Origin of the sequence: Rhizobium lentis (genome assembly GCF_014200175.1) — a bacterium.
GTDB lineage: Bacteria > Pseudomonadota > Alphaproteobacteria > Rhizobiales > Rhizobiaceae > Rhizobium > Rhizobium mulingense.
In genome coordinates, this window is record NZ_JACHBD010000004.1 from 336,905 (window position 1) to 388,769 (window position 51,865).

74 protein-coding genes and 1 pseudogene (2 of these 75 cut by a window edge) are annotated in these 51,865 nt (G+C 61.7%); 35 read left to right on the plus strand and 40 right to left on the minus strand.

What is annotated here, in order from left to right; translation table 11 throughout:
• The 26 genes from GGI60_RS12340 to GGI60_RS12465 all read right to left on the minus strand — a co-directional run.
• Positions 1-214, minus strand: the start of a protein-coding gene (locus tag GGI60_RS12340) for a hypothetical protein (RefSeq protein WP_183916053.1). The gene continues 272 nt to the left of window position 1, outside the view; the window shows 214 of its 486 coding nt (coding positions 1-214); its start codon is at positions 212-214; the stop codon falls past the left edge of the window.
• A gap of 71 nt (positions 215-285) precedes the next feature.
• Complete coding sequence (locus GGI60_RS12345; RefSeq protein ID WP_183916055.1) at positions 286-1,623, minus strand: phage major capsid protein; 1,338 nt, start codon at positions 1,621-1,623, stop codon at positions 286-288.
• Positions 1,624-1,729: 106 nt separating this feature from the next.
• Positions 1,730-2,854 carry a S49 family peptidase gene (locus GGI60_RS12350; protein WP_088677163.1) on the minus strand — a complete coding sequence of 375 codons (1,125 nt, stop codon included), beginning with the start codon at positions 2,852-2,854 and terminating at the stop codon, positions 1,730-1,732.
• Positions 2,844-4,172 carry a phage portal protein gene (locus tag GGI60_RS12355; protein ID WP_183916057.1) on the minus strand — a complete coding sequence of 443 codons (1,329 nt, stop codon included), beginning with the start codon at positions 4,170-4,172 and terminating at the stop codon, positions 2,844-2,846. Before GGI60_RS12355 ends, GGI60_RS12350 begins: the two co-directional genes overlap by 11 nt.
• Positions 4,172-4,372 carry a hypothetical protein gene (locus tag GGI60_RS12360; RefSeq protein ID WP_088677161.1) on the minus strand — a complete coding sequence of 67 codons (201 nt, stop codon included), beginning with the start codon at positions 4,370-4,372 and terminating at the stop codon, positions 4,172-4,174. Before GGI60_RS12360 ends, GGI60_RS12355 begins: the two co-directional genes overlap by 1 nt.
• Positions 4,372-6,168: a terminase large subunit gene (locus GGI60_RS12365; RefSeq protein ID WP_183916059.1), complete on the minus strand. Its 1,797-nt coding sequence runs from the start codon at positions 6,166-6,168 to the stop codon at positions 4,372-4,374. The genes GGI60_RS12360 and GGI60_RS12365 overlap by 1 nt, the downstream gene beginning before the upstream one ends.
• 3 nt (positions 6,169-6,171) lie before the next feature.
• On the minus strand, positions 6,172-6,411 hold the full coding sequence (locus GGI60_RS12370; protein WP_183916061.1) for a hypothetical protein: 240 nt from the start codon (positions 6,409-6,411) through the stop codon (positions 6,172-6,174).
• 17 nt (positions 6,412-6,428) lie between these two features.
• On the minus strand, positions 6,429-6,674 hold the full coding sequence (locus tag GGI60_RS12375) for a hypothetical protein (RefSeq protein ID WP_085742362.1): 246 nt from the start codon (positions 6,672-6,674) through the stop codon (positions 6,429-6,431).
• A 48-nt stretch (positions 6,675-6,722) separates the two neighbouring features.
• Positions 6,723-7,235 (minus strand): hypothetical protein, encoded by a 513-nt coding sequence (locus GGI60_RS12380; RefSeq protein ID WP_183916063.1) that lies wholly within the window; start codon positions 7,233-7,235, stop codon positions 6,723-6,725.
• Positions 7,236-7,337: 102 nt separating this feature from the next.
• Positions 7,338-7,670 carry an HNH endonuclease gene (locus GGI60_RS12385; RefSeq protein ID WP_183916065.1) on the minus strand — a complete coding sequence of 111 codons (333 nt, stop codon included), beginning with the start codon at positions 7,668-7,670 and terminating at the stop codon, positions 7,338-7,340.
• 210 nt (positions 7,671-7,880) lie between these two features.
• On the minus strand, positions 7,881-8,561 hold the full coding sequence (locus GGI60_RS12390; protein ID WP_183916067.1) for a transcription termination/antitermination protein NusG: 681 nt from the start codon (positions 8,559-8,561) through the stop codon (positions 7,881-7,883).
• Positions 8,545-9,855: a helix-turn-helix domain-containing protein gene (locus tag GGI60_RS12395; protein WP_210314438.1), complete on the minus strand. Its 1,311-nt coding sequence runs from the start codon at positions 9,853-9,855 to the stop codon at positions 8,545-8,547. The genes GGI60_RS12390 and GGI60_RS12395 overlap by 17 nt, the downstream gene beginning before the upstream one ends.
• Positions 9,856-9,951: 96 nt before the next feature.
• Positions 9,952-10,209, minus strand: coding sequence for a hypothetical protein (locus GGI60_RS12400; RefSeq protein ID WP_183916069.1), 258 nt, complete (start codon positions 10,207-10,209; stop codon positions 9,952-9,954).
• Positions 10,210-10,212: 3 nt separating this feature from the next.
• Positions 10,213-12,834 (minus strand): DNA methyltransferase, encoded by a 2,622-nt coding sequence (locus GGI60_RS12405; RefSeq protein WP_312862800.1) that lies wholly within the window; start codon positions 12,832-12,834, stop codon positions 10,213-10,215.
• Positions 12,831-14,954 (minus strand): DNA cytosine methyltransferase, encoded by a 2,124-nt coding sequence (locus tag GGI60_RS12410; RefSeq protein ID WP_183916070.1) that lies wholly within the window; start codon positions 14,952-14,954, stop codon positions 12,831-12,833. The genes GGI60_RS12405 and GGI60_RS12410 overlap by 4 nt, the downstream gene beginning before the upstream one ends.
• On the minus strand, positions 14,951-15,244 hold the full coding sequence (locus GGI60_RS12415; RefSeq protein ID WP_183916071.1) for a hypothetical protein: 294 nt from the start codon (positions 15,242-15,244) through the stop codon (positions 14,951-14,953). Before GGI60_RS12415 ends, GGI60_RS12410 begins: the two co-directional genes overlap by 4 nt.
• Complete coding sequence (locus GGI60_RS12420) at positions 15,241-15,438, minus strand: hypothetical protein (RefSeq protein ID WP_183916072.1); 198 nt, start codon at positions 15,436-15,438, stop codon at positions 15,241-15,243. Before GGI60_RS12420 ends, GGI60_RS12415 begins: the two co-directional genes overlap by 4 nt.
• A complete protein-coding gene (locus GGI60_RS12425) occupies positions 15,435-15,710 on the minus strand; it encodes a hypothetical protein (protein ID WP_183916073.1) in 276 nt (91 codons plus the stop codon). Before GGI60_RS12425 ends, GGI60_RS12420 begins: the two co-directional genes overlap by 4 nt.
• Positions 15,700-15,990 carry a hypothetical protein gene (locus tag GGI60_RS12430; protein WP_183916074.1) on the minus strand — a complete coding sequence of 97 codons (291 nt, stop codon included), beginning with the start codon at positions 15,988-15,990 and terminating at the stop codon, positions 15,700-15,702. Before GGI60_RS12430 ends, GGI60_RS12425 begins: the two co-directional genes overlap by 11 nt.
• A complete protein-coding gene (locus GGI60_RS12435; protein ID WP_183916075.1) occupies positions 15,987-17,069 on the minus strand; it encodes a phosphoadenosine phosphosulfate reductase family protein in 1,083 nt (360 codons plus the stop codon). Before GGI60_RS12435 ends, GGI60_RS12430 begins: the two co-directional genes overlap by 4 nt.
• Positions 17,066-18,622: a hypothetical protein gene (locus tag GGI60_RS12440; protein ID WP_183916076.1), complete on the minus strand. Its 1,557-nt coding sequence runs from the start codon at positions 18,620-18,622 to the stop codon at positions 17,066-17,068. Before GGI60_RS12440 ends, GGI60_RS12435 begins: the two co-directional genes overlap by 4 nt.
• Complete coding sequence (locus tag GGI60_RS12445) at positions 18,619-18,831, minus strand: hypothetical protein (protein WP_183916077.1); 213 nt, start codon at positions 18,829-18,831, stop codon at positions 18,619-18,621. Before GGI60_RS12445 ends, GGI60_RS12440 begins: the two co-directional genes overlap by 4 nt.
• Complete coding sequence (locus tag GGI60_RS12450) at positions 18,828-19,322, minus strand: hypothetical protein (RefSeq protein ID WP_183916078.1); 495 nt, start codon at positions 19,320-19,322, stop codon at positions 18,828-18,830. Before GGI60_RS12450 ends, GGI60_RS12445 begins: the two co-directional genes overlap by 4 nt.
• A 25-nt stretch (positions 19,323-19,347) precedes the next feature.
• Positions 19,348-19,581 (minus strand): hypothetical protein, encoded by a 234-nt coding sequence (locus tag GGI60_RS12455; RefSeq protein ID WP_183916079.1) that lies wholly within the window; start codon positions 19,579-19,581, stop codon positions 19,348-19,350.
• Positions 19,581-20,069 carry a hypothetical protein gene (locus GGI60_RS12460; RefSeq protein ID WP_183916080.1) on the minus strand — a complete coding sequence of 163 codons (489 nt, stop codon included), beginning with the start codon at positions 20,067-20,069 and terminating at the stop codon, positions 19,581-19,583. Before GGI60_RS12460 ends, GGI60_RS12455 begins: the two co-directional genes overlap by 1 nt.
• Before the next feature lie 236 nt (positions 20,070-20,305).
• A complete protein-coding gene (locus tag GGI60_RS12465) occupies positions 20,306-20,530 on the minus strand; it encodes a helix-turn-helix domain-containing protein (protein ID WP_183916081.1) in 225 nt (74 codons plus the stop codon).
• 95 nt (positions 20,531-20,625) lie between these two features.
• On the opposite strand from GGI60_RS12465, the gene GGI60_RS12470 reads away from it, so the two are divergent.
• Complete coding sequence (locus GGI60_RS12470; RefSeq protein ID WP_183916082.1) at positions 20,626-20,967, plus strand: helix-turn-helix transcriptional regulator; 342 nt, start codon at positions 20,626-20,628, stop codon at positions 20,965-20,967.
• Here GGI60_RS12470 and GGI60_RS12475 read toward each other — a convergent pair.
• On the minus strand, positions 20,964-21,293 hold the full coding sequence (locus GGI60_RS12475) for a hypothetical protein (RefSeq protein ID WP_183916084.1): 330 nt from the start codon (positions 21,291-21,293) through the stop codon (positions 20,964-20,966). The genes GGI60_RS12470 and GGI60_RS12475 overlap by 4 nt on opposite strands.
• Positions 21,294-21,456: 163 nt before the next feature.
• Here GGI60_RS12475 and GGI60_RS12480 point away from each other — a divergent pair, with 163 nt between their 5' ends.
• The 24 genes from GGI60_RS12480 to GGI60_RS12595 all read left to right on the plus strand — a co-directional run bounded on the left by GGI60_RS12480 (position 21,457) and on the right by GGI60_RS12595 (position 31,547).
• Complete coding sequence (locus GGI60_RS12480; protein ID WP_183916087.1) at positions 21,457-21,690, plus strand: Arc family DNA-binding protein; 234 nt, start codon at positions 21,457-21,459, stop codon at positions 21,688-21,690.
• A gap of 281 nt (positions 21,691-21,971) precedes the next feature.
• Complete coding sequence (locus GGI60_RS12485) at positions 21,972-22,151, plus strand: hypothetical protein (protein ID WP_246720372.1); 180 nt, start codon at positions 21,972-21,974, stop codon at positions 22,149-22,151.
• A 70-nt stretch (positions 22,152-22,221) separates the two neighbouring features.
• Positions 22,222-22,539, plus strand: a complete 318-nt coding sequence (locus GGI60_RS12490; protein ID WP_183916091.1) for an acetyltransferase — start codon at positions 22,222-22,224, stop codon at positions 22,537-22,539.
• A gap of 10 nt (positions 22,540-22,549) precedes the next feature.
• Positions 22,550-22,798, plus strand: a complete 249-nt coding sequence (locus GGI60_RS12495; protein WP_183916093.1) for a hypothetical protein — start codon at positions 22,550-22,552, stop codon at positions 22,796-22,798.
• A complete protein-coding gene (locus GGI60_RS12500; RefSeq protein WP_183916095.1) occupies positions 22,798-23,061 on the plus strand; it encodes a hypothetical protein in 264 nt (87 codons plus the stop codon). Before GGI60_RS12495 ends, GGI60_RS12500 begins: the two co-directional genes overlap by 1 nt.
• 1 nt (position 23,062) lies before the next feature.
• Positions 23,063-23,428 carry a hypothetical protein gene (locus GGI60_RS12505; RefSeq protein WP_183916097.1) on the plus strand — a complete coding sequence of 122 codons (366 nt, stop codon included), beginning with the start codon at positions 23,063-23,065 and terminating at the stop codon, positions 23,426-23,428.
• The gene (locus GGI60_RS12510) at positions 23,418-23,693 is read left to right on the plus strand and encodes a hypothetical protein (RefSeq protein ID WP_183916099.1); all 276 of its coding nucleotides are present in this window, start codon (positions 23,418-23,420) and stop codon (positions 23,691-23,693) included. The genes GGI60_RS12505 and GGI60_RS12510 overlap by 11 nt, the downstream gene beginning before the upstream one ends.
• Entirely contained in the window at positions 23,686-23,832 is a 147-nt protein-coding gene (locus tag GGI60_RS12515; RefSeq protein WP_183916101.1) for a hypothetical protein, read from the plus strand. Before GGI60_RS12510 ends, GGI60_RS12515 begins: the two co-directional genes overlap by 8 nt.
• Positions 23,832-24,632, plus strand: coding sequence for a hypothetical protein (locus GGI60_RS31965; RefSeq protein WP_246720374.1), 801 nt, complete (start codon positions 23,832-23,834; stop codon positions 24,630-24,632). Before GGI60_RS12515 ends, GGI60_RS31965 begins: the two co-directional genes overlap by 1 nt.
• Positions 24,625-25,236, plus strand: coding sequence for a hypothetical protein (locus GGI60_RS31970; RefSeq protein WP_183916103.1), 612 nt, complete (start codon positions 24,625-24,627; stop codon positions 25,234-25,236). Before GGI60_RS31965 ends, GGI60_RS31970 begins: the two co-directional genes overlap by 8 nt.
• Positions 25,229-26,404, plus strand: coding sequence for a phage Gp37/Gp68 family protein (locus GGI60_RS12530; RefSeq protein WP_183916105.1), 1,176 nt, complete (start codon positions 25,229-25,231; stop codon positions 26,402-26,404). The genes GGI60_RS31970 and GGI60_RS12530 overlap by 8 nt, the downstream gene beginning before the upstream one ends.
• Positions 26,401-26,871, plus strand: a complete 471-nt coding sequence (locus GGI60_RS12535; RefSeq protein WP_183916107.1) for a hypothetical protein — start codon at positions 26,401-26,403, stop codon at positions 26,869-26,871. Before GGI60_RS12530 ends, GGI60_RS12535 begins: the two co-directional genes overlap by 4 nt.
• On the plus strand, positions 26,868-27,278 hold the full coding sequence (locus GGI60_RS12540; protein ID WP_183916109.1) for a hypothetical protein: 411 nt from the start codon (positions 26,868-26,870) through the stop codon (positions 27,276-27,278). Before GGI60_RS12535 ends, GGI60_RS12540 begins: the two co-directional genes overlap by 4 nt.
• Entirely contained in the window at positions 27,275-27,706 is a 432-nt protein-coding gene (locus GGI60_RS12545; RefSeq protein WP_183916111.1) for a DUF4326 domain-containing protein, read from the plus strand. The genes GGI60_RS12540 and GGI60_RS12545 overlap by 4 nt, the downstream gene beginning before the upstream one ends.
• Positions 27,703-28,197: a hypothetical protein gene (locus tag GGI60_RS12550; RefSeq protein WP_183916113.1), complete on the plus strand. Its 495-nt coding sequence runs from the start codon at positions 27,703-27,705 to the stop codon at positions 28,195-28,197. The genes GGI60_RS12545 and GGI60_RS12550 overlap by 4 nt, the downstream gene beginning before the upstream one ends.
• Positions 28,191-28,409 carry a hypothetical protein gene (locus tag GGI60_RS12555; protein WP_183916115.1) on the plus strand — a complete coding sequence of 73 codons (219 nt, stop codon included), beginning with the start codon at positions 28,191-28,193 and terminating at the stop codon, positions 28,407-28,409. Before GGI60_RS12550 ends, GGI60_RS12555 begins: the two co-directional genes overlap by 7 nt.
• A complete protein-coding gene (locus GGI60_RS12560; protein ID WP_183916117.1) occupies positions 28,406-28,657 on the plus strand; it encodes a hypothetical protein in 252 nt (83 codons plus the stop codon). The genes GGI60_RS12555 and GGI60_RS12560 overlap by 4 nt, the downstream gene beginning before the upstream one ends.
• Entirely contained in the window at positions 28,657-28,878 is a 222-nt protein-coding gene (locus GGI60_RS12565) for a hypothetical protein (RefSeq protein WP_183916119.1), read from the plus strand. Before GGI60_RS12560 ends, GGI60_RS12565 begins: the two co-directional genes overlap by 1 nt.
• A complete protein-coding gene (locus GGI60_RS12570; RefSeq protein ID WP_183916121.1) occupies positions 28,875-29,420 on the plus strand; it encodes a DUF1643 domain-containing protein in 546 nt (181 codons plus the stop codon). The genes GGI60_RS12565 and GGI60_RS12570 overlap by 4 nt, the downstream gene beginning before the upstream one ends.
• Entirely contained in the window at positions 29,417-30,100 is a 684-nt protein-coding gene (locus GGI60_RS12575; protein WP_246720375.1) for a phosphohydrolase, read from the plus strand. The genes GGI60_RS12570 and GGI60_RS12575 overlap by 4 nt, the downstream gene beginning before the upstream one ends.
• 10 nt (positions 30,101-30,110) lie before the next feature.
• Positions 30,111-30,554 (plus strand): hypothetical protein, encoded by a 444-nt coding sequence (locus GGI60_RS12580; RefSeq protein ID WP_183916123.1) that lies wholly within the window; start codon positions 30,111-30,113, stop codon positions 30,552-30,554.
• On the plus strand, positions 30,554-30,823 hold the full coding sequence (locus GGI60_RS12585) for a hypothetical protein (protein ID WP_183916125.1): 270 nt from the start codon (positions 30,554-30,556) through the stop codon (positions 30,821-30,823). The genes GGI60_RS12580 and GGI60_RS12585 overlap by 1 nt, the downstream gene beginning before the upstream one ends.
• On the plus strand, positions 30,823-31,335 hold the full coding sequence (locus GGI60_RS12590) for a hypothetical protein (RefSeq protein ID WP_183916126.1): 513 nt from the start codon (positions 30,823-30,825) through the stop codon (positions 31,333-31,335). The genes GGI60_RS12585 and GGI60_RS12590 overlap by 1 nt, the downstream gene beginning before the upstream one ends.
• Positions 31,317-31,547: a hypothetical protein gene (locus GGI60_RS12595; protein ID WP_183916128.1), complete on the plus strand. Its 231-nt coding sequence runs from the start codon at positions 31,317-31,319 to the stop codon at positions 31,545-31,547. Before GGI60_RS12590 ends, GGI60_RS12595 begins: the two co-directional genes overlap by 19 nt.
• 290 nt (positions 31,548-31,837) lie before the next feature.
• Here GGI60_RS12595 and GGI60_RS12600 read toward each other — a convergent pair.
• From GGI60_RS12600 to GGI60_RS31980, 4 genes and pseudogenes are all read right to left on the minus strand, one after another.
• Positions 31,838-32,151, minus strand: a pseudogene (locus GGI60_RS12600) (hypothetical protein).
• Between the two features lie 282 nt (positions 32,152-32,433).
• Positions 32,434-32,637 carry a CsbD family protein gene (locus GGI60_RS12605; protein ID WP_011425094.1) on the minus strand — a complete coding sequence of 68 codons (204 nt, stop codon included), beginning with the start codon at positions 32,635-32,637 and terminating at the stop codon, positions 32,434-32,436.
• Positions 32,638-32,834: 197 nt separating this feature from the next.
• Positions 32,835-33,014 (minus strand): hypothetical protein, encoded by a 180-nt coding sequence (locus tag GGI60_RS31975; RefSeq protein WP_246720376.1) that lies wholly within the window; start codon positions 33,012-33,014, stop codon positions 32,835-32,837.
• A gap of 270 nt (positions 33,015-33,284) precedes the next feature.
• The gene (locus tag GGI60_RS31980; RefSeq protein ID WP_246720377.1) at positions 33,285-33,494 is read right to left on the minus strand and encodes a hypothetical protein; all 210 of its coding nucleotides are present in this window, start codon (positions 33,492-33,494) and stop codon (positions 33,285-33,287) included.
• On the opposite strand from GGI60_RS31980, the gene GGI60_RS31985 reads away from it, so the two are divergent.
• From GGI60_RS31985 to GGI60_RS12630, 4 genes are all read left to right on the plus strand, one after another.
• On the plus strand, positions 33,493-34,065 hold the full coding sequence (locus GGI60_RS31985; RefSeq protein ID WP_246720378.1) for a hypothetical protein: 573 nt from the start codon (positions 33,493-33,495) through the stop codon (positions 34,063-34,065). The two genes, GGI60_RS31980 and GGI60_RS31985, sit on opposite strands and share 2 nt — an antisense overlap.
• Positions 34,062-34,331, plus strand: coding sequence for a hypothetical protein (locus GGI60_RS12620; protein ID WP_183916132.1), 270 nt, complete (start codon positions 34,062-34,064; stop codon positions 34,329-34,331). The genes GGI60_RS31985 and GGI60_RS12620 overlap by 4 nt, the downstream gene beginning before the upstream one ends.
• A 197-nt stretch (positions 34,332-34,528) precedes the next feature.
• Positions 34,529-35,449 (plus strand): hypothetical protein, encoded by a 921-nt coding sequence (locus GGI60_RS12625; RefSeq protein WP_183916134.1) that lies wholly within the window; start codon positions 34,529-34,531, stop codon positions 35,447-35,449.
• 187 nt (positions 35,450-35,636) lie between these two features.
• On the plus strand, positions 35,637-35,996 hold the full coding sequence (locus GGI60_RS12630; RefSeq protein ID WP_183916136.1) for a low affinity iron permease family protein: 360 nt from the start codon (positions 35,637-35,639) through the stop codon (positions 35,994-35,996).
• A 15-nt stretch (positions 35,997-36,011) separates the two neighbouring features.
• Here GGI60_RS12630 and GGI60_RS12635 read toward each other — a convergent pair whose 3' ends face one another.
• Positions 36,012-36,419 (minus strand): low affinity iron permease family protein, encoded by a 408-nt coding sequence (locus tag GGI60_RS12635; RefSeq protein ID WP_183916138.1) that lies wholly within the window; start codon positions 36,417-36,419, stop codon positions 36,012-36,014.
• Positions 36,420-36,568: 149 nt separating this feature from the next.
• Positions 36,569-36,868 (minus strand): DUF6074 family protein, encoded by a 300-nt coding sequence (locus GGI60_RS12640; RefSeq protein WP_183916140.1) that lies wholly within the window; start codon positions 36,866-36,868, stop codon positions 36,569-36,571.
• A gap of 193 nt (positions 36,869-37,061) precedes the next feature.
• Here GGI60_RS12640 and GGI60_RS12645 point away from each other — a divergent pair, with 193 nt between their 5' ends.
• Positions 37,062-38,327 carry a glycerate kinase gene (locus tag GGI60_RS12645; protein ID WP_183916142.1) on the plus strand — a complete coding sequence of 422 codons (1,266 nt, stop codon included), beginning with the start codon at positions 37,062-37,064 and terminating at the stop codon, positions 38,325-38,327.
• A 12-nt stretch (positions 38,328-38,339) separates the two neighbouring features.
• Here the strand turns inward: GGI60_RS12645 and GGI60_RS12650 are convergent, their stop codons facing one another.
• The 7 genes from GGI60_RS12650 to GGI60_RS12680 all read right to left on the minus strand — a co-directional run bounded on the left by GGI60_RS12650 (position 38,340) and on the right by GGI60_RS12680 (position 46,275).
• Entirely contained in the window at positions 38,340-39,293 is a 954-nt protein-coding gene (locus GGI60_RS12650) for an NAD(P)-dependent oxidoreductase (RefSeq protein ID WP_183916144.1), read from the minus strand.
• A gap of 97 nt (positions 39,294-39,390) precedes the next feature.
• Complete coding sequence (locus tag GGI60_RS12655) at positions 39,391-40,347, minus strand: lytic transglycosylase domain-containing protein (RefSeq protein WP_183916146.1); 957 nt, start codon at positions 40,345-40,347, stop codon at positions 39,391-39,393.
• A 155-nt stretch (positions 40,348-40,502) separates the two neighbouring features.
• Positions 40,503-41,162, minus strand: coding sequence for a peroxiredoxin (locus GGI60_RS12660; RefSeq protein WP_097579062.1), 660 nt, complete (start codon positions 41,160-41,162; stop codon positions 40,503-40,505).
• A 392-nt stretch (positions 41,163-41,554) separates the two neighbouring features.
• The gene (locus GGI60_RS12665) at positions 41,555-42,538 is read right to left on the minus strand and encodes an ABC transporter permease (protein WP_183916148.1); all 984 of its coding nucleotides are present in this window, start codon (positions 42,536-42,538) and stop codon (positions 41,555-41,557) included.
• On the minus strand, positions 42,535-43,530 hold the full coding sequence (locus tag GGI60_RS12670) for an ABC transporter permease (RefSeq protein ID WP_183916150.1): 996 nt from the start codon (positions 43,528-43,530) through the stop codon (positions 42,535-42,537). The genes GGI60_RS12665 and GGI60_RS12670 overlap by 4 nt, the downstream gene beginning before the upstream one ends.
• Complete coding sequence (locus tag GGI60_RS12675) at positions 43,527-45,059, minus strand: sugar ABC transporter ATP-binding protein (RefSeq protein WP_183916152.1); 1,533 nt, start codon at positions 45,057-45,059, stop codon at positions 43,527-43,529. The genes GGI60_RS12670 and GGI60_RS12675 overlap by 4 nt, the downstream gene beginning before the upstream one ends.
• A gap of 76 nt (positions 45,060-45,135) precedes the next feature.
• The gene (locus GGI60_RS12680) at positions 45,136-46,275 is read right to left on the minus strand and encodes a sugar ABC transporter substrate-binding protein (RefSeq protein WP_183916155.1); all 1,140 of its coding nucleotides are present in this window, start codon (positions 46,273-46,275) and stop codon (positions 45,136-45,138) included.
• 226 nt (positions 46,276-46,501) lie between these two features.
• On the opposite strand from GGI60_RS12680, the gene GGI60_RS12685 reads away from it, so the two are divergent.
• The 5 genes from GGI60_RS12685 to nirB form a co-directional block, all read left to right on the plus strand.
• Positions 46,502-47,506: a LacI family DNA-binding transcriptional regulator gene (locus tag GGI60_RS12685; protein WP_183916157.1), complete on the plus strand. Its 1,005-nt coding sequence runs from the start codon at positions 46,502-46,504 to the stop codon at positions 47,504-47,506.
• Positions 47,507-47,589: 83 nt separating this feature from the next.
• Positions 47,590-48,177, plus strand: coding sequence for an ANTAR domain-containing response regulator (locus tag GGI60_RS12690; RefSeq protein ID WP_064825174.1), 588 nt, complete (start codon positions 47,590-47,592; stop codon positions 48,175-48,177).
• 34 nt (positions 48,178-48,211) lie between these two features.
• Positions 48,212-49,495: a CmpA/NrtA family ABC transporter substrate-binding protein gene (locus GGI60_RS12695; protein WP_183934460.1), complete on the plus strand. Its 1,284-nt coding sequence runs from the start codon at positions 48,212-48,214 to the stop codon at positions 49,493-49,495.
• A gap of 392 nt (positions 49,496-49,887) precedes the next feature.
• Positions 49,888-51,129, plus strand: a complete 1,242-nt coding sequence (locus GGI60_RS12700; protein ID WP_183916161.1) for a nitrate/nitrite transporter — start codon at positions 49,888-49,890, stop codon at positions 51,127-51,129.
• Between the two features lie 18 nt (positions 51,130-51,147).
• Positions 51,148-51,865, plus strand: partial view of a nitrite reductase large subunit NirB gene (gene nirB / locus GGI60_RS12705; RefSeq protein WP_183916163.1) — the 5' end (the start) only. Its footprint extends 1,733 nt past the window's final position; 718 of the gene's 2,451 nt are visible here — the first part of the coding sequence; its start codon is at positions 51,148-51,150; its stop codon lies off the right edge, out of view.

The window sequence follows — 51,865 nt, forward strand, 5'->3', positions numbered from 1 at the left end:
TGGCGAGAACCTTGGCGCCGGTACCGGCGACGTCCTGCGCCTGCATCGGGGTCAGAGCCACGGTCGCGGCGTTACCCTGCGTCAGCGAGACGAGGATATAGGCCTTGCCGGCATTTTTCAGGGAGATGATGTCGGAGCTGCGGCCGGCTGCGTCTGCAGCGGGAGCCATAGCCTCGACGATCTTCAGCTGCTGGGGAAGCGTCAAGCGAGTCATATCGCGTTATCCTTCAGGAAATGGTGGGTGGGAGGAGGAAGCGACCCCATAGGCCCGCTTCCCAGTCAGGATCAGCGCGTCTGCAGCGCGATGAACGGGCTCTGCGTCTTCGTGCCCTTGTAGGGCGTCATCGGAACGGACCAGATCGGCTGGCCGTTGAAGCGATAGACGAAGCGGAAGCAGGTCTCGTCGTAGATGAACCGCACGTGGATGGACGAGGCCGATTCCATCGGTCCCTTGTCGATCGCCAGGTACTGCGAGAGATCGACCAGCATGATGTCGCCTGCGGTACCGAGCGTCGCCGCATACTCGACCGGGATAACGGGACGGCCCATCAGCGTCGCATACTGGTTGCCGCCCTGGCCGGCCGGCGTGAACATGATCTGCGGCGCTGCAATGCCGCCGACGTTTTCAGTGCCGGCAACATTCTTGATCTTGACGTTGAACTGATAGAGCTGCGGCTCGACGTCCTGGTTGACGATCCAGACGGCGTTCTTGCGCGAGCGGGCGGGCATGCGCGACCACATGTTCAGCACGTTCTCGGCGACGATCGTCGCTGCAAGCTGGCCACTCTCCTTCGGCACGGTGATGACCGCACCGCTGTTGAGGAAGCCGAGAGGCATACCCGCGCCGGAACCGTTGACGATCGCGTCTTCGATCTTGAATAGGAACTCATCGGAGAACGCCTGATAGAGCCAGGCGGCGAGAGCCGTGCTGTCCTGCAGGAGCTCGTCGGTCGCGTAGCAGAGACCGGTCAGCTTATCGAGATCCATCTTGATCTGCCGGAACTTCGGACGCGAAGCCGTTTTGAGCTGCGCCTCACCGGTCCAGAAGGCCTGCACGCCGCCCCAGCGAGAACCGTTTGCACGGCTGGTCTCGTCGACGCCGTTCATGCGGATACCGCTGAAATTTGCCCCGATCGGGATGCGGTTGACGCGGCTGGCGATCTCACCGGCTTCATAGGTGTTCTGGAGAAGATCGTTGGCGAAGTCGGTCTGGACGAGGAAGCCGCCATCGGCGGCAATGCCCTCGGACATGCCGGTCGGTCCGGCCGAGGGGGCGGCGATGAGGCGCGGATCGATCGAGCGATAGGAAGGATGGTCGGCCCGCGCGACCGCCATCATCTGCTCGCCAAGGGAGGCGAACCGCGCGCCATCATTGCGGCCGCTGCTGCGGTGATCGGCGGATTCGTTGCCGTCGACGGCCGCGCCGACGGAACGCTGGCGCTCCATTTGACGCTCGGCGCGCTCGATGTTGGCGTCGATCTCGACGAGTTCCGCACCGATTGCGTCGTCGCGGGCGTTTTCGTCAGACGTGAGATTGCGGTTTTCCTTTGCCGCAAGATCGAAGATCGCCTGGGCTTCGCGGACGAGATCGGCGCGACGCTGGCGGAATGCCTTGATGGTCATGTGTCTAGCTCCAAAGTTTGGTGGTGCCGGGAGGATGGGCGCGGAATTCTGCCCACGGTCCCGGCAGGGCGTGGGGCGCTAACTAGATTTTCGGGGCTGCCGCTCGTTATTGAGCGGATCTGAGACGATGAGCGTGCCGGCGACGGCGGAAAGCATCACTTTCGGATGCCGACAAGTCGGGACTATCTTGCTCTTCCGCGGTTGGAAGCTCAGGTTCGGGCGACCTGATATCCGCCGACGCATCGGCGCCTTCGGGCTGCTCGTAGCTCTGGATATCGGCCACATCGGCCGCGCTCGCCTTTGCGGATGCAGTCTTCTTCGCCGAAGAGAGCCGCCGGATGGTGCCGTCGAGAGTGTCGACTCGGTCGGCCATTCCAGCCTTAACCGCCTGCTTGTCTTTCACGACCCTTCCCTCACCGAAGCCGGCTTTGACATCGGCGACCGATACGCCACGGCCGCGGGAAACAGCCGAAACAAAGTCGTTGTAGAAGGCGTCGACATTCGATTGGGCCGCCTGCGCCGCCTCGTCGGAAAGAGGCTCGAAAGCATTCCCTTCGACCTTGTACTTGCCGGCGGAGATAAACGTGAATTTCAGGCCGGCTGCGTCAACCGCCCTCGAGACGTCCTGATGAAGCGAATAGACGCCGATCGAGCCGGCCATGGCGCCGGGCGTCATCACGATCTCGTCGCAGGAGCTGGCGACCCAGTAAGCCGCCGAGGCGCAGAGGCTGTTGACTTGCGCAATGACCGGCTTGTCACCGCGGCCGTTGAAAATCTCGTCCGCAAGCGCCTGGACGCCACTGACGTTGCCGCCCGGGCTGTCGAAATTGATGACGATCGCCTTGACGGACGGGTCGGCCTTCGCAGCCCGATAGCTGTTCGTGACCCTCTCTGTGGATGTGCCGCCAGGGCCGCTGATGTCATCGACTTGCGAGGCGTGCTGAGCCACGATCCCAAAGAATGAGATAACCGCAATGACGCTCGCGCCCTGCCCAGATGCGCCAGGTGCGGCGGCGGAAAGAGTCACGGTTTCGCCGGTGCTGGCATCGAAGTAGGTCGCGACGCCATTCGGTCGCCGCTCTCCCTTGATCGCCGCGATCTCCTCAGGCGAAAGGCGGATGCCTTCAACCCGGCGTTCGATCACTTCCGCGATCGCCTCAAGCCGTTCCGGCATGATAGCCCACGGCTGCTGCATGATCGCGGCACGAAGATGCGGAAACCTAGTCGTCATGGTCTTGCTCCGAAGATACGTCTTGATCGTCGAGGGCGGGTCCGCCGTTGTGGCCGATCTGCGCCGCTGTGGCGCCTGCCGAGTTATTGACAGGCATATTGTCGGGGGTCGTGGTGTTAGTCGGGACAAGCGGCTCGTCCAAACCGTTGATGGGATTGTATCCGAGCGCTTCACGAGCTTCGTTGCGCGTCAGGATGCCGTTCAGAACCAGGCGCGAATAGAAATCTGCCTGCGCTTTCGAATCCCCTTTGATCAGGGACTCGACATCGAACTGCGCTTCGTAGAGGTTCGGGGCGAGAATGAGGTCGCGCCGAATGGCAGAGGTCCAGCAACCGAGCCAGGGCATCAGGTTGTTGCGGACGAAGGCGAGCATGATTGCCTCGACGCCTGTCCCCCAGGAGCTCGTCTTCGTCAAGTGATGCAGCATGACGAGGGGAACATCGAACCAGCGCGCGATTTCCTCGATCGAGAATTCCCGGCTCTGGATGAACTGGGCTTCCTCGTTATCCATGCTGATCGGGCTGAACGAGGCTCCCTGCTCCAGGATTGGCGTCTTGCCGGCATTGCCGATGCCGACGAACGTCTGTTGCCACTGCGTCTTGAAGCGCTCGAAGGCAGGATCGCTCATCTCACCTGCCACGGTGACAACGCCTGATGGCCTCGCGCCGTTGGAGAACATGCGCGCGCCATGCTCCTCGGCGGCCAGCGCGAGCCCGATTGTTTCCTTGGCGTAAGCGATCGGGCTTATGCCAACGATACCGCCGGGTGCCATGTGGCTGCGCAGGTGGAACATTTCATCCTGCAGCAGGATGCGCGTTCCCTTGATCGGGTCGGACACCGTGTAGCGGATCGAATAGTCGGGCATGCGCTCGGCAATGACGCGATCGGGATGGATCGGCTCCAGCCGATCGGCGAAGCCGCGGGGACCGGCGATTATCTCGGCGTACCCGTTGCCCCTGAGCGCCAGGTGCCCCATCAGCATCGCCTTAAAGTCCCAAGCCGATTGCCAGGGGTTCGGCTGGTGTTCGAGCAGCTCGTTCAGTGGATGCTCCGGCGCCTCAAACCTCTTCCCGGTACCAGGATCCTTCCGGTACATCCGCAGCGGCAACGTCGCCACCGTTTTCGACAGCAGTGCAATGCAGGCGTAAGCGGCCGACACGCGCATCGAGCCGTCGACCGACACGTGACGACCGGCGTTACTCATCCGCGACAGATCGCCGTCGAACCAGCGATCGGCAGGATCATCGAGATACAACGGGTCCGAGGCCTCGTCGTCAGAGGCGCGGAAACCGCCGAGGATGGCGGAGAACAGCCCCATTATCGGCCACCGCGCAGCGTGCCGATGACGGCGAGACCGACAAGGATTCCGCCGGCAACCATGAATCCCGCCGGCGGATAGGACATCCATGCTCCATAGCCTGCGAGCGCAGCGCCAGCTGCACCCGTCAGTTCACGGACGGTCTGGCGGTCGATTTTGAGGCCCGAATCCGAACGCTCGCTCTGCAATCTCTCCGGCATCAGGCCACCCTCAATCCACGTTTCTCGTAAACCGACCGAATTTTCTTCGGCTCGGGATTCTTCGTCATGATGGTCACTGCGTTGAACAGTGCCATCACCGGGTCGATCTTCGCGTCGCCGGCCGTCTGCTTTGTTGCCCTGATTGCCGTCGCGGTGGGCTCGATCTTCAGGTTGGAAACCGCCCAGGACATCATTGGGCTGCCGGCATGAAGCAGCATCTTGTTTGATAGTCGGCGCTCAGAGGTCTTGATCGCGTTCATTAGCGCATAACCCTGCGGCACGCCGATAAGCAGTCCATTATCCTGCGTCACATCGATCTCAGGCATCGCCAGCGCATCGACGAAGTCACCTATCCCAGCCGGATCGACCGCGACCGACGCGAGCAGATCGCGATCCTTGACCATCTTGACGATGTCGACGATCGCGGCGATGTCCTCGAGCGCGTTGTCGATGATGGTAAGATGTCCAGACTTCTCGAAGTCGAGCAGCACCGGTGCGATCTTCTTGCGCCGCTTGAGCACTTCCCGATGGCACCAGGCATGCGACCAGCTAAGCCATCTCTTCATCCAGACGACGGTCTCGCGACCGTTCACCTTGATCTTGACCTCGAGCTCTTCAGGCTCGCGTCCGACAATGGTCAACCCGAACAGGTCGTCTAGGCCGCCGCCGTCGGCGCCGATGACCGCCACGTCGATGCGATCGAGCATCCGCTCAAGCGCGTTGAACGGCGCCAGTTCCGAAAGCTCTTCGTCAACCGCGGCAGTCCAATGGTTTGCGCCAGGCCAGCGATTGGCCCTGAGGCCCATCCCGATCTCGATGTTCAGGTGCTTGGCCAGGAAGCTCTGATAGGTATCACCTTCCTGATCCTCGCCCGACCGGACATTGAGCATTTTGCGCTCAAGCCATTCGCGGCGAACGGAGCGCCCGATATTCGGGTTGGTGACGTACCAGTTTTCCGGGTCGAGATAGGCCTCGCTGACGATCATCGCCTCGGGGAACTCGTACAGCACCGCCAAGCTCTGCGGATCGTTGATCTTGCCGTCCCGGACGTCTCGGAAGTAATCCAGTTTTTCTTTGAACACGCCAGTCGGCGGCGCGTCCGCCTGCGTCGAGATGTAAATGACGAAGCCTTCCGGCCGTGAAATCAATCCGCCGGTCGCCTCCTGCAACATAGCCGCCGCGCCGGCCTTCTTGCCGAACAGCCAGAGCTCGTCGATCAGGACGAAACCGGCCTTCTTGCCGGCGGCAGTCCCTGAATCCGCCGACACGATCTTCAACGCCGCCTTGGTGATCGTGTGCGTGATCGACTTGACGTTGTCCTGCACATGCAGGAGCACCGATAGTTCGGGATCCGCCCGGATCATCGCCGCCGCGGGGCCGAACGAGTTCTCGGCGACTTCGCGCGTCGGCGCCAGGATCATCAGCTCCTGGTGCGAACGCCAGTTGCGGATCAGCGCCGTCACCATGATGCCGGCGACGATTGTCGACTTGCCGTTCTTCTTGCTGATGAGCAGGAAGAACTCTTCGATCAGCCGGCGCGCCGATCCTTCGTCATATGCTCCGAACACGGCGGCCACGAAGTCGAAGACGAAGGGCTCGCAGGATTCGCCGAACGTCGGGTGCCTGCTCTGCCCGGTCTTGCGGTCGTAGACTTGCGGCAGATCCGTGATCTGCAGCGACTTGAACACCTCGAGGGCGGCGTCCGCCTCGTCGGGAAAGAGCGGCGCGATCGGGATCAGGCTTTCGCCCGCAACGATCCGCCGCTCCCAGTCGAGACAAGCCGTCGAATACCGCATCGCCTACCAGCCGCACTTGCGGACGGTGACAGACCCGAAGGCCCTCACGCTGCCATCGGCCCGGCGAACAATCCAGAATATCCGGCGCTCGATCGGGCCAGTCGCCATGCACTGCGCTCGCGAGATGACCGCCTGCTTGTCGCTGATGACCGGCCCCTCCGCCACCTGCTTAGCCGGCGCCTGCTTGACCAGCAGGCCCAGCGCGCAGCATGCGGTGGCAATCAGAACAGCCAGGGCAATCATCGGGCGGTGCATCGGCGTCAGTCGGCGGGTGTGAAGTCGAGGAAGTATTCCTTCCCGAGATCAAACTTGTCGATCGCCTCGGGATTGGTGATCGAGATCTTCAGCTCGCCGCTCGGCGTGGCTTTTGACCAAGTCCTGTTGACGCCCTCCTGCTCCCAAACCGGGATCATTCGGATTGTGGTGAAGACATTGTTCGGATCGGCGTTCTGCGCCGGCTCGATGGCCATAACCCGGAATTTTGCTCTTACGACTGGTGCGCTCATGCGCCTTCTCCTTCTTCTGATACCCGGAACCGCCGGGCGCGGATTACGTCAGGCCTCGTCGCTGCTCGCGACTGGCTGGCCGTTATTGGCGATCAATCGCGGGCCGGCCGGCACCGCATATCGACCGCCACCACTGATGGCCCGGGCATTGTCGAGCCGCTGCTCTTTCTTCGAGACGTAACCTCGAGGCGTCGGCTTGTTGGCAGCCTTGTTCTGCATGTCCCGATTGACTTTCTCAGCGGTGACGCCGTCCAGCATCTTCAGAGCACCGGACAGAGCGGCAGCATTGCCGGCGAGACCCTGCTGGATTTGCGCAGTCCTGAGCCTGGCCTTCAATCGGGCCAGCATCACCTCTCGCTGCTTCAGCAAGTGAAAATAATGTTTGCGCAAAGTCGGCGTAGAGAGCCCGACCGTCTTTGCGACTTCCGCGTTCGTCATCCCCGACGCAAGTAACACCATGACATTTATGATGTTTTCTTCCGTGGGGACGTGCTCCGGCCTTCCCTGCCCGCGACCGGCCGAGTGGTAAGGGTTGCCAAAGAGGTCTAAATCGTCAGCCATCAGAAAAAAAAGATGCGAATGGGACCAATGCGGTTAGGGGCCTAAAGGGGGTCTGGACTTTTAAACCCCCTACCCCCTGACCCTCCGCGCCCATCGGAGGGGTCAGAACCGCTCGGCGAGGCGCTTCGCCCTCGCGGCCGCGGTCTTGCGGGTATGGGATGCACCACATCGAAGCATGACGTTGCGCGGGTCCAGCGGTGCGCCGCCATCCTTGAGCTCGACGACGTGGTCACCGAAGACGCGCATGCCGGGCTTGTGGGTTCGGCCGTCGCAATGCGGATCTTCGCAGATGCGGCCGCGTTCCTTGATGATCATCGCCATCAATGCCCGCCACTCAGGAGACAGATAGAACGCATCTGCCTTCTTGCTCTCGGGGACGACGGTGCGCGTGTCGATCGTGCGCAACGTGGTGCTGATCGTTCGAAGCTTGCCCATACTCAAGAATGCAAAAAGCGGCCCGATTGGACCGCTTCGAACTTGGAAACAATGCAGTAGCACTTGCCTTGACTCGGCGCCTTCTCTGAGGCTGTCAAAGCGGGGTCCTACCGGTAAGCAGCTCCGAAGCTTTCGCATCGTTTGCCAGTGATCAAGTCACCGACTCAAAGCCCACGCTGGGATCTAGGATCGTCCACAGCCGGACTCTGATCACATCTTTTCGATTTGATCAAGCATCAGCTGCACGGGCGTCGGGCGCCCGAATATGTCCACATCGAGCGACACGTAACCCTTCTCATCATCGATCAAGCCGATGATGCCAGGGAACGATGCGAACGGTCCTTCGGTGATCCGCACCCGTTCCTTCAGCTCGAATTTGTACTCTTTACGAGCGCTGGCATCGTACTTCCCGTCTTCTGCCATCTTCTTGAATCGACTAATCGAATCAGCGTCGGCACGGTAAGGACGGATAGCACCGCCAACCACGTCAATGACGTCCTTTACGTGCAGCAGACCCATCATCGCCTGGGCGATCGGGCAGCAATGAACGAGCACATAACCGAGGATTACAGGACGTGGCGGGATGATGCAGACGCGGCCACGCTTCACCACCTTGCACTCGTTCGTCATCACAACCAGTGATTCCACGTCGGAGGCATTCAGCACTTTTTCCACAGCCTTCTCGCGCCCTGTCGTCACCCTCAGGCAGAACCAGCCTGCCTTCGGCACTTCCGGATCACGCCCCAAGCGAATCACGGTGCCCCTCGAAGCCATGTTCAGATGATCAATCCGCAGTCTGTTTGCGCCAGCCACCTTGTCGCGCTTCAGCCAAGCCTCGGCGCGTACGACGATCACGCCATTGAGATCACCCTTCCTAAATTGCATCGACATCGCCCCGCTCCATGCCCAATGCCGCACGAGCGGCCATTTCGAATTCACCCAGGCCTTCCGGCCCGCCTTTCGGGAAATAGACCACCCGCATGCCGCCCGGATCCGGGACGAACGGCCAGTTCATCTGCTGGTGATAGGCGCGCCACCGCTCGTAGGTTTCCGAGCCGACCGGTACGGCCTCGCAGAGATCGGCAAGGATGGCGAAGCGGGGATCCGCTGCGCCCCTGCCGCGATCCTTGGCCAGTTTGTCGAGCGCATGCGCCTCGGGATAGCCGCTGTCGCTTTGGCGACGCCGGCGCTCCTGCATGCGGTAGTCGTCTGGAAACACCAACTCGTTGCCATCCACCGCGATGCCGCGATGGTTCGCCCACGACCTGGCTGTTGTTTCGCTGGAGCGGCGCAAGCGGTTGTAGGTCTCGACGGCGAGCTCGAGCAGATTATCGGGCAACTCGATGGCTACCGGGCCATCCAGCAGCGCCAGCGCCCGCTTGCCTGCCCAGATCGGCCCGAAGGGCGCGACCGGAATGGCCTCTTCCTGCCGGCGCTTTTCGGCCTGCCCGCGCACCACCTGCGGCGCGATCGCGTCGACGAGATCGAACATCCGGTCCCTGAGGTAGACGCCGAGCGCCGCAGCCTTCGGCTTACCCTTGTGCTCGCCAGAAGCCAGCTTCGGGCACGCTGCCAGATAGGCATCGCGGCGCTCTTCCGCTCTCTGCCGCTCTTCCGGTGAAAGCTTCACGAACTGCTGGAACGCCCATTCAGGAGCCGAGGAGAGCACATCGGGCCAGGGATTGTCATGCCTGCCGACGATGAGCGCCTGGAACCGCTTGCGCAACGCTTTCGGATCATCTTCCGAAACCTCGCGCGCGCTCCCTCTCTCTCTTACGGGTTCTATTACAGGTTCCCTTACAGGTTCTATTGAGGACTCAGGAGTCCGGTTCAAACCGCCATTTGAGTCCGGTTGAAGGGCGCATTCCTGTCCGGTTGAGATCTCGCTTGAAGCGGACAAATTGTCCGGTTCATTTTCCGGGGAATCAGTGGTCTCGAAGCGACGGAAACCAGCTTCAAAACCAAGACTGTATCGGTTCGCCTTGCGGTTCTTTCCCTCGCGCTGCTCGACCCAATTGACCAGCCCCTTGTCGCGCAAAGAGGACAGTGAGCGGCGCACCGAGCGCTCGTCGATCTCACAGGCGTTGGCAAGATAATCCTGCTTTGGATAGCAGCCGAAGATCGGGTTATGGCAGTCGGCCAGGTGCCACAACACCCGCGCCTCGGTGCAGCTGATGCCGCGCACCTTGACGGCCCACATAGTCGCCTCATGGCTCATGTGGCACCGCCGTATTCCGCGCGCCCGCCGCACGCAAACATGCTCATCGTCATTGCCCCCGTATCAATCACCCTGGCTTTTCGGCGCTAGCCCCGCCGCTGCCAGGAAATTCTGAAATCGCTCCTCGACCCGGCGCCGCGCCGCGTCTTCCCTCAGTTCCGTGCCGGTCGCGGACGTGCCGCTTTCCGTCAGCCAAATGCGCCACCGCCAAAGCCGCGCGAGCGCAGGCGGCGGATAGACCGCCCCGACATCCACTGACCCGCACTTCGCGAGCCGTCGGTAGGTTTCGTCACGCCACTGCAGTTCCGTCGGCTTGCCCATCGCTCACTCCGCCGCCTCTGCGACCGCATCGAGCACGTCGAACATGTCGGGCACGGCGATCTTGGCTTCCGCCGCGCGGCAGTAGCGCAGGCCGTCGCGGAAATACTTGTCCGAGAGTTCCGAGGCCTGCCCGCGCCGGCCCTTCAGGATGGCGCGATAAGGCACTGTCATCAGGCCGCCGAAGGGGTCGTAGACGACGTCACCCGGGTTGGAGTACCGGTCGATCAGTCGGTCGACGATGTCGATCTGGAAGGGGCAGACGTGCTTTTCGAGATTGCGCTGCGCCTGCTCGCCGTTCAGCGTCCGCATCCGGACGATATCGGTCCAGACGGCCGGATGCTTCGAGCGCGGCGCCAAGGTCATGTATGTCTTCGACAGGTTGTCGCGCGCCGCCAGCTCCTCGCCGAGCCGCACGTGCTCGTCGAAATCATAGACCTGCGCGCTGTCCTGCAGCTGCTTGAACAGGTCGGAGACCACCTTCGGCCCCATGCGCACCATCTCGTCGGTGGTCAGCAGGCGATTGCCGGACGAGGGCCAGAAGGAATGCGCGTCGAGCTGCCAGCGGGCCAGCGTGTAGCCGCTGCCGGGCACATGGGCGCGCCGATCGCCGTCTGTCCACGGCACATGCGAGCCGTCGGCCGCGATCACCTGCGGCGGCTGATGCACGATCCGCTCGTCGGCGTAACCCTTGGAGCGGTCCGTCTGCGGCTTGCGGAAGAGCAGGACGTATTCCGGGCAGCCGACGCCCATCTTCGAGGCGTCCTTCATCATCTCGGAATAGGTCAGCCGATAGGTCTGATTGTTCTCCGACACGACATCGGTCGTGATGGTGATCATCCCGCAATATTGAAAGCCGTGCTTGAGGTAGTGGAAGATCGCTTCGGCATGAAAGGGCGAGATCGTCGGCACGCCCTCGCCGGTCACCGCCCCGAACAGCACCCGGTCCTTGACGTGGACGCAGGCGAGCCGGCCCGGCTGGATGATGCGCAGCAGCTCCGGCGTCAGATAATCCATCTGCGACCAGAAATGATCGTTGTCGTCGGTGTGGCCGAAGTCGTTGTAGCTCTCGGTATATTCGTAGTGGTTTGAGAACGGCACCGAGGTGACGAGCAGCCCGACCGAATTGTCGGCAGTCAGCCGAGCCTCTTCGACGCAGTCGTTATTGGCGATCTTAAAGGAATCGCCGGTTTCGACCCGCCGCTCCAGCCCGACCGAGCGCTTCAGCAGATCCGCGACCGGCAGCTTGTCGAGGCCATATTTGCGCACGATACCGGCCATGCGTTCCATCATCTCGTCATGGTCGCGCCACTTGCGCTCCATGACGCGGCGAACCTCACGCTCCGCTTCGGAATAGATGATGTCGATCCGGCATTCATGCACCTGGCCGAAGCGGACGATGCGGTGGACCGCCTGGATGAAGTCGTGGAACTTGAAGCCGATCCCGACGAAGATTTCCCAGTGGCAGTGTTTCTGGAAATTGCAGCCGGCGCCGGACATTTCCGGCTTGGTGGCGAGATCGCGGATCCTGCCATGCTTGAAGCCCAGCGCGTTCGCCTCGTTCACTTCAATCGACTGAGAGCCATAAATCGAGGCAACACCGGGCACGGCCGCCTCGATCGCGCGGCGCTCGTCCTCGAGGTCGTGCCAAAGGATGCGATGCGCCTCGGGATCCTCGGCGATCAGCGCGCACATCTTCTCGATCCGCGCGTCGAGGCTTTCGCGCTTGGCAAGGCTCGCCTGCGTCACGCCGAGGGCGGCATTGTGGATCAGCAGGCCCTGGCCGTCGCGATCGTAGCCGGCCGAGCGCGGATCGAGCTTGACCTCATGCCAGTTCACCTTCATCGGCGGCAGCTGGTAGCCTTCGTCGGAGAAACCGAGATCGGACGGCTTCTGCAGGAAGATCGCCCAGCTGTGGACCCACAGCCAGAATTCCTCTTCCTTGTGCGGGAAGAGTGTCAGGTCGCCGGCTTTTTCCGAGTTGCGCTGGAAGAAGCGCGTCAGGGCCTGGCCGGTATCCATGACGCCGAGGAAACCGGAATAGTGGATCAGTTCCTTCAGCCGGTTCGGGCTCGGCGTCGCCGTGGCGACGAACTTGTATTTGACCTTTTCGAAGAGCGGCAGGAAGGTCTGGAACGTCTTCGTTCCATAGCCGCGCAGCACGGCCGCTTCGTCGAGGCTGGCCGCGACAAAGCGGGACACGTCGATCTTGCCTTCGCGAACGCTCTCATAGTTCGTCAGGTAGATCAGCGGATTGCCTTCGACCCGGCCGTCGAGCTCGTTGCCGATCTCCGCCGTCGACCGGATGAATTTCAGCCGCACCGCGCAGTCGCCGGCGAACCGCTCTTCGGCTTCGTCGAAGAATTCCTGTTTCACGCCGAGCGGCAGCACGATCAGGCAGAGGCCGCCATCCGTGTTGCGGATCTTGCGCATCAGCTCGATCTGGATCGAGGTCTTGTGCAAGCCGAAATTTGCGAAGATCGCCCGCTGGCCGCCGCGCAGCGCCCATTGCACGATCCTGCGGCAATGCGGTGCCAGGCGCGGGTTCAGATCGCTCTCGCGAACCTCGAAGCCGGTGGCCGTGGCGATCCGCATTTTGTTGCGGAGAAAGGCGCTGTAGTCGTTCACTCCGCCGCCTCCACGAATTCATAGCGTCCGTTGCACTCGGCCAGCAGCTGGATCATCTTTTTCGGCACGCTGTTGCCGACGAGGTGGCCGATCTGGGTTTTCGTGGGCTTGCGTTTCACGAGCTTGCCGCGCTCGTCGACGTATTCGATCACGTGGTCGAAGCTCTTAGGATCGAAGCCATGCGCCGCGGCACCCTCCAGCGGGTCGAGCATGCGCATGCAGATATCGGTGATCACCATCGTCTGGCCGTTCACCTGGACGGTGACGAGGCCGTGACGGGCCAATCCAGTTAGCGCGCGCAGCGGTTCGTCGGCTCGGCCGCCTTCGGAGCCAGAACCGTAGTAGGCTTGCAAAAACGGCATGATCAGCATTTCATGACCGCCGCCGCAGGTCTGCGTCGGCAGGGGATGGCTGATATCCTGCCCGTCCTTGTCGTTGCCGCGCAGCCTGGTCAGAGCTGCAGCGACAATGCCCTGTTGCGACTGGCCGCGCTCCCCGCCGGTCGTGACCGTCGACAGCGGGTCGCGCGCATCGTGGCCATTATTGCCGGTATTGTGCTGTGCAAGGAAAACCGCGCCGACGCCCTGCTGGGGATAGACGGTCAAAGTCGCCAGCGGATCGGCAACATCACGCCCCGACCGGAACTCGACAGAGCCGTCGGCGCGCGGGTCGCCATTGTGCTGCGCCAGAAACGCCGCCACGACCGCCTGGCGCTGTCCGCCGGCCGTCTGCGTCCCGATCGGGTTCTCGATATCGAGGCACCGTGCCACCTGTCCTTCATGTTCGCCATTTCCAGCTTGGATCATGGTCGCCGCTACGAGCGACAGCCCAGCCCCTCCCGCCGTGATCGTGTGCAGCGGCTCGTCGGCAGCGCCGAAGGGCTTCTGCGCATTGCGCGTCGTCGACATGTGTACGGCCGCCACGCCGAGCGGCGGCGCGCCGCCCGGGCGCTTCTCGAAATTGTTCGCCGTATAGGTCGGCAATGGCTCCTCGACATGCGCACCAGTCGAGCCAGGCCGGAACTTCGTCAGGTGCGCTGCGACCAGGACCGAATCGGGCTTGGTGGTCACGGTCTGCATCGGCTCTTCGACCGAACGCTCCGCCGACTGCCCCATCCGGCCGCCGACGCCGGCGATAACCGGCACGACCAGCGCCAGCTCGCCGCGATGCGCGGTCGTGAAGGTGCGCATCGGCTCGTCAATGTCATGAACGCGATCGCCGCCGGTATGGGTGATCGGCACGATGAACGGCCGCTTTGCGTTGACCACATAGCGCATCACCCCGCGCGCGATCCGCCGCAGCGTCGCCTCGGCGAGCGGCTTCTTGCGGTCGAAGATCGATTTGACGGGCAGTGACCAGTCGATGATCGTATTTGCCCCGACCCACGGCTTAAGGCCGAGCGCCTTCGCCTTGTCGCGCGGCGCATGCGTACGCTCCGGCCAGTAGATTGGCCCGCCGTCGGCGCGCGCCACGCCGAAGAAACGTTTGCGGATCGTCGGGATGCCGTAATCGGCGCAGACCAGGATGCGGTGCTCGAAGCTATAACCGAGGTCCTGCATGTGCTGCAGCCAAGCGCGCCAGATACGGCCCTTGTGACGCGGATCCGGGATCAGCCATTGATTCTCGACGGGAATACGCTCGCCCTTGGCGGCCACCGAGCCGTCGCGCCGCATCGCCCTGCCCGTCTTCTTGTCGCGCTTGCAGATCAGCGGCCCCCAGGTCCGGATCTCCTGGACGTTCTCCATGGTAATCACCTCGGGGCGCACCTGCCCGGCCCAGCGCGGAATTACCCAGGCGAGCGAACGCCGGCGCTTGCTGACCGGTTTGGAACCCTTGGCGACCGAGAAATGCGTGCAGTCGGGCGAGGCATGCAGGATTCGAACGCCGCGGCCGCGCGTCGCCTGCCTTGGATCAACCTCGAAAACGTCGCAGCGCAGGTGCCTGGTATGCGGGTGGCGCTTCTCATGCATGGCGATCGCCAGCGGATCGTGATTGACGGCGAGGTGCACGTGAAAGCCGGCATCTTCCAGCCCGTCGCAACCGCCGCCCATGCCGGCGAAGAGAACGACGGTCATGCGGTTGTCGAGCACGAAGCTCTTCGGCATTGCCATGGAATTCATTCTGCCCCCTCTGCGGCGCGCGCCGCTTCCCTCATTGCCCCGGCAGCCATGTGCACGGGCATCACCACCGTCGGCGGGAAGCCGCCGTCGGGCAGTCTTGTTGCGTTCGAATAGGCGAGCAGCGCGTCGAGGTAATCGACGCCGGCGGAAAAGCCGTGCCGCTGCAGGATGGCGCGGATCGTCGCCTGCTCGCGATGGATGATCGAAAGCGGGCAACGCAGCAGCCACGATGCCCAGTCGGGCGGACCGGCACCAAGCGAGCCTTCGATGATCGGCAGGACATCGCTCATTGTCTCACCATCGCCCAGACCAGCCAGATGCAGAGTGAGGCGAGCGCCGCCGCCGCCACGATCAGCGTGTTGAATATCCGGTTCGCCGTCCGCACATAGTCCGGCACCCTCACCCTTACCGTGCCCGCCGCAAAGGCGAAGACGATGACCGTCACAGTGATCGGCACGATCCAGTTGCCCAGTTCGACAATCATGCCGCGCCCCTCGTTTCACGGTGGACACTTGCTGTAACAGCTTGATTTCGCTTGTCCCGGAAGGTGAGGTAGAGCGTCGGGTCGCGCTTCATCGCCGCGCAGAGCGCCAGCATGCTCGCAGCCGAAAGCACGCTTTCGCGGCAGGCCCGCGAGATCATTGCCGGATTGAGCCCGGCATAGATCTGCGGCGCGCTGCGCGTCGTCAGGCGGTTGTCGTCGAGCCACTGGCGGACATCGCGGGCAAGGCGGGCGCGGTCGATTTCAGGCTGCATCGCCGCCCTCCTGTCCGCCATCGTCGGTCAGGCGAATGCCGAGGCTCGCCGGGTCGATCCAGAGTGCCGCCCAGATCTTCGCTCGGGCCACGCCACCCTTCAGCCGGCCCTTGCAGGCAAGCTCGAACTCATCACGCGTCAGGCCGGAGCGTTTACGCAGATCGGCGAGCGCCGCCTTCTCGCCGTTGCGCCGCTGCGACGGGAAATCGAGCCGCACCATCATCGCGACGCGAAGGGCGAGGAACTGCTTGAGCATGGCCGGTGAGAAATCAGTCGTCATGCAGCGACCTTTCGCTTGCGCGCATCGCGGACCGCCTTGTCGGCGATCAGTTCCGCATAGCGTGCGTGGATGCTGGCGCGATCGAGGTGCGCCGATCGGAAACCTAAAATCCCGCTGATCGCCTGTCTGGTGGTCGCCAGAATGTCGGCCTCGGTATCTGTCAGCATCCGGGTCGGCCAGCCCTTCACGTAGAGCATCGAGGGCGTGATGAACTTTTCGAACAGGGCGCGTTCGGTGGCCTTGACCTTGGCCGTGGCCAGGGCGCGTTGCGACTTTTCGTCGAGCAAGTGCGGGGCGACATCACCGAGCCATCGCGCGCCCTGAAAGGCAAAGCTGCTGGCAGATTCTAAGGCCACCATGCGACGGAAAAGGTCGTGGCTTTCCGGCTGCGCCGCGGCCGCTGTCAGATCCGCAATATTCGACATGATGCAGAAGCGGCAGGAAACGCGACTCATTCCGAAATCGCGATAGGCCGGATGCAGCACAACGCCGCTGGTATCGATCGCGGAAAAGACATCTTGGACGGTCCAGTCGACGATCGGCCGCCAGTTGATGATCGGCTGCTCGGCTTCGCGATCAGCGATCGAGGCTTTGGCGCGCGCCGAGCTTTCATCCCTGCGAACGCCGGTCACGTTGACGATCAGGCGTCCGCCATAGCGACGCTTGAGGGCAGCGCGAATGACATGGGTTTTCAGCTCCGAGGTGCAGAACCGCATGGAAGGCGTCGACCAGCACGGAACGAGCGTCACCGTGCTGAGCTTCTCGTAACGCTCCACGCTGGAGCGCCATCGGGCCTCCCACCGCTCCATCAGGTCGCCAGCATTGCGGCGAACCACCAGCAGTTCGGCGCCCAGATGCTTTGCCAGCCTTTCGCAGACCGGCAGGCTGTCGTCCCATTCGACGACGCCGAGATCGCTATGAACGAGGATGCGCGGGCCGCCATGACTGATTGAGTCGAGATAGCGGAAGGTCGCGAGCGCAGCCGCCTGACTATCCTTGCCGCCGGAAACGCCGATCGCTACTGGAGCGTCTTTTGCGAGCTCGTCGGAAACGAGCGTGACAATTGCTATCGCCTTCACGCCGCCACCCCCTGCACCTGCTCGATCAGTTCGAAGAGCTTCCGATCATTGATGACCGCCGCCGTCGCCTTGAGCGCGGTCCAGCCGCCACTCGCCGTCTTGAAGCGCCCTTCGCCTGCGGGATTGATGAGCTTCTTTTCCAGCATCCAATGAATGGCGCCCTCCGCCGTCGACGGGCGCACGCCGACCGCACGGCGCAACTCGACCGCGTCGAAATCATCCTTGCCCGCGCACCAGATGAGCGCTTTCGCCGAGATATCCTCAACCCGCTCGTCGAGCGTCTTGCGCGGCGTGTCGCGGCGGAATTCGTCGAAATTGATGTTGCCGATATTGCCGCCGGCGCCCGGCTGCAGCGCTTGCGCCTCCTCGAAATCCTTCCAGTCGACGCGCTTGATGACCGTTGTGTCGCCATAGCTGCCGTCCTCCTGCCGCTCCCAGACGAACCACGCGGTATTCATCCGGCTGGACGCCTTTGGCCCCTCGTAACCCTCGCGGTGCATCATCGGCAGGCGGCGCTTGAAGACGTAGACGCGGGCCGGCGGGTTCTCGTCCATGACGAAGTTGCGCGCCTCGTCGGCGAAGCCGCAGAGGAAGTTGAGATTGAGCAGCAGCGCCATTTTGCGCGGCTTGTGAACGCGCAGTGCATGCGCGACGTAATCGTTGAGCACCTCGCCATAGGGCGGGTTGCTGACGATGTCAGGCCCCTCGCCTTCTTCATCCGGCGCGGTGGCGAGGAAGTCGCCGACCGTCTGCAGCTCGCCGTGCCGGGTCACCGTGCCACGGTCGACGAGATCGGAAATGATCACCTCGTAACCGGCCGCTTCCAGCACGCGCGAAATCGCCCCGAGGCCGCAGGAGGATTCCCAGACCGTGCCGGAGAAACTTTCATAGGCGAGCAGCGTGCGCGTCGCCTCGACCGGCGTCTGATAGAAATTGTCGCCGCGATCTTCCTTGCTGGCCGAGGCGGTGCCGACGGCGGCTCGTAGATTGGCGCGGCTCGGCTCGAATCCCTGCGCCAGGCGCGCTTCGATCGCCCGCTCGACAAGGCCCGGCTGCTTCGCCTCGGCGTCGCGCAGCTTGCGGGCTTCGTGGATTTCCTTCGACGAGAGACCCGCATCCTTCAGCGTGAAAACATTCTCGTCTGGAATGTTTTTCGGGCGGCCCTGCGTCGCCAGCACGCCGGCCTTCTGAGCATCGTCATATTGGTCGGCGAGCGCCATCTTGGCCCGGCTTTCGATCAGCAGCGCATCGCCCTGCATTTGGCGCGCCTTGCCGATCAGCTGTTCGCTGGCCTTCATGCGCTTGCCATAGCTGGCGGCCGCCTTGGCCTGGTCATAGGCGCCTGAGGAAAGCAGCAGTGCCGCCTGATAGTCCTGCTCATCGAAGAGCTTCCGCGCCCGCTCGATCGTCGCGGCGAGATCGGAGGCATCGGCGCGGGCCGCGGGCAGCAACCCCTTGCCCGGCGCGGCGGCTGCAGCCTTCAGGCCACCGAGCGTCGTCTCGATCGACGGACCGCCGGAAACCGAAATGGTGATCGGGAGGTCGTCGCTCACGGGCGCACCTCGCTGCGCATCGCCGTCTCGACCGGATACCAGCGCGAAGCGAGCTTGAGGTCACGCCGCAGGAGCCCGACGGCGTTAAGCCTCAGGCAGGCTTGCCGTTCGCGCGGGATCGTGTCGTCGACTAGGCCGTCGCGCTCGGCGACCTGCAGCATGCGTGCCGCAGTGCTGCGGCGGCCGTCGATCGCGCCTGGAGTTTTCACTTAGCAGCACCCCGCAATGGCGCGGTCTCGCGCTCCCGCGAAACCTGGTGACGTGCCCTCTGGATGGATTTCCAGCGTTCTTCGTCCATCCAGTCGGGCAGTTCGATGATGATCGCCCCCCCCTCGACCTCACGCCGCTTCGGCTCTTCGAACGAAAGCGCGATCTGCGGCGTCCAGTTGGTTTCTGGCAGCCGAAAGATCACCGTGTGTTTCATGAAGGTCGGCTTGAAATGCCCGGCGTCGGTGGGCTTGATCATCATCTTGCCCTTGTCACCGTTCTCGCCCAGCAGGAGATCGAACCGCTCCGCCTGCTTGAAGAGCAACGTGAAGAGCGCCGACGGGATGCTGATCTGCAGGCGGAACGGGGCGCCGCGCATCGAGACCGTCGATATCTTGAATGCGCCCGTTTTCGCCTTCGGCGTAGGCACGATCATGCTGAAGCCCATGGTAGTTCCCTCGTTTAGATCCGCGCGCGGCAGATCATTGCCCAACATCCGCAACGCCCTTGCGCGGCGGTCACTCAGCCCTCATCAAAGCGTCGAGATAGCCGCGCCCCTTCTCGGTCACGGTCACGAAATGCCGGTCGCCGGAAAGCCGCCTGACATAACCGCCGGCGACGGCCACCTCGGCGCCGCGCCGGTCGCTGTCGAGTGCGAGCGGATAGGCGCGGCCGTGGCGGGCGAAAAACTGCGCTGCCCGATAGAGCAGGCTGCGGCCGTCGCGATTGAGCCCCGGCTCGGTCACCCGCATCACTCCCCGCCTACGATCTTGAGGCCGGCCTTCGCGCCGCCCGAGGCTTTGATCACGGCGAGCGCTTGCCGGAGATCCGAAGCCGCCCGCTCCAGGCCGCTCGCCAGCCGGTCGACCGTCGTCGCCTCGCTCGGCGTCACCTGGCCGTCGCTGATCGCCACGGCGATGGCGTTGGCAACCTCGGCGGAGTGCCGCATCAGCTCTGCATGGCTGGTCAGGACATTCACCTCGGCGCGCCGGGCCTCGTCCGGATCCGTCAGCCGACGGCCATTGGTCTCGGCGAGCACCGCCGTCACCAGCGGCTGGCCGCAGTCGCGTTCCAGCATGGCGATCGCACCGACCGGCATCAGGTCGGGCTCCGAACCATTGTTCCAGCGACCGACCTCGCTCTTCGAATAACCGGACTTTTCGACGACGCGCATGATGCCGCCGCAGCGCTCGATCAGGTCCCTTTGGGCCGCCTTGATGCGATAGAGGAATGCGTCCATGTCCTTCACTCCAGACAAAACAAAAGCTCTTCCCGCGCCGGGAATTCCGGCGGGGTTTTCCCGTGGCGGGAACGATGCGGAAATGTGAAAACTCAGCCCATCAAGAGATCACGGGGGACCGCATGACTGGGCAAAACACAAACTGCGAAAAGAAGATGCGCCGGACGCTTGAGGCCCGCCCGTCCGGCGCAAGGCGGCGCCGCGATCACTACCTTCGCAGCGCTTCAGGGAGAGGTTCATTCGGCGGCCTCCGAAATCCCGAAGAATTCAGGCAGCAGCGCATGACGCTTAATCCCGGTCACGGCCTCGATTTCGATCGCGCGGCGCGGCGTGATATTGCCACGCTCCCAGCGCATGACCGTCGATTTGTCGACAGGCGGCGTGAAGAGCTTACCGAATTCCTCAAGGGACATCCGGTCATGCTCTTCGCGATAGGTCGTGATTTCCGATTTGTTCGCCATGCCGTTAGAGGTTGCATAACTTGCAACATTTGGCAAGAGCGAATCTTGCACACCGGTATAACGAAAATCCTTTGCCACAATTGTATGGTTGCGAAATGAACAACGTCGCACATATCCATACCGATAAGACGCCAGTTCGCGTCCACTTCATCGTCGAGTGGGCGGAAAAAAGGAATCTGAAGCAGTCCGATATCGTGCGCGAAATCGGCGCCGACAAGGGATTGGTATCCCGCTGGTTCGGGGGAACCGTTCCAAAGCCTGAATATCTCGAGAAGCTCGCCGCCCTCTTTGGAACGGACATCCACGGGATTTTCCGTCACCCCGACGATGATTGGCTGGCGCAGTTCTTTAAGGACAAATCTGCCGAACAGCGAGAGCGCGCGATCGACATGTTGCGTCTCTTGTTCAACGAGAACAAGACCGGGACAAACAACTAGTCCTCAGTCTCGAGAAAGGCCAGGGCGGCAGCAAGCATCGGCCCAACGATCGAATAGTCGCCCTCTTCATCAGCCTTTTTTGCCAGCCTCAAAGCAGCAATCGCGCCCTCCCTCGTCCGAGCTGGCGCTTTCCATTCCTGGATCACCAGCAACGGCCCGGCGTAGGAAGCCGCCGCATATGCGTTTGCGAGTTCATCGGAATGCATCGGCGCATTGCTATTATAATCTTCCATCGCCGCGCGAAAATTGTCTACAGCAGCCAAGATCGGGTCGCCGCGCCGGACGCCTCCATCACTCTTGATGGGGAATCTCAACAGTTCAGCCATTTCCTTTACCAAATAACTAAATTCCCTACCCAATCCGTCTGATCAGCCAGAGCGATCAGTCATAACTTAAACAACTAATACTATGTACCCGCGGCGCGCAAGGCATCCGTGGGGTCACTGTGGGTCATTTGAGGCGATCAAGTTTTATGTCAGCAATGAAATTATGTCCCGCGAAGATCCTACCTTCAAGCTGCGGATCACACCCGACCTGCGAAGGAAGGTAGTCGAGGCCGCAAAGGAAAATAAGCGTTCCCTGAACGCCGAAATCAAAGCCAGGCTCGAATCCACTTTTGATCATTCCGACGCTCCCGCGGCGGCAGTTGCGTTGCGTGAAATCATCGATCGCGCGACAGCCCTGCTGAAGGCCTATGAAGAGCCGGATAAAAACCAGAATTAAAATCGCTCCTCTTCGCGCTGGTGACTAACCCGCGCCTCGCGCGACCGCTCCCGCACAAGCGTTCCTTCTCCATTCCGAACACTTTGATTCGTTTCGTGCAACATCGATGTTGCACGTTATGCAATTTTCATCGTTGACGATAGTTGCATGTTATGCAACATTCCCGCTGTCCGGTGATCCTCCTCCCTCATCCGGACGTGGCGCGCAGAGACGCCGCCGGTCCGCACTCTCGCGGCCGGCGGCGGGCCGCGCAGGAGACGGGAGGGTCAATGGAGATCGTCATGAAGAAAGTTGAAGTCACCGCCGCTGACCGCCGCGACCGTCAGGAGATGCTGCGTCTTTACGAGGAGCGCGGCCCGCAGACCGAAAGGACCCTGCTTGCCGCCGGCATCAGTCTCGAGAGCCAGGCGCGCAACGCGCCATGGGTCGCCGAGCAAGTCAAGCTCGCCGAGGCCGCCTGAGGGCGTCCGCTTCGGTCACCGCCGCGTCCAGGAACGCGGCGGGTTCCGAAACGGATGAACGGAGGGCTTCATGACATCCGAGGTTTTTGAAAGTTGGGCGATCGTCGAGCTGATGGGCCATCGCAAGCGCCCCGGCTACGCGAAGGAAGTCGAAATCGCAGGCGGCAAGATGCTGCGCGTCGATATTCCCGTCAGCGACGGCGAGAGCGTGACTGAATTCTACGGAACCCCCGCGATCTACGCGATCCGCCCCGCGACCGAGGAAGTCTGCCGCGATATGGCCTATCGCAGCTACGGCATCGATCCTCGTCCCGTCCGCCCCGTCGATTACCGTCCGCACCCCTCGCTCGCCTCGTCGAGTGCGGACGATGACGGCGACGAAATCTGAGGGCACCCCGATGAACCACTTCACACCCTTTCTACCGGCCGCCGCCATCTCCCGCGGAAACCCCCGGCCGAAGTCCAGCAGCCGCGATCTCGAAACGCGGCTGCTGGAAGCCACACGGACGCGTCAGGCGCCGCAGCGCGCCAAGGCTGTCGACCTTCTGATCGGCATTCAGGCCGAGCGCATGCGCGCCATCGAATTCACGGTGCTTTTCGTCATCGTGTTCTGGCTCGGTTTCGCGATCGCGCTGAGGATTCCCTGATGGGCTCTCTCGTCCCCACGCTGGTAGCGCTCTCGGCCGTCCAGGCGGCGGCCATCATGGGCATGCTCGTCTGGCTCGTCCGTAAGGATGACCGGCGCCGCAAGGAGATCACCGCCGCGATCGAGTTCGCGCTCGGCCTCAATCTCTTCCGCCAGAGAAATTTCCTTCGCCTCTTCATCGACGGCGAGGATGCCGCCATCAATCGCGACTATCCCGAATGGGCCGATTACCGCGCCCGCTTTTACGCCCTGGAGGGCTTTTGACATGGCCGAGATCGTGCATTTTCCCGCCCGCCCCCTCGCATCCGATCACGCGCGCCCGGCGCTGCACCTCGTCTGCGATATCGCCGACCTGGTCGATGCCGAGACGGAGGCGAAGGCCCACGCCTATGTGGCAAACGCCATGGAAAACCTGGCCTCGGCCAATCTCGAGCTCAATGCCGCCAACATCATCCTGCTCGAGCGCGGCGGCGATGTCGCCGAGCTCGTCAGCGACGAGGTCATCACCAGCCTCTGCCACGCCCTGATCGCCGTCATCGACGCCAGGGGCAACCGCAACGACGACCGGCCGCTGCGCAATATCGCGGCCAAGGCGATCGCCGAGCGGGAGGGAAGCCACCATGGCAACTAGCGCCCTCGCCCGCCAGCCCGCCGCCGGCGCCGATCCCTCGACGCTCTTCTCGGCCGCGCTTTCCCTCCTCCATGTCCGCATGCCGCTGCGCCACGACGCCACGCATTGCGGCACGATCGTCGGCGCCGACGGCAACCCGGTCTTCGTCGTCGACATGAACCGCGAGCGGCCCGACGCCGAGGTGACCGATATCGCCGAGCTGCTGCTGCTCGCCATCAACGTCCACGCCGGCTACCTGCCGGAAGGCGGTCGCGCCGATGGCTGACACCCTCTTCCGCGTCCATTTCGAGGACGGCACCAAGCTCGACATCACGGCCAGCGACGCCGCGGCGGCCGGCAAACGCGCCGGCGACCAGCACGACGGCATCATCAAGAAGGTCAAACGCGTCAAGGGGAATGGGTGATGCTCACTCCGGAGAATAAACTCGTCGACATCGACGATCTCAACAAGTTTCGCATCGGCGATTCGGTGGTCGCTGACCAATGCGCGGACCATGATCGTTTCGAAGGCACGGTCATCGGCATCGAGTTCCAGCGCATTCACGGCCGCATCCTGCAGCCGTCGATCACTCTTCTCCATGATGGCGATCAGATCACGGATGGCTTCAAGCCAGGTGATCTCCGCCGGACCAACAAGCCGTCGCCGGGAAACCGTACCATAACCGGAGAGACGGTTAGGGGAGAGGCTTGTCACCTCTCCCCGTCCGACATCACCCTCTGGAAACCCGAGCCAGACATTCTTATCCACCAGGCGCTCGGCAAGGTAGGCGAGGAAGCCGGCGAGCTCGCCACCATCCTTTTTCGCTGCACCATTCAAGGTCTTGAGGGCAGTGAGCCGGTTTCCGGCAAGCCGAACCGCAAGGCGCTGTTCGACGAGATCGCCGACGTGCTGGCCGCCACCCAGTGGCTGCGCGATCTGATCGGCGACGAGTTCGACCAGGTGCGCTTCGAGCGCAAGCTCGACGGCTTCCGCCGCTGGCAGACCATGCTCGAGGCGGATGCCGGGCACGGTCACTGCGACATCTGCGCCAAGCCGATCGTCGCCGACGATATCTGCGCCACCGATATCGAACTCGGCATCTGCCACGCCGCCTGCCTTGAGGGCTCGCCTGTCGTGGATCTGGAAACCGACGAGCCGACGGCCGGCAAAATCGATACCTATCGTTACGGCGACACCGCGCCGGAGGGCCTCACCGATGTCTGAGACACTCTCCGCTCGCCTCTGGCAAGAACTGACCGGCAAGGAAGGCCGCGCCTCAGCCGATCGCCCCGGAATGTGCCTGATCACATCTGAGGAACTGACGGAATACCTTCATCTCGCCGCTTTCAAATGGGCTGAAGAGCGAACCCACGGCATTCAGATCGAAGAGCTTCGGGACCTCGACGGCGGCCTGATGGGATATTGGGCGCGAGGCCACTACGCGCTGCATCATTTCAGAGAGGCCGCAAACTACTACACCAGCGCGGACGAACGATATGACGAGCGCTACGTTCTCGAGACCGCAAGCATCCGGCACGAATGGTGGCGGACCGTACCGGTCAGCGGTGAGCCCGGCATGGTGCAATACTGCTCAGCCGAGCCGAAGTCGCGCGGCGCCTTCGCCGTCACGGTGACCACTGTCATCGAAGACAGGCAAATCGCAGCGTCAAGCCGCCAGATAGCTGATCACCAGCGCGCCGAAGCTCGCGGCTTCGCGAACGGCCTTAACTGGGCACTGCGCAAACTCGATCAGATCGACAGCGCCGCCGGCGATCGCCTGCTCGCGCAGTACCGTGAGGAGAACAAGCAGGAGCGCGCCCGTGTCTGACGGTACCAAGATCGAATGGACCGACGCCACCTGGAACCCGATCACCGGCTGCGCCATCGTCTCCCCCGGCTGCACCAACTGCTACGCCATGAAGCTCGCCGGCACGCGCCTGCAGCATCACCCGAGCCGCGCCGGACTGACGAAGGACAGCAAGGCCGGCCCGGTCTGGACCGGCGAGGTGCGCTTCAATGAGCAGTGGCTCGCCCAGCCGCTCATCTGGTCGCGCCCGCGCATGATTTTCGTCTGCGCCCATGGCGATCTCTTCGCCGAAGGCGTGCCCGATGAATGGATCGACAAGGTCTTCGCCATCATGGCGCTGGCGCCCCAGCATATCTTCCAGGTGCTGACCAAGCGGCCGGAGCGGATGCGGGATTATCTCAAGACGCCTATGCGCCAATACAAGATTTCCGCCGCCCAGCTCGACCTGCCCGAGCCAGTTCCTTCGCCGGGCATTTGGCCCCACTTGCCGCTTCAGAACGTCTGGCTCGGCGTCTCGGTTGAGGATCAGAAACGCGCCGATGAGCGCCTGCCAACCCTTCATGAAATCCCGGCCGCTCTGCTCTGGGTATCGAACGAGCCATCGCTCGGGGCGATCGACTGGAAGCGCTGGCTCCCGTCCGGCCGGCGCGCGCGTAGCCCGCAGGGGCATGAATTTATCGCCCCGGAATACTTCATGACGAAGTGCGAGCATTGCGGCTGGATAGGCTCTTCCGAGCTTCAGCGCGTCAGTGCAATCGCCGATACCGGAGACTACGACGTCACCTGCTGCAACTGCCACCAGTTCACTGAGTGCGAGGAAATCCAGCGCATCGGCTGGATGGTAGGCGGTGGCGAAAGTGGCGGCGGCTGCCGGCCGATGCATCCTCATTGGGCATACGATTTGCGCGACCAGTGCGCGATCTCCGATACGCCCTTCCTGTTCAAGCAATGGGGCAACTGGATCGTCGCAAGCGCCGAGAACGGCCATCACGACAGCAGCATGGCGACGAACGACGCCATCTGGCTCGACGTCGACGGCCGCCAGGCCAAGCCCAGCTGCGACGGCATGCGCGAGCCGATCGGCATGTTCCGCGTTACCAAATCCCGCGCCGGCCGGAAGCTCGCAGGCGTCGAGCACAACGGCTACCCGCCCCTTCCCGCCCATTTCACCAAGGAGGACGCAGAATGACGAAACCGAGAAAACTGCCGAATGACGATGTCCTGCGTCAGCTGGTGGCCGAGGGCCTGACCCGGGCCGAGATCGCCGCGCGCTACCAGGTGCACCGCACGACGCTTTCGCAGAAGCTGGCCGATCTCGGGCTTGCGGATGCGACCGCGAAGGAGGCGGGCGAGCGACGGCCGTTCCAGGTCGAGGAGGTGAGGCAGCTGCTGCGCAGCGGCATGAGTTTCTCCGATATCGACCGCCACTATGGCAGGACCGTCGGCTGCGCCTGGTGCTTCTGCCGCACTCACAATCTCATTCCTGAGATTCCGGATCTCGACATCCGTGAAGACAAGATCGTCATCGGCATCAACGCCACCGCGACCGATAGGAGCGGCGCAGCCCGCACTGTCCGCATGGCGATCAGCCTGCCGCCGATCAGCATGTTCGCGGCTGCGCGGCAGCAGCGCGGCGAGACGATGGGTGCAAGATGACATTAACCAATCAGGACCGCGCCAACATACGACGGATCTTCGCAAAGATCCGTGGCGACACTGACCGTCTGACAGCCGAGAAGGTCCGCGCCACCGGGGCATCAACCCATCCGGACATCGCCAAGATCATCGCCGCACAGAATACGCTCCGGAAGTGCATCGAAGTGGTCTTCGAGGAATGTCTCCCTTACGACGAGGTTTTCTGCGGCGAAATGGCAGTGCGGCTCGCCGCCTATGCCATTAGCGCCGTCCCGATCGAGCGTCACCAGGACACGCTCGAAGCCGTTGTCGAGGGGCTGCCGTCGGCCCTCGCCAGACGCGTTCGCGATGGTGTGATTATCAGGACGGAATGGGAGACGGGCGGCGTCAGGCATCCCAATGTCCCGCGCAAGGGGGATGTTCAATGACCACGCCCGTCCGCCTCCAGCTGTCGCGCGCGAAAGGATTCAACCTTCAGGCCGCTTCAGAGGCCGCCAATGGCCTTGCCGCCATTAAGGTCGACCGCACGTCGCCCTTCGGCAACCATTACGCCTTCAGCAAGGATCCGTTTTCCAAACCGGCGGTGTGGGATGTCTTCGGCCGCGGCACGATCGTCAAGAGTTGCGCGTCGCGGCAGGAAGCGGTGGAATATGCAATCGAGTGCTATCGCGCAGATATCTGCAACACCGGCCCTCACAATCACCGCCTGATCGATCCCGTGCCGACGCCGGCCGATATCGCCAAGGCGCTGCGCGGCTTCAACCTCGCCTGCTGGTGCAAGCTGGGCGAGCCCTGCCACGCTGACATCCTCCTCGAGCTCGCCAACGCACCGCTGCAGGAGGTCGTATCGCGATGATGATGAAAGCCCTCACCGTCTGGCAGCCATGGGCGTCGCTGATCGCGATCGGCGCCAAGCCCTATGAGTTTCGCGGCTGGCGGCCGCCGGAATCGCTGATCGGCCAGCGCCTCGCGATCCATGCTGGCGCCCGGCCGATGCGGCGCGCCGAGGTGCTGGCGCTGCGTATCAACCTTGCAAATCCCGGCCGCCATCCGACGCCATGTCTCAAGCCAGACATCGCCATCCCGCTGCTCGACAGGATCCTCGAGCAACACAAGAGCGCGGTCGCGTCGTTCCTGCCGCTCTCGCACGTTGTTTGCATCGTCACCGTCGGCAAGCCGAAGTCCGGAGAAGAATGCGCCCGCGAATTCGGCGACGAAGCCGGCAATGACAGTGATCGCGATGGCACCTTCAACTGGGGCTGGCCGATGCTCGACGTTACGCCGATGGAACCGCCCCTCCCGGCGCGAGGGCTGCAGGGCCTCTGGAACTGGAGCGACGCATGCTGAAGGCCGATTCCGTCGCCGGCACGGCGCGCATTGTCTGTGACAGCTGCCCGACATCGATGGACTCGGTGATGGACGCCGATCCGCGCGCCGCCCGCGACAAGGCCGTCCGGGTCGCCAAGATCGCCCGTTGGCTGATCGAGAAACACGCCGGCGCCTGGCAGCACTTCTGCCCGGCCTGCCGCCAGACGAGAGACAGGGGATCGCTGATATGAGCAGGGAAGCCCAGAATAACCTCAGGGACACGATCGTGACGACGCTGGCGGACGGCGTCCGCCAGGGCGTCATGACGCAGATCGATGCCATGGCGATCTGCGCCGAGGCCTGCGCGGCCGTCATCGCCACCATGCTCCCGCCGCAGTATCACGCCGAGGCGCTTGACGTCGTCATCGAGAAGCTGCCGAAACAGGTTGCGTTCCACGCCGCCGAGGCGGCGGCCTATCGCAAGGCGAGGTCGAACTGATGAGCGAGCGCATCAATCTCGAATACCAGGTCGCCGAACTGTTTCGGCTGAAGATGGAAGAGTTTGCCGACTGGTGCGCCGAACACTGGACGGTGACCGAGCTTCAGGCCAAGGCCGACAACATTTTCGACGGCAAACCGCCTGGCTTCCGCGAGGGCTACAACGACGCCATGCGGCACATTCGCGGAGCCGTGGATTGCTTTCTGGAGGATCGGCCATGATCTTGGACCTCTTCCCCGTCATGCAGATGACCGCCGTCATCTCCGATTGCACGCTTTACCGCGACGAGCTGCGCCGCGTCTGGGATGCGGCCAAGCCGATCCTCGTCGTCTGCATGCTCAACCCATCGGATGCCGATCACACCCGCAATGACCCGACCGTGCTTGCCCTTATCGGCTTTGCCAAACTCTGGGGTTATGGCGGCATCCTGATCGTCAACCTGCACGCCTGGCGCTCCTCCTCGCCGAAGGAAATGATGCAGGCGAAGGATTCCATCGGCCCGCGCTGCGACGATTACATCGACCGCGCCTTCATCATCGCCCGTCACCAGAACACGCCGATGCTCGCCGCCTGGGGCGCCGGCGGCGATTATCTCGGCCGCGACCGGTGGCTGATGACCCGCGCCCGCCAGCAGCTCGTCGACCTCGTCTGCCTCGGCCTGACGAAGGACGGCTTTCCCAAACACCCGATGGCCCGCGGCCAGCACCGCATCCCGCGCGACCAGCAGCCGATTATGTTCCAGATCGCAAGGGAGATCGCATGAGAGCGCCCGTAACGGATGATGAACTTGAACAGTGGGCGAAAGTCCGCGCGGATGATGCCGGGCATTTGGCTCGGGAGCTAATCACCTATCGCCGCGCCCCGCCATCGCCTACATCGCAAATGGCGGGGGCCGAAGGGCGGCGCGGAGACTGGATGCAGACCGTCTCCGGCCGGCAATTTTGGCCGCTCGATCCGCGCCCGGAAGATATCTTCATTGAGGATATTGCCCATGCACTTTCGATGATGTGCCGCTTCGGCGGGCATTGCCAGCGTTTCTATTCGGTGGCCGAGCATAGCGTTCTGGTGAGCGAGAACGTGCCGCCAGAAGATGCTTTGTGGGCGCTTCTGCACGACGCGTCGGAGGCCTACATCGCAGACATTGTGCGACCGGCAAAGCGCTTCATCGACGGCTACAAGCAGATGGAGGCCAACATCATGGCCGCCGTCTGTGGAGCTTTCGATCTTCCCTACGTCGAACCCCCGAGCGTCAAGCGCGCGGACAACGCGATCCTCGCCGATGAGGCCGCGCAGATTATGGGGACCAAGCCGAAGGACTGGATTCTGCCAGAGCCGCCGCTGGGCGTCCGGATTATCGGGCTGTCCCCATCAGACGCCAAACGCGTTTTTCTCACGCGTTATCTCGCTCTAACCGCAGCAACGGAGGGGAGCGCCGATGCTTAAGGTTCGCCGCATGCTCTATTGGCGCTGGCGGCCGGATGTTGTCCGGATCGGCATGGGAGCGATCTTTTACGTTCCCGGCTTCATGATCCAGCTGGGGCACCATAACCCGCCATGCCGGGTCTGCGGCACTCGCGAAGAAATATACGCTTGGGATGAATACAATCCCGGCGCTGCGATCTGCATCAACTGCTGCGAACATCCCGACTATGAATATGACCAGTGCGAGCGCCGTCATTTCTGCGTCGAGTGCGGCAATGATGCGCCGTACGATTGGAGCGGCTACGGACCATGCGAAGGCGATGTCTCGATTTCATTAGCCAGCAGCCGCGATCCTGACGAGCCGATAGGCACTCCCATCTCGGAACTCTCCGGCCGCCCTGTCGGCCCATTGCATCCCGACCGGCCAAAGTATGACCGCTTCGTCGCCATCGCCAAATCGTGGGGATACGACTGATGGCCTACGGCGACTATGACGGGCCGGACAGGCCGGACAAAGGCAAGGAAGGCGGAAGCTGCAATCGCACGCGCTGCCAATGCTCCCCAGCCGACTGGTATAACCACGGCTCATACGCCTGGTATTGCGGCGAGTGCAAAGACCAAATTTACGATGCAGTCGGACAGCTTCATTGGGCTAAGGATTTCCCAAACGCGGGACATCCAATGTTCGAAACGCGCGAAATGATGGATGCTCGGAAGCCCATTGCAGAGGCGAAAATCTCCTGATGGCGACCGAGGAAGAAAAACGCAAGCTCGAGCAGGTCCGGCTATCGCTGGAGATGGTCGGTCGCGACTGGTGGGCCGAGGCCGATGGTGAGGCCACGCGCCTGATGGTGCGCGACCCGGCCGATGGCCTGCCGCGGCCGGTCGCCACCTTCGCCGCCGATGCGCCGGCGCCCTTCCTCGACTTCATCATTGCCTCGGCCGACACCACGGCGCTGACGCTCGATCTCCTCGATCGCTGCCGCCGCGCCTATCGCGAGCTCGCCGGCAGCCAGCCGAAGCCGAAGCGCTACGCCGCCGAATGCGCGATGAAGTGCAAGAACGACCAGGCCTTCCGTCAATACCTGATTGAGCGCCACGCCCTCCCCGACGCCACCGATTTCGAGCGCATCAAGATCCGCATGCACTCGATCCTCAGGATCCAGTCGCTCACTGAGCTCGACAGCGACGAGGCCGCCGCCCGCCGCTGGAAAGGCCTGCGCGGCGATTTCGAACAATGGAGGCGAGGACGTTGAGCCGGACGAAAACGCCAACAAAAGAGATTACGCTGGAGCGGCTGGGCGAAATGCTGCTTTTCGCGGCAAAGCTGGTCGACCGCAAGGGACCGATCGCGCAACCGATCCTCGATCGCTGCGAACGCGAGTACCTGGCTGCGAAGCTGAAGCAGGAAAGCAAGGGCGGCAGCCAGGTTGACCGCGTGAAAAAGATGCTGGAAGCCCGCGCCTGAAATCGGGCTACTTTTCGGCATACTTTTTGGACTACATCTCGGGAGCCATAACATCGCAAAAGTGCCTAGACCTCCTACAAAACAAGGATTCTCCCCGCTTCCGCAAATTGGAGCCAAATCCGGCCCGGGGAGCCATTTCTAGAATAAGTGCTGTTTTTGTTGAGATCCGAAAGCAGGCACTTACTTCCCGCTTTCCAAGACGGCCGAAAATGCAAAAGAACCCCCGCCCGGCAGGTGAGTCCGGCGGCGCGCTTGTAGAGCGCCAAGGTTGGCTTCCGTGGCACTGCCGACTAAAAATCGAAATACACGGTCACACCTGACCGACGGCGATAGGGGTAGTAGTCGCGATGGCCGTAATAGTCGCGACTGCCGTAATACCGCGCACGATAGCACGAGCCGTAATACCGGCAGTGGCGGTAAGCGTATCGGTGTTTTTTCCAGTGGCCATACGCATGACATGACCGTGGCGACGGTAATGGACCTGCTCGACGTCGGCGGTGTGCATAGCTACCGCTTTCGGCACGACAATCGGCGTGGCGTTTAGCGGCAGGGCGAAAGATGCAGACAAGACAATGGCTGCAAGCGAGGAAAAAAGCATCTTCATCGGCGCATCCTTTCAAGCTGCGATTCTGGGTTAATAAGCATTAACCTCCGATGAACGACTGCCCGACGCGCCGCTGGTGTGGTCGCAGGTGGTGCTAGAGCCGAGCCATTGGTGTTTCATGCTGCGCGCAGGCGAGAGAGCAAGCGCAGGGTTAGTCAGCGCCCCTATCTAGTGCGCGCAGTGCGCTGCTGCCTTGCCGCTGGCATCTGTTGGATAAAGATGTGAAAATGACACGCCCATCAAATTGGGCGTGCCGAGTTCCAATCCGTTCCCTGATGCAAATTACCAGGTCTGGCGATTGTACCAATCATCGATGTCCTTGCGGGTACGGTCTTTCTCGTAGCCGTAGCGCTCCTGGATCTTGCCTTCGAGCTGATCGCGCTTACCGTTGATGACGTCAAGGTCGTCGTCCGTAAGCTTGCCCCACTGCTCCTTGACCTTGCCTTTCATCTGCTTCCAATTACCTTCGACGCGGTTCCAATCCATGCGTATTCCTCCTGTTGGTTAGGATAGAGGAACGGAGAGGAGCGATAAGGGTTCCGCTTCGGCAAGCCGCTGACCATCGAGGAACCGACATTTTTTCATAGGGGCATCGAGTGATAAGGTTTGCCGTCGGTCGGTCATGCCGCCGGAGCGTTCGACATGGCGTTGAGTTGCTCGGCATCGGATTGAAGCGGCCGACTCTAATAGCTGCACGAACGCCCGTCGCCGGGTCGGAAGCCGTCGTCGCAGGCGCGGTTCATGGAATCGCCCGGCTGATACCCTGATGCCGAGCCATAGGAATTTGGCGGCGTCGAGCAGGCTGAAGCAAGGACCGTCAGAATAACTGTTGCGGCTGTCAAAGATGCCAGAAATCTGTTCATAAATTACTTCTCCCATCGCCGCTTCGCTCGGTAAGCGAGAGCGCCTCGCTCGAGAACAGTGGAAGCGTTTCCCGAGCTCATCCCCTGAAGTCACTCTGCGATTAGATATAGGCGCTCGCCTCGACGGACGTCAGCTCCAGCCGCAAAAATTCTTGCCGACCTTTATAAAACTTATGCAAGACAGCAGGATATCGCCAGCTAGAGCACCCGACGCATCTGCCCCGGAAGCGGTACTGACTTCCGGGGCAAGTTGATAAGCGAGGCGAGCTTTCACCGGCAAGCATTTGCCGCATCAGGCTGTGTCGAGTTATTGCCGGAGGTGGGAGCCGGGTTACCGGTGCCGCCGGCCTGTTGGCGCTGACAATCGTTCGGATCGCCGCCGGAGCCGGTCGCACCGGTCCCACCGGCGCCGATAGTCGTATTTGCGCCGGCACCGTTGGAGTTGGTGTTGCCGGAACCGCCAGTATCCGAACCAGACATGGTGCCGCTGCCGGAACCTGAAGCTCCGCTGCCGCTGCCCGACCCCGAGCCTCCACCTGATTGCGCCATTGCCGACGTTGCCAGACCAATCGTGATTGCTGTTACTGCCATCACTTTCAGAAGCATTGGATATCCTCCTCGCTGCTTCATTGCCGATAGGCAGCAAACAAAAGCCTCTGGAGATTGTTTCGGTTCGGAAGCGTACAGGAACGTGCCTGCGTCGCGCACCGCCTCCGTGGCTGACCGAACGGTCCGCGGAAACGCCTTCATTCTTGACTCGGAGGTCGATGAGAACATAATAGGAACATCGGCGAGGCGGCAGGTGAAAATCGGATTGAAAGCTCTGAAGGAGATCGAGGTCGTGCGTCCGCAGGCAGCCGAGAAATTGGCAGAAGAAACATTGAGAGAAGAAGTCGACGCAGTTGTCGCTTTTCATCAAGGGGACGTCCGTGCCGCCATTACGACGCTGCTGCTGGATTGCCATCATCTGCGACTTCAGCTTGCCCTGCGAGATAAGGTCGTGAGCCGCGCCATCGCATGTGAACGGACAACACGTTTTGAAGGGCCATGAGACATCGTCGTGGTATCGGCCTCGCGCCCCCTGATCGCCATGCCGTCGAAATCGAAAAGGCAACATTGGCGACGTTACCGGAGTGGTTCATCACTTATGCCCGTTGCCGCGCATGTCGCCGCCAGATGTTTATCGACCGCTGGGATATTGCCCGGCGCTACGGCCAGAACCTGTCTCTCGCCAGTCTGGCCAAACGCCTTCAATGCCAAGGATGCGGCAACCGCTCCGGCAATCTGCTGCTCCTTCAAATGCTGCCGCGCGATTGACAGGAAATCGCCCACTTCAAACCGACCGCTCCCACCGGCCGGGAACAAATGCCGTGCTTAAAAGTTGTGTGGCATCAACCACGTAACGTCGCCTTTAACAGGAGGTCTCTCATGGGTCGCGGTATTCTACTTTGGCTGCTCGGCGTTCCACTGCCTATCATCATCCTTTTGGCTCTGTTTATGCGATAGGAACGGTCATGTCGGTTTCAATGACAGAGTCCGGAGAGGTTGCTGCTCCGGTCGAATCCTCCAATTCAGCCATGACATGGGGGCCCATCTTCGGTGGCGCAGCCGCCGCGATCGGAGTAACCCTCATCCTTCTGCTTCTGGGATCCGGGCTTGGGCTGACGATGGTGTCGCCCTGGTCAGGACAAAGCAGTTCGCTCGGAACACTCGGCATTACGGCGGCGATCTGGCTCGTCTTGGTGCAATGGCTCTCCTCGGCGCTCGGAGGCTATGTTACCGGCCGCCTGCGCACAAAATGGGCGGCCGTCCACACTGATGAGGTTTTCTTCCGCGACACCGCGCATGGTTTCATAAGCTGGGCTCTGGCGACGATCTTTGTCGCCGGGTTCCTTGCATCGTCGCTGACAGCGCTGGCGGGTGCCGGTGCGCAGGCGGTGGGATCGGCCGCGCCAGCGGTAGGCTCAACCGCCGCGGCCGCCGGTACGGCAGGGGCGTCGTCGGCAAACTCGCCGCTGGATCTTTCCACCGCCTATTTTACCGACGCCTTGCTGCGTCCCGATCAGGCGCGCGCGGCAGCGACATCCAACGATGCTGCGGCAACATCGGAAGTCTCCCGCATCCTCCTCAATGGCGCTGCCGAAGGGCAAATTCCAGATGACGACAAGGCCTATCTTGCGACAATCGTCTCTGCGCGGACCGGTCTTTCCGAAGCCGATGCACGCACCCGGGTCGATACGGTGCTGAAACGTATCGAAGACGCCAAGGTGGCCACCCAGAAGGCTGCCGACGAGGCACGAAAAGCCGCCTCGACTACGGCATTGCTTGGGTCCTTGTCGCTTCTGGTGGGCGCTTTCATAGCCGCTGCGGCCGCAGCTCTGGGAGGGTCGCAACGCGACGCAGAGGAAGATCTCGTCGTCACTTCCCGCCTTTAATTTAAGCGGGGGCGCTGGCTTTGCTGCGCCCCTTATTTGAATACCTCGGCTCTGCAATGAGCCTAGGAGTAAGAATACGCGTCACGCTAGAAGCGGCACAAGCCAATTTCAAAAATCGCGACATGCCTAGCAATGGAAACGAGTCCGATCTGCTCCATCTTCCCTCGTACGGGCTGTGGAGAGCCATATGCGCTGGAGCTTTCGACTGATTTCCGACCTCGCCGTAGCATGGGCAGGGCATCGTGTGCTTCTTGCCGCGCTGATCGCATTCACAGCTATATGGATCGCGGTGGGTTTGAGCTTTTCCTTCCCCCGGCAGTGGTTTTTGCTGACCAACATGGCGGGGACACTCATCACATTCTTCATCTTGCTACTAGTGCAGCATTCTCAAAATCGGGACATGAAGGCGCTCCATACCAAGCTCGACGAACTGATCCGATCAAGTGAGGCAGGAAACCATTGGATCGCGGCGGAGAAGAAAGATGTCGACGAGATTGAAGGCATGCGGCAGAAGCATCAAGACCAAGTTTTACAGAAGCGAGCCTGACGTAGTGCCGCGCATTTAATCAGCTGTCGCCTCTATCGTAGATTTCTCGTCCGCCTTCTCTTCAACGCTTTCAGCCTTTTCTGCAAGCGCCTTGCTCATTTCTCTGAGCTCGCCCTCGTCCAGCTTCTCGATGCCGACAAATTTGTTGGCGGCTTGGCTCGTCAGAATGAGTTCGTCAAGCTTGGCCTGCAGAGCTTTTCCGTCTCGATTCTGGCTGTTCTGCAACACAAACACCATCAGGAACGTGATGATGGTGGTCGTGGTGTTAATCACAAGCTGCCACGTTTCGGAATAGTCGAAGTAAGGCCCGGAAATCGCCCAGAGGAGTACGAGCATCAGAGCTGCGACAAAGGTGAATGGCCTTCCCGACAGTTCGGCGACGGCGGTTGCGAAGGATGAGAAAAAGTTAGATTTGTTCGACATTCGAGAAGGCTCCCGCAGCGTCAATGCTGTCAATCGAGAACATCAACTCCAGATCCGGGCGGAAGTTCCTCATGCTGACGAGGTCGATCCGGACCGCATGCTCGATGCATGAGATTGCAGGTCAGAGGCGTTGGGTTCAACCTGATGAATCAACGTTTCCGCGATTTGGCAACGGCCTGTTTCTGGTGGCTGAGGACCAGTTCGATCTGGACATCTTGTTGAAACTCCATCACCCGCTGGCCGACATCGCTCTCCGGCATTCCCGCGGCTAGAAGCTGATCGGCAAGCCTGCGGCACTCGGCCTTCCAGAATTCGATCGCCTCCGCGCCATGCCGGCGGCCGAGTTCCCGAGCGCAGCGCTCGACATTGGCAGTTCCGGTTGCGGAGGGAAAGGCAATAACCTTGCCTTCGTGAGAGGCGGCGGGGCGGCAGGTCGTTTCAGTGGCCATCGAACACAGGTTTCCTTTGATCCTATATGCTGTCTACGGGACGATGGTTAATGCTTTCTATTCGTTCGCCTCTTTCAATTGCAGACTCTGCGTCACTGCCGTCAGATCATCGCATCTTCGCCCTTGACGCCGCCACGCCGATGCGCCGACAGTCTCCATCATAATCGACAGATTGAGGCAGCAGAGACCACCGATGACGATAACCGCCCCCCGCGATTTCCTGAAAAGCCTGTTCGACGCGGCGGTTCGCGCGGCCGATCCGCTGACCGGCATCAAATCGCACCTGCCGGAGAAACCGAAAGGAAGAACTGTGGTGATTGGCGCCGGCAAGGGTGCGGCGCAAATGGCGCAGGCGCTCGAAAGCGCATGGGAGGGACCGATCGAGGGATTGGTGGTCACCCGATACGGCTATGGCTGCGAAACGCGCTTCATCGAGATCATCGAGGCAGCCCACCCGGTGCCCGACGCTGCGGGGTCTGCTGCCGCGAGACGGTTGATGGAAACGGTGAACCGGCTGACGGCAGACGATCTCGTGATCGCGCTGATCTGCGGCGGCGGCTCGGCACTGCTGCCCGCCCCGCCGGGAGGATTGACGCTCAAGGACGAAATTGCGCTCAACGAAATGCTGCTTGCTTCGGGCGCGCCGATCTCGGCGATGAACGTCGTTCGAAAACATCTCTCCACTATCAAGGGCGGAAGGCTGGCGGCAGCGACGAAAGCGAGAGTCGTCAGCCTGATTGTTTCCGACATTCCGGGCGACAACCCAGCCCATGTCGCGTCCGGGCCGACGGTTCCTGATGATTCAACGCGGCACGAAGCGCTGGAGATTATCAAGCAATATGGATTGCAGCTGCCGCGGGCCGCCCTTGATCATCTGAACTCGCCAAAGGCCGATGCGCCGCGGCCGGATGATCCGGTGTTTTCACGGCACGAGCACCACATCATTGCCTCGGCCGGCGTATCGCTGGAGGCTGCTGCCGCCCTGGCCAAATCGCAAGGGATCGAACCGGCGATCCTTTCGGATGCGATCGAAGGTGAATCGCGCGATGTGGCGCTGGTGCATGCGGCAATCGCCCGCGAGGTGCTCGGCCGTAACAGGCCTTTTTCGAAGCCAGTCGTCATCCTGTCCGGCGGCGAGACGACGGTGACGCTGCGGGCGAAGGGCGGCAAGGGCGGACGAAACGGCGAATTCGCGCTCGCCATGGCGCTCGCGATCGACGGACAGCAGGGCATTCATGTCCTTGCCGCCGACACGGACGGCATCGACGGTTCGGAAGACAATGCCGGCGCCTTTGCCGATGGCGGCACGTTCAAGCGCCTTCGCGCCGCCGGTCTCGATGCGCGCCGACTGCTCGACGGCAATGACAGCTATTCGGGCTTTGCGGCCGTCGGCGATCTCTTCGAAACCGGCCCGACCGGAACCAACGTCAATGACTTCAGGGCTATCCTGATCGCATAAGACCCGGCCGGATCAGGTCTTGATCAGCCCCTTCCCGATCAACCAGCCGACCGATTCCTGCACCGCCTGCAGCGACGTATATCGCGGCGTGTAGCCGAGCAGGTGTGCGGCTTTGGCGATCGAGCAATTCGGACTGCGGGCGATATGCTCCCATGTCGCCTCCGCATCCTCGGCCGTCTGACCTACGGCCCAGGCGTCGAACGGCGCGAAGGTGAGGTTCGGCTCCCGCCCAAACCAGCGCGACATGGCTTCCGCATAACCGCGAAGGGTCAGCGCCTGCTCGGAAACCGCATGGAAACTCTCACCGATCGACGCGTTCCAGTGGGCAATTGCATCCATGAACATCGCCGCCACGTCATCGGCGTGGACGTGATGAACGGTCTCCAACCCGAAATTGGGCAGGGCCAGGGTGTCTCCGCGGGCAAGGGTCGAGAAGACCTGCAGATTGAAATTGCCGGCCGGATTGAGCGGCGCCCATCCGGTGCCGACAATATGGCCGGGATGGATGATGGTTGCCGGGAAGCCTTGCAGCCTTGCCTGCTGCAGCAGATAGGTTTCGATCGCCGCCTTCTGGATACCATAGTCACCGAACGGGGACTTCGGGACTTCCTCGCGTGTCGGCACCGTCGTGGGGTAGCCGTGCGTCCAGATCGTGCCGGTGTGCAGGAAATGGCCGACATGCCCGGCCAGGGCCGTCACCAGTTGCTCGGCACTTTCCAGCGTGAAGCAGATCATGTCGATGACGATATCGGCTTTCAATGCGCGTACCGCCTGGCCGAAAGCACCCGTCCGCTCCATGGCCGCCCTGTCGATCTGCCGCTGATCGACGAAGGCCCAGGCGCGGCTTGCCGTATAAGGCTTTGCCGCACCGCGGCTAATGGTGACGACGTCGTGACCGGCCTCCACCAGACGGGGAACGAGATGGGTTCCGACATGGCCCGTCGCCCCGATGACCAACACCCGCATTGTCGTTCCTCCTTAGCCGTGATCCCGCGAGACTATGCTGCTCCATCCGGCGATGCCGCAAGCGGACTTTTCGTCTCAGAATGCGGAAGCCGCCCTGCTATCGATTTTTGAAGACAAGGCAGGTGCCGCCGTGCTTTCGGATCTGGTTACAGACATCGTTGGCTTCCACACGCGTCTGCCGAGCGATGCGGGCGACATAACGCGGGCGAAAGCCGAAGCTGCGGTCGCGCTGGCGCAGGATCAGCGGCTGTTCCGCATCCAACGGCGCGGGCAGATCTTGCAGGGCCTCCAGAAACAGACGCCGGGCAACCGCGACATCGGCGTTTGCCGCCAGTTGAACGCCCCACGGCGCCCAGTTGCCTTCCTGACGCCAGGGCGTGTCTTTCAACGTCCGCCTCTCGGCAAGCGCCACGCAGCCATCGAGAAAGGGCTTCTCCTTGTCGAGCGGGGCTGCCGCATTTTCCGGCGGATTATCCTTCCATTCCTCGACCGTATGGGCGGTGATCGCCATCACATAGCCGCGCGTCTCGTGAGGTAATCTTCCTGACGTCAGATAAGCCGCAAGGCCGTTTTCGCCGGCATTATAGGCGGCGGCGGCAAGGCCGAGATTGCCGAAACGATTGCGCAATTCGTCGAGATATTGCGCCGATTTCCGCAGGGCTTCCAGCACCTGGTAGCTGTCTTCGAGACCGCGCAGTTTCGCCGTTCCGGGCATGAACTGCGCAATGCCCTGTGCTCCTTTGAAACTCACCGCGTCAGGACGAAAGGTGCTTTCGCGCCAGATGAGGCGGGCGAAATAAGCCGGCGGTAATTGATTGGCCTCGGCGAAATGCTCGATCGCAGCGCAGAGGTCGCGATTGAAACTGTCCTGGCGGATGCAGAGCGTCTCGCCTGATCCCGAGGCAGCAGGCCCGGAATAGAGGCAGGCCGGTGGCGCGTCGCTTCCTTCCGGTTGGGCCTTTGGCGTCTCCGCCGTGGAAAACAGGAAGCAGAGCGAAAGCAGGGCCTTCGCCAATCTCCTCCCCATGTCGGACTGACGTTTTCGCCCTATCATCGGATCTCGGCAGGTTCGACTTCCATCGCGACGCTGACCCTAGATAACATCAATCGAGGCGTGAAGCTTCCCCATTTTCCGCAATGCCGGCATGAAAAAAGCCGCCGGACCATATGGCCGCGGCGGCTTGCAGACAGCTTGAATAAAAACAGCCATCAGGCTGTCGGCTGCTTCGTCTTCCTGAGATAGGGCAGAACCGTATCGAAGGAGCCGAAGCGCGTGATCGCGTCTTCGTTGGACACTGCCGCGGTGATGATGACATCCTCGCCCTGATTCCAGTTTGCCGGCGTCGCCACCTGGTGCTTTGCCGTCAGCTGGATGGAATCGATCGCGCGCAGGATCTCGTTGAAATTGCGGCCGGTCGTCATCGGATAGGTCAGGATCAGCTTGATCTTCTTATCCGGGCCGATGATGAAGACCGAACGCACCGTCGCATTGTCGGCGGGCGTACGGCCTTCAGAGCTCTCGCCGGCGCCGGCCGGCAGCATGTCGTAGAGCTTGGCGACCTTGAGGTCCTTGTCGCCGATCAGCGGATAATCGACGTCGAAGCCGGTCGCGGTCTTGATGTCGCCCTTCCACTTGGCATGGCTTTCGACCGGATCGACCGAGATGCCGATGATCTTGACGCCGCGCTTGGCAAATTCGCCTGCGAGGCCTGCCATGACGCCGAGCTCGGTCGTGCAGACAGGCGTGAAATTCTTCGGGTGCGAGAACAGAACGGCCCAGCCGTTGCCGATCCAGTCATGGAAGCTGACCGGTCCCTGCGTGGTGTCGGCAGTAAAGTCCGGAGCGATGTCGTTGATACGTAAGCTCATGGTCGGCCCTCCAAAGCCGTTGTTGGATTTCGTGTTGGATTTCGTTATCTCAAATGGCGGTCATGGGAACTGCCTGCCGCAGTCGTGATAAAATTACGATCGCCAAAGACGCATCAGCTGCGAGCAAAAAACTCCCCCGATCCCAAGGTTTTCGCTGCATTTCTTTAAAGTATATAGCACGAGAACCAAAGGCATGCTCTTTCGATTTGCAGCCTGCGCCGGCATTTATTTTTCCCGGCAGGCTGGCGCGATGAAGAGACCACGGCGGCAAATATCGATCCTGCACAAGCCACTGAACGCGCGGGCGGGGCAGCGTCCTTTACATCGTTGAACGGACCGTCGGCTGTAGGAGACTTTGACGACGCGCAAACAATTGCCGAGGGGCGACACAATCAGGCCAACTTCTGACGACCGTAGAGCAGAAGCATGCCGATGATGACGGCGCCGTAGATGAGCTGACGGCCAGCCTCTTCGATCTGCATCACCGAAAGGATCGATTGGAGGAGCGTGATCAGGATGACCCCTGCCACGGTTCCGAGGTAGGAACCCTTGCCGCCGAGCACATGCGTACCGCCGAGGACCACGGCAGCAATCGAGGGCAGGAGATAGGCATCCCCCATCGATTGCGACGCCTTTGACGCATAGCCTGCCAGCAGGACGCCACCGAGTGCGCTCAGCCCGCCTGACATGACGAAGGCCAGCAAGGTGATGCACCGGGTGTCGATGCCGGACAGATAGGCGGCGCGCTCTCGGTTTCCGATGGCGTAGAGCGACCGCCCAAAGGTCGTGCGCGTCAAAACGAAGACGGCGACCAGACCGACGGCCAGCCAGACGAGAACACCGTTCGGAAGGCCGGAAATAGTATAGCCGGTGGCCAGGAACCGCATGGCCGATGAGGCCGAGTCTTGTGGAGAAAAGCCGCCGGTATAGACGACCATAAGACCTTGAGCGACCGCGTTGGTCGCCAGCGTGATGATCATTGAGGGAATACGGAGATAGCCGACCGCCAAACCGTTAACCAGACCGATCGCGGCGCCGCACAGGATGCCGAACGGGATGGCCAGAACCGAGCCTGCCGTGCCGTAAGCGGTCGCAGCGCAGGCCATCATCGCGCCTGTCGTTACGACCCACGGCACTGACAGGTCGATCTGGCCGAGCAGGATGACGGCCATCATGCCGGTGGCAATGACGCCGAGGAATGAGGCCACCTTCAACTGCTGCAACAGATAATCAGGCGAGAGGAAATTCGGCGAATAGATCGATCCTGCGAGCAGGAGCAGGATAATGCAGCCGAAGGCAGTAGCCACCGCCGGATCGACGCCGCGCAGGCGGGCAGGCACTCGAAGCTGGCGCATGGAGGACGCTTCCTCGCTCATTGAAACCACTCCAGCCGATTGCGAACCCGTACAAGCCCGATGCAGCCGATGCTGATCGCCAGCATCAAAACCACGCCCTGGAACAGCGGCTGCCAAAGCGGATCGAAATCGAAGACGAACAGCAAGTCGCCGATCGTCCGAAATGCCAGGGCGCCGAAGACGGCGCCGACGGCGCTTCCCTTGCCCCCCGCAAGGGACACGCCGCCGAGCACCACCGCCGCGATCGAGTAGAGGGTGTAGGCGTTGCCGCTGGCAAGTGCCGCCTCGCCGGTATAGGAGAAAAACGTGAGATACAGACCGCCAATCGCCGAAAGCAATCCCGCGAGCGCATAGGCCGCGAATTTTGCCAGCTTGACGGGCATTGCCGACATATAGGCAGCATTTTCGGCCGAGCCTACGGCGTAAGCCGCCCTGCCGATCGCCGAGCGGCTGAATGGCACCCAAATGACGATGATCGTGATTAGAAGCACGACAAAGCTGGCCGGAACGATCCCGAAAAGCTTGGATGTGAAAGCGTCGGCCAACTCCTCATTGACCGAGCCGCCGGGCGTTGGACGCAGCAGCAGCGCCAAACCGTAGAAGATCGCGCTGGTAGCGATGGTCGTGACGATCGGCTGCAGCCGGCCGAAGATGATAATGAGCCCATTCAACATGCCGCAGCCAAGCCCGGCAAGCAGCACGACGACGACACCCGCGCCCGTCTGCAGCGGCGTGCCGACGACCAGCCAGGAGGCGAGGCAATTGCACAGGACCAAAACCATCCCGGCAGAGAGATCAATGCCGGCAGTAATGACGACAAGGCTTTGTGCCATCGCGACGAATGCTAGCAGCGTCGCCTTGTTAGAGGCAGTTTGCACGACGTTGGGCGTGAACCCCGCCGGGTGATTTGAGACATAGAGGGCAAACATCGTGACGAAGAGGAGAGCGGCAAACAGCGTTCCCTTCTGCTGCGCATACCAGAATCGTCGTTCGCCGAGAACAAGTCTGTTCATTGAACTGTCCTTCGCTGGTCGCCGGCGATGTTCAGAGCCGCGCTGATCAGCTCATGTTCGTTGATGTTTGCGCCTTCAAGCTCGCGGATGATGCTGCCGTCATACATGACGAGGACGCGGTCGCAGCAGCCAATCAGCTCGTCATAATCGGTGGAGTAAAAGATGACCGCCGCTCCCGCATCCGCAAGCCTGCGCAGCAGCAGATAGATTTCCTGTTTGGTGCCGACGTCGATGCCGCGTGTCGGATCGTTGAGCAAGATGATACGTGGCCGGTTCATCAGCCATTTGGCGATGACGACCTTCTGCTGGTTTCCGCCTGACAGGGCGGCAACGGGCATGTCGAAGTTCGCGGCCTTGATCGCCAGGACCTTGAACAGTTCATCGATTTCGCGTCGCTCGGCGGCCCGGTCAATGACGCCATTGCGCGAAATGCGATCGAGCGCGGCAATCGATAGATTTTCGCGTACTGTCATGGGCAGCATCAAGCCTTCGGTTTTCCGGTCCTCGGGAATCAACGCCATCGAAATACCGGCGGACTTGGCATCACGGGGGCTCTTGAGCCTGATCCGTCTGCCGTCGATTACGATTTCCCCCTTGACTTCGCGCAGTACGCCGAAGAGGGCCAGGAGCAATTCGCGCTGCCCCTGCCCGTCCAGACCGCCAAATCCGATGATCTCGCCGGGCCTGATGCCGAAGGTGACGCCGGAGAGCCGCTCGCCCCAGGAAAGATCGCGGCACGAAAGGATCGGTTTTTCTTCCCGTCGGTGCGGCGGTTTCGGCGGAAAAACATTGTTGTATTCCCGACCGATCATCAGTTCGACCACCTGCTGATCGGTTTTGGTGCCGGCCGGGTAGGATTCGATGCTGCGGCCGTTGCGGAAGACCGTGCACTCATCCGCCAATTGGGCGATTTCATGCATGCGGTGGGAGATGTAGATCAGCGCCATCCCTTCGGCCCGCAGGCGCTTCAGCACGGCAAATACCTTTTCGACATCCGATTGCGTCAACGCCGACGTCGCCTCGTCGAGAATCATCAGCCGCGGCTTTCGGGCGAGCGCCTTGGCAATTTCGACCATTTGCCGCCGCGACAATGGCAGGTCTTTGACCAAAACGGAGGGATGAATGTCGGAGGCGCCGGCGCGCGCCAGCGCTTCCTCGGCGATCCTCCGCTGCCTGCGCCGGTCGATCATGCCGAACCTCTGCGGCGGATTGCTGATGACGATATTGTCGGCAACCGACAGATCGGGAATGAGCGAAAGCTCTTGGAAGACACAGACGATGCCCGCCGCATTGGCGGCTGCCGGCGAGGCAAAGGTGATCTCCTTGCCATCGAGCAACATGCGCCCTTCGTCCGGCGTCACCACGCCGGCCATGATCTTGATCAGCGTCGATTTTCCCGCGCCGTTCTCGCCGAGGACGGCATGGATCGCGCCCGGCCGAACGACGATATCGGCATTCTTGAGCGCAACAGCTCCGCCATAGCGCTTCGATATGCCTTCCATGCGGAAAAGCGGCTCGGGCAAAGTCATACGTTCAGCCTCCCTTCGGTCTACCATGGTCGAGATTGCGGGCGCGAACACCCGCAATCACATCCGAGGACGGCTGCTATTGATTTTCTTTGGACTGCCCCATGATCTCCTGGGCGGTGAAATTGATGCCGCAGGTGGGGAAGGAATTGCCGACGAAGAAGTTGTCGGATTGAGTGGGATAATAGTCCTGACCTTCCTTGAAGTCCGGGTCGGACACAAGTGCGGTCGGCAGCTTGATCGCTTGCGGCACCACTTGACCTTCGAGGGCAGCGATCGCAGTCTTGATGGCAACAGCGACCTGGGCGGGACCTGTGCCGGCGGATGAGCACTTCAGGCCATCGGCGGCATGGGCTGCACAGAATTTGCGGAAGCCGTTTTCCGTCTCGCCGCCGAATGGCACGAAGGGATGTTTGGCGTCGATCATGGCCTGCACGACGCCGGTATCGCCGCCCTGGGCGGTAATACCGTCGAACGGACCGTTGGTGGCAATCGCATCGGCGGTCGCCTTCTGGGCAACGCCGTCGTCCCACTTTCCAACCACCTCCGTTATCGTGAATTTCTTGCCTGAAGCATCGAGAGTTTCATGAATGCCATTGTGACGATCCGTATCGACGGAAGTACCGGCGACGCCGCGCACTTCCAGCACCTTGCCGCCGTTTGGCAGATGCTTGATCAGCCAGTCGGCCCAGATGACGCCGAGCCCCTTCTGATCGACATTGACGTTGATCGCATCCTTGGTGTCGAGGATATTGTCAAAGGCGACGAGGATGACGCCGGCCTGCTTAGCGCGTTTGATTACCGGGCCGAAGGCGGTGGGATTCTGCGCGTTGACCACGACGGCGTCGTAACCGGCATCGATGAAGTTGTTGATGGCAGAAATTTGCGCCGGCACGTCCTCGCCGGTCGAAACGACCTTGAATTCCTTCAGCTTGGCCGCGACATCGGGCTGAGCAGCATAGGCCTTAGCCGTCTGTACCATCTGGATACGCCAGGTATTGGCGATATAGCCATTGGCAAGCGCGATGCGGTAAGGGCCGTCCTTTTTTGGATATTGCAGGAACTGCGTGTCCGCGGCCCAGGGCACCATGCAGCCGGGGTCGGCGGCGGGGCCGGAGACGATCTTCGGTTCCGCGCCGGCCGTGCCGCAGAGCAGAATGAGCGCGGGCGCGGAAAACGCGGCAATACGGGCCAACTTGGCTTTTTTCACCTTTTGCATAAATGTCCTCCTCCTCAGGCGGACCGAGCCGCCTCTCCTATGCTTTTGATTGGCTTCTTGGTCCCGGAAGGCTCCATCCCGTCATTTCCGGTACAATTTGAAACTAACATAGTTGACAGCGCTGTCAAATCGTATTTGCTAGCGCTACCAACTATAGATCAGAAAATATTCTTGACGTCGAAAGAATATGAGAATCAATATTCTATAACCACTTGGTGAGGCTTCGATGCGGCGAATAACACTCGATGATGTGGCAAGCCTTGCCGGCGTTAGCCCGATCACGGTGTCAAGGGTCTTGCGCAAGCCCGATGCGGTCTCTCCGGCCCTGCGCGTGCGCGTCAACGCCGCCGTCAAGGAACTTGGCTATGTTCCCAATCTTGCGGCAAGCCGACTGGCCTCCTCGCGTACGCATACAATCGGTGTGATCGTTCCGACCCTCTACAACGTGATTTTTGCCGAATATTTGTTCGCGCTGCACGACATTTTGGTGGCCGCCGGCTTTCATGTGCTCGTCGTTAACAGCCGTTATTCCCAGATCGAGGAGGAAAATGCCATCAAGGCTCTGCTCGGGCAAAGGGTGGAGGCGATCATCATCACCGGCACCCATCACACACCGCTCTCGCGGCAGCTTCTCTCCCAGGCACGCCTGCCGGTGGTCGAAACCTTCGAACTTTCACCGGAACCCATCGATCTGAATATCGGTATGTCGCAGGAAAACGCGGGACAGACGGCCACACAACACCTGATTGGACTCGGCCTCCGGCGGATCGCCTTTCTGACCGGCAATCTCGATCACCGCGCACAGTCACGTTTGGACGGCTGTCGGCTGGCAATGGAGCAGGCGGGACTACGACCTGCCGAGATCATTGCGCGGAAGCCGCGCCATAGCTCCGTTGCGCTGGGTTCCGATCTTTTCGCGATGACGCACGAAAGCGGCGACGTGCCGGAGGCCATCTTCTGCACGGACGACAATCTAGCACTCGGCGCCATGCAGGAATGCCGCAAACGCGGGATGCGCGTGCCCGATGACATCGCGATCATGGGATTCCACGATCTTGAATTCGCTGCTTGCTCCGCTCCTTCCCTCTCCTCAATCGCGACCCGGCGATTCGAGACAGGAAAGCTGGCTGCAGAGCGCGTGCTTGCCGCCCTGAACTCCTCCCGGACGCCCGCGGCGGAGCAAATTGATCTGGGCTACACGCTGATTGCGCGCGAAAGTACGGCAGTCTGATTATTATTTGTGCACTGGTTTTTCCGCACAGTTTTGAGGCGGTCGCCTTGCCAAAATTGCTGCAGTGCGTCATAAATAGAGCAATGACGCATCTCGATTTGACGATTCTGGTGATCGACGAAAATGCCATTCGCGCCTCCATCATCGAAGAAGGGCTGCGCGAGGCAGGGCATGCGCGCGTCACCGTGGTGCATGAGGTCAATGGTATCGCCCGAACCATCGAAACGCTGATGCCCGACGTGATCATCATCGATATCGAAAACCCCAACCGCGACATGATGGAGCATCTGTTCCAGTTGACGCGCACGGTCAGCCGTCCGATCGCCATGTTCGTCGATCGCTCCGACACGGCCTCGATCGAGGCTGCGGTCGATGCCGGGGTCTCCGCCTATATCGTCGACGGATTGAAGAAGGAACGCGTCAAACCGATCCTCGACATGGCCGTCAGCCGATTCAACGCCTTCAGCCGGCTGCGGCGGGAGCTTGCCGATGCCCGCTCGGCGCTAGAAGAACGCAAGCTCATCGAGCGCGCCAAGGGCATATTGATGAAGAAACGCGGCCTGTCCGAGGAAGAGGCCTTCGCCCTGCTGCGGCAGACGGCGATGAACGAAAAGAAGAAGATGTCGGAAATCGCCCAGAGCGTGGTCACCGCCGCGGGACTTTTGATGTGATGGCGGGCCGCCTAAATTTCCGGAGGAAACCGGAGTGGATATGATGACGAAGACCGTCAGTTCCAGCGGCGGGCTGCCCTCGCCCGCGCATATCAACCATGAAGGGCCGAAAGTGCTGCGGGCCGGTTTCATTCCGCTCGTCGATGCGTCGGTGCTGATCGCGGCGGCGGAATTCGGCTTCGCGCAGAAGGAAGGCCTGACGCTCGATCTCGTCAAGGACGTCTCCTGGGCGAATGTCCGTGACCGTCTGGCATTCCGCCAATTCGATATCGCCCATATGCTGTCGCCGATGCCGGTCGCCTCCATGCTCGGCCTCGGCTCCAATCCCTCGCCGACAATTACGCCGTTTTCCCTTGGGCGCGGCGGCAATGCGATCACGCTGTCGGCGCAGCTCTTCCAGAGGATGCGCGATGACGCCGGCTTGTCTGAACCGGCAACCGCACTGGATAACGCGCATGCCCTGGCAAAAACGATCGCGGCGATAAAGGCGCGCGGCGAGCCGCTGCCGACCTTCGGGGTCACCTATCCCTTCTCCTCGCATAATTACGAATTCCGCTACTGGCTGGCGGCTGGCGGCATCGATCCCGACAAGGATGTCAGGCTCGTCGTCGTGCCGCCGCCGCTGACATCGGACGCACTGGCAGCCGGGGCAATCGATGGTTTCTGCGTCGGCGCTCCCTGGAACATGGTCGCCTCGGAGCGCGGTCTCGGCCGCATCGTCGCCGCCAAACATGATATCTGGCCGTCGGCGCCGGAAAAGGTGATCGGCATGCGGCCGGATTGGGCGGAAAGCCATCCGGAGACTGTTTCCCGGCTGATCGTGGCGCTCGATGCGGCAGCCCGCTGGTGTGACCGTCCGGACAATCACGATGCGCTGGCCGCCGCTCTCGCCGATCCGCGATACATTGCCGCCCCCGTCGATATCATTCGCCGCGTTCTCGCCGGCGAATTCAGCCTCGATGGAAGGGGAAACCGGCGCATCATCGCCGATTATTTCCAGTTTCATTCCGCCTTCGCCAACTATCCGAGGCCGAGCCATGCGCTTTGGATCTACAGCCAGATGATACGCTGGGGGCAGGCCGAGGCCAGCCTCAACAAGGCGCGGGCCGCCGCATCCGCCTACCGCCCGGATCTCTATCGCACGGCTCTCGGCGACGCCAACGCACCTGACGACGCCGATATCCGCATCGAAGGCAATGACGAAGGCGACCGCTTCATGGACGGCCACGTTTTCGATCCGACCGAACTGCCGGACTATGTGGCGCGCTTTGCCGTCAAGAGCGCCCTGCCCCACGACTCCCATAGCGATGAGACCTGATCCATGCCGGCCTGCACAAAACGCCAGCAAAGTTCGACACTCCCCATCATCGCAACGCACAAAATATTTGCATGTTTCTTGGTAGCCGCAAAAACGTGCAGACGAGTAGCCGTTCGAAATTCTGTTTCTGTTCAAGCGCTTAAAGCAAAGAAACAGAACTGGCACGCAGCTTGCAAGGCTTTTACCGCACAGATCAATGGCGATCAGCGCAGTATGAGGGCGCGCTAGCCCTCACAGAAGACCATGAATTCGGCGTCCAACGGAGGGCGCCACCAGCAAAGCCGCTGATCAGGATATTTCGCGCACTTCGTGCAGCGCAGCCTGACCAGCGGCTTTTTGTTTTTAACCCCCAGCGATGGATCGGCACGACCTTGTCGGGCCACGGAGAAGCCATGTCTGTCATCGAGAAAGCGCAGCCCATGTCCGCCGGCGAACCAGCCAAAGCATTGTGGATCTCCACGGTCGCCTTCACTCTCTGTTTCGCCGTCTGGACGATCTTTGCGATCATCGGCGTCCGCATCAAACAGGAGCTCAACCTCAACGAGGCCGAGTTCGGATTGCTGATCGGCACCCCGGTTCTCACCGGTTCGCTCGTGCGCATCGTCCTCGGCATCTGGACGGGGCGTTACGGCGGCCGTCTCGTTTACACGCTGACGATGCTTGCCGCCGCGGTCGCGACTTTTCTGCTCTCCTATGCCCACACCTATACGCAGATGCTGATCGCCGGCCTCGGCGTCGGGCTTGCCGGCGGCTCCTTCGCGGTCGGCGTCGCCTATGTCTCGCCCTTCTTCCCGGCGGAAAAGCAAGGCACGGCGCTCGGCATCTTCGGCGCCGGCAATGTCGGCGCGGCCGTGACCAAATTCGCCGCTCCCTTCGTTCTGCTCGCCTGGGGCTGGCAGGCGGTTGCGGAAATCTGGGCCGTCTGTCTGGCGGTGATGGCCATCGTCTTCTGGTTCACCACCACGGACGATCCGGCCTTCCGTATTCGCCGCGAGCGCGGCGTCTCCTCGAAGAGCCTCGCCCAGGAATTCGCGCCACTGCAGAACGTCCAGGTCTGGCGCTTCTCGCTCTATTATTTCTTCGCCTTCGGCGGCTTCGTCGCCCTGTCGCTGTGGCTGCCGCGCTATCTGGTCGGCGTCTACGGCTTCAACCTCGAAACTGCCGGCATGATCGCGGCCGCCTACTCCATCCCGGGCAGCATCTTCCGCGCCTTCGGCGGTGTGTTGTCGGACAAGAAGGGCGCACGCAGCGTGATGTATGCGATGTTTGCCGTGTCGGCCGTGGCCACGCTCATTCTGTCGCTGCCGGCTGCGACCATCACGCCCGTCATCTTCATCGTCGTCATCTTCGTGCTCGGCTTCTTCATGAGCCTGGGCAAGGCCGCCGTCTACAAGCACATTCCGGCCTATTACCCCGACAGCGTCGGCGCCGTCGGCGGCATCGTCGGCATGATGGGCGGTCTCGGCGGCTTCATCCTGCCGATCGCCTTCGGCCTCCTCAAGGACATGACCGGCCTCTGGTCCAGCTGCTTCCTGCTGCTCTTCGCGATCGTCGCGATCTCGCTGATCTGGATGCACCTGTCCGTCAAGCAATTGTCGCGTCAAGGGCACTCCGCGCCCGTGGCTGCAACCTAATCCAAGGGACTTGAACGCATGACCGAAAAACTCGTCATCATCGGCAATGGCATGGCGCCCGGGCGCATGCTGGAGCACCTCTTCGAACGGGCGCCCGGACGCTATGAAGTCACGATCTTCAATGCTGAGCCGCGCGTCAATTACGACCGCATCATGCTGTCGCCGGTTCTCTCGGGAGAGAAGGACTACGAGCAGATCATCATTCACGGTGACGGCTGGTACATCAAGCATGGCATCATGCTCTACAAGGGCCACAAGATCGTCAACATCGATCGTGCCGCCAAGACGGTCACCTCCGACCACGGCGTCACCGAAAGCTACGACAAATTGGTGATTGCCACCGGCTCCGTGCCCTTCATCATCCCAGTTCCCGGCAAGGATCTGCCCGGCGTCATCACCTATCGCGATCTCGACGACGTGCAGGCCATGCTGCTTGCCGCCCAGTCGCGCGAAAAGGCGGTCGTCATCGGCGGCGGTCTGCTTGGCCTCGAAGCGGCGGCCGGCCTCGCCCAGCGCGGCATGGACGTCACCGTTCTGCACGTCATGCCGACGCTGATGGAGCGCCAGCTCGATCCCGCCGCCGGTTATCTCTTGCAGAAGGCGGTCGAGGAACGCGGCATCAAGGTCATCTGCAAGGCCAATACCAAGGCGATCATTGGCAATGGCAAGGTCGAAGGCATCGAACTTGACGATGGCCGCATCATCCCGGCAACTCTCGTCGTCATGGCCGTCGGCA

Excerpts from the sequence above, each read along its gene's own strand:
- GGI60_RS12425 (WP_183916073.1), bottom strand. The coding sequence starts at position 15,710 with ATGCAGCCTGAAATCGACCGCGCCCGCCTTGCCCGCGATGTCCGCCAG.
- GGI60_RS12655 (WP_183916146.1), bottom strand. The coding sequence starts at position 40,347 with ATGATAGGGCGAAAACGTCAGTCCGACATGGGGAGGAGATTGGCGAAG.
- GGI60_RS12690 (WP_064825174.1), top strand. The coding sequence starts at position 47,590 with ATGACGCATCTCGATTTGACGATTCTGGTGATCGACGAAAATGCCATT.
- GGI60_RS12505 (WP_183916097.1), top strand. The coding sequence starts at position 23,063 with ATGGCCGAGATCGTGCATTTTCCCGCCCGCCCCCTCGCATCCGATCAC.
- GGI60_RS12700 (WP_183916161.1), top strand. The coding sequence starts at position 49,888 with ATGTCTGTCATCGAGAAAGCGCAGCCCATGTCCGCCGGCGAACCAGCC.
- GGI60_RS12455 (WP_183916079.1), bottom strand. The coding sequence starts at position 19,581 with ATGCGGGTGACCGAGCCGGGGCTCAATCGCGACGGCCGCAGCCTGCTC.
- GGI60_RS12545 (WP_183916111.1), top strand. The coding sequence starts at position 27,275 with ATGACCACGCCCGTCCGCCTCCAGCTGTCGCGCGCGAAAGGATTCAAC.
- GGI60_RS12670 (WP_183916150.1), bottom strand. The coding sequence starts at position 43,530 with ATGAACAGACTTGTTCTCGGCGAACGACGATTCTGGTATGCGCAGCAG.
- GGI60_RS12510 (WP_183916099.1), top strand. The coding sequence starts at position 23,418 with ATGGCAACTAGCGCCCTCGCCCGCCAGCCCGCCGCCGGCGCCGATCCC.
- GGI60_RS12595 (WP_183916128.1), top strand. The coding sequence starts at position 31,317 with ATGGAGGCGAGGACGTTGAGCCGGACGAAAACGCCAACAAAAGAGATT.
- GGI60_RS31985 (WP_246720378.1), top strand. The coding sequence starts at position 33,493 with ATGGTGCCGCTGCCGGAACCTGAAGCTCCGCTGCCGCTGCCCGACCCC.
- GGI60_RS12625 (WP_183916134.1), top strand. The coding sequence starts at position 34,529 with ATGTCGGTTTCAATGACAGAGTCCGGAGAGGTTGCTGCTCCGGTCGAA.
- GGI60_RS12585 (WP_183916125.1), top strand. The coding sequence starts at position 30,554 with ATGGCCTACGGCGACTATGACGGGCCGGACAGGCCGGACAAAGGCAAG.
- GGI60_RS12550 (WP_183916113.1), top strand. The coding sequence starts at position 27,703 with ATGATGATGAAAGCCCTCACCGTCTGGCAGCCATGGGCGTCGCTGATC.
- GGI60_RS12605 (WP_011425094.1), bottom strand. The coding sequence starts at position 32,637 with ATGGATTGGAACCGCGTCGAAGGTAATTGGAAGCAGATGAAAGGCAAG.
- GGI60_RS12490 (WP_183916091.1), top strand. The coding sequence starts at position 22,222 with ATGACATCCGAGGTTTTTGAAAGTTGGGCGATCGTCGAGCTGATGGGC.
- GGI60_RS12560 (WP_183916117.1), top strand. The coding sequence starts at position 28,406 with ATGAGCAGGGAAGCCCAGAATAACCTCAGGGACACGATCGTGACGACG.
- GGI60_RS12470 (WP_183916082.1), top strand. The coding sequence starts at position 20,626 with ATGAACAACGTCGCACATATCCATACCGATAAGACGCCAGTTCGCGTC.
- GGI60_RS12680 (WP_183916155.1), bottom strand. The coding sequence starts at position 46,275 with ATGCAAAAGGTGAAAAAAGCCAAGTTGGCCCGTATTGCCGCGTTTTCC.
- GGI60_RS12565 (WP_183916119.1), top strand. The coding sequence starts at position 28,657 with ATGAGCGAGCGCATCAATCTCGAATACCAGGTCGCCGAACTGTTTCGG.
- GGI60_RS12370 (WP_183916061.1), bottom strand. The coding sequence starts at position 6,411 with ATGATTGCCCTGGCTGTTCTGATTGCCACCGCATGCTGCGCGCTGGGC.
- GGI60_RS12460 (WP_183916080.1), bottom strand. The coding sequence starts at position 20,069 with ATGGACGCATTCCTCTATCGCATCAAGGCGGCCCAAAGGGACCTGATC.
- GGI60_RS12480 (WP_183916087.1), top strand. The coding sequence starts at position 21,457 with ATGTCCCGCGAAGATCCTACCTTCAAGCTGCGGATCACACCCGACCTG.
- GGI60_RS31970 (WP_183916103.1), top strand. The coding sequence starts at position 24,625 with ATGTCTGAGACACTCTCCGCTCGCCTCTGGCAAGAACTGACCGGCAAG.
- GGI60_RS12385 (WP_183916065.1), bottom strand. The coding sequence starts at position 7,670 with ATGGGCAAGCTTCGAACGATCAGCACCACGTTGCGCACGATCGACACG.
- GGI60_RS31975 (WP_246720376.1), bottom strand. The coding sequence starts at position 33,014 with ATGAACAGATTTCTGGCATCTTTGACAGCCGCAACAGTTATTCTGACG.
- GGI60_RS12630 (WP_183916136.1), top strand. The coding sequence starts at position 35,637 with ATGCGCTGGAGCTTTCGACTGATTTCCGACCTCGCCGTAGCATGGGCA.
- GGI60_RS12420 (WP_183916072.1), bottom strand. The coding sequence starts at position 15,438 with ATGATTGTCGAACTGGGCAACTGGATCGTGCCGATCACTGTGACGGTC.
- GGI60_RS12660 (WP_097579062.1), bottom strand. The coding sequence starts at position 41,162 with ATGAGCTTACGTATCAACGACATCGCTCCGGACTTTACTGCCGACACC.
- GGI60_RS12365 (WP_183916059.1), bottom strand. The coding sequence starts at position 6,168 with ATGCGGTATTCGACGGCTTGTCTCGACTGGGAGCGGCGGATCGTTGCG.
- GGI60_RS12665 (WP_183916148.1), bottom strand. The coding sequence starts at position 42,538 with ATGAGCGAGGAAGCGTCCTCCATGCGCCAGCTTCGAGTGCCTGCCCGC.
- GGI60_RS12640 (WP_183916140.1), bottom strand. The coding sequence starts at position 36,868 with ATGGCCACTGAAACGACCTGCCGCCCCGCCGCCTCTCACGAAGGCAAG.
- GGI60_RS12590 (WP_183916126.1), top strand. The coding sequence starts at position 30,823 with ATGGCGACCGAGGAAGAAAAACGCAAGCTCGAGCAGGTCCGGCTATCG.
- GGI60_RS12645 (WP_183916142.1), top strand. The coding sequence starts at position 37,062 with ATGACGATAACCGCCCCCCGCGATTTCCTGAAAAGCCTGTTCGACGCG.
- GGI60_RS12475 (WP_183916084.1), bottom strand. The coding sequence starts at position 21,293 with ATGGCTGAACTGTTGAGATTCCCCATCAAGAGTGATGGAGGCGTCCGG.
- GGI60_RS12430 (WP_183916074.1), bottom strand. The coding sequence starts at position 15,990 with ATGACGACTGATTTCTCACCGGCCATGCTCAAGCAGTTCCTCGCCCTT.
- GGI60_RS12355 (WP_183916057.1), bottom strand. The coding sequence starts at position 4,172 with ATGGGGCTGTTCTCCGCCATCCTCGGCGGTTTCCGCGCCTCTGACGAC.
- GGI60_RS12400 (WP_183916069.1), bottom strand. The coding sequence starts at position 10,209 with ATGGGCAAGCCGACGGAACTGCAGTGGCGTGACGAAACCTACCGACGG.
- GGI60_RS12485 (WP_246720372.1), top strand. The coding sequence starts at position 21,972 with ATGAAGAAAGTTGAAGTCACCGCCGCTGACCGCCGCGACCGTCAGGAG.
- GGI60_RS12620 (WP_183916132.1), top strand. The coding sequence starts at position 34,062 with ATGAGACATCGTCGTGGTATCGGCCTCGCGCCCCCTGATCGCCATGCC.
- GGI60_RS12555 (WP_183916115.1), top strand. The coding sequence starts at position 28,191 with ATGCTGAAGGCCGATTCCGTCGCCGGCACGGCGCGCATTGTCTGTGAC.
- GGI60_RS12415 (WP_183916071.1), bottom strand. The coding sequence starts at position 15,244 with ATGAGCGATGTCCTGCCGATCATCGAAGGCTCGCTTGGTGCCGGTCCG.
- GGI60_RS12635 (WP_183916138.1), bottom strand. The coding sequence starts at position 36,419 with ATGTCGAACAAATCTAACTTTTTCTCATCCTTCGCAACCGCCGTCGCC.
- GGI60_RS12495 (WP_183916093.1), top strand. The coding sequence starts at position 22,550 with ATGAACCACTTCACACCCTTTCTACCGGCCGCCGCCATCTCCCGCGGA.
- GGI60_RS31965 (WP_246720374.1), top strand. The coding sequence starts at position 23,832 with ATGCTCACTCCGGAGAATAAACTCGTCGACATCGACGATCTCAACAAG.
- GGI60_RS12410 (WP_183916070.1), bottom strand. The coding sequence starts at position 14,954 with ATGAATTCCATGGCAATGCCGAAGAGCTTCGTGCTCGACAACCGCATG.
- GGI60_RS12515 (WP_183916101.1), top strand. The coding sequence starts at position 23,686 with ATGGCTGACACCCTCTTCCGCGTCCATTTCGAGGACGGCACCAAGCTC.
- GGI60_RS12580 (WP_183916123.1), top strand. The coding sequence starts at position 30,111 with ATGCTCTATTGGCGCTGGCGGCCGGATGTTGTCCGGATCGGCATGGGA.
- GGI60_RS12375 (WP_085742362.1), bottom strand. The coding sequence starts at position 6,674 with ATGAGCGCACCAGTCGTAAGAGCAAAATTCCGGGTTATGGCCATCGAG.
- GGI60_RS12390 (WP_183916067.1), bottom strand. The coding sequence starts at position 8,561 with ATGTCGATGCAATTTAGGAAGGGTGATCTCAATGGCGTGATCGTCGTA.
- GGI60_RS31980 (WP_246720377.1), bottom strand. The coding sequence starts at position 33,494 with ATGTCTGGTTCGGATACTGGCGGTTCCGGCAACACCAACTCCAACGGT.
- GGI60_RS12540 (WP_183916109.1), top strand. The coding sequence starts at position 26,868 with ATGACATTAACCAATCAGGACCGCGCCAACATACGACGGATCTTCGCA.
- GGI60_RS12360 (WP_088677161.1), bottom strand. The coding sequence starts at position 4,372 with ATGCCGGAGAGATTGCAGAGCGAGCGTTCGGATTCGGGCCTCAAAATC.
- GGI60_RS12535 (WP_183916107.1), top strand. The coding sequence starts at position 26,401 with ATGACGAAACCGAGAAAACTGCCGAATGACGATGTCCTGCGTCAGCTG.
- GGI60_RS12345 (WP_183916055.1), bottom strand. The coding sequence starts at position 1,623 with ATGACCATCAAGGCATTCCGCCAGCGTCGCGCCGATCTCGTCCGCGAA.
- GGI60_RS12350 (WP_088677163.1), bottom strand. The coding sequence starts at position 2,854 with ATGACGACTAGGTTTCCGCATCTTCGTGCCGCGATCATGCAGCAGCCG.
- GGI60_RS12465 (WP_183916081.1), bottom strand. The coding sequence starts at position 20,530 with ATGGCGAACAAATCGGAAATCACGACCTATCGCGAAGAGCATGACCGG.
- GGI60_RS12685 (WP_183916157.1), top strand. The coding sequence starts at position 46,502 with ATGCGGCGAATAACACTCGATGATGTGGCAAGCCTTGCCGGCGTTAGC.
- GGI60_RS12380 (WP_183916063.1), bottom strand. The coding sequence starts at position 7,235 with ATGGCTGACGATTTAGACCTCTTTGGCAACCCTTACCACTCGGCCGGT.
- GGI60_RS12650 (WP_183916144.1), bottom strand. The coding sequence starts at position 39,293 with ATGCGGGTGTTGGTCATCGGGGCGACGGGCCATGTCGGAACCCATCTC.
- GGI60_RS12500 (WP_183916095.1), top strand. The coding sequence starts at position 22,798 with ATGGGCTCTCTCGTCCCCACGCTGGTAGCGCTCTCGGCCGTCCAGGCG.
- GGI60_RS12575 (WP_246720375.1), top strand. The coding sequence starts at position 29,417 with ATGAGAGCGCCCGTAACGGATGATGAACTTGAACAGTGGGCGAAAGTC.
- GGI60_RS12570 (WP_183916121.1), top strand. The coding sequence starts at position 28,875 with ATGATCTTGGACCTCTTCCCCGTCATGCAGATGACCGCCGTCATCTCC.
- GGI60_RS12675 (WP_183916152.1), bottom strand. The coding sequence starts at position 45,059 with ATGACTTTGCCCGAGCCGCTTTTCCGCATGGAAGGCATATCGAAGCGC.